Genomic DNA, 57,671 nt, shown 5'->3' with positions numbered 1-57,671 from the left:
GGGTTACCAATTAACGCAACATTTATCTGTTTACTCATGCACTGCTTTTTCAATTAGAATATGAATTGCTGTTTCTTTTCTAATGGCAAGATGCGATCCATTGATGTTGAGGTACATTGGGTCTTGAAAAGGAGCCAACTGAACAAGCTCTACAGAATTACCAGGCAAACAACCCATTTCCAACAATTTTAATGGAATGTGAACGGACGAAACATCCTTTATTATGGCACGTTCGCCACGTTTTAAATTTGCTAATGTATCTTGCAAGCTTATTTAGATTGATTTTAAAGAAGCAAAAGTAAGGTAAAATTTTAGGCTAAAAAAATTGTTTGATATAAACTATTTGGCGTATTCCTCTTTTAAAATCTCAATGTCTTTTAATAAGCGGTCAATATCTTCCTTGTTCGTGCCATCGTAAAACCCCCTAATTTGGCGTTTTTTGTCAATAAGCATGAAGTTTTCGGTGTGTATCATGTCAAAAGGACTAGCATACGGATTGTCTTTCACAGCCAAATAGCTTTTTCGGGCAAGATCGTAAATTTGTTTTTTATCGCCCGTAACCAAATTCCACTTTTTGTCATTCACTCCCTTTTTTAAAGCATATCTTTTAAGTTGGGCAACAGTGTCAATTTCTGGAGTAACAGAATGTGAGAGCAGCATAACGTCGTCGTCATTCAAAATTTCGTTTTGAATGTCAACCATGTGATCTGTCATAATGGGGCAGATGGTTTGGCAAGTTGTGAAAAAGAAATCGGCAACGTAAATTTTATCTTTGTAATCGTCTTGGGTTACAGTTTTCCCGTTTTGGTTCACAAGGCTAAAATCAGTAATTTTATGATACTTTTTTTGGTATTGAAGGGTACTGTCAACAAGGTCAGTACTCACCATAGCAGGTTGATAAATAGGTAGAGGCTGGTATACATTTAGCGTATTATAAATGATGGTAACAATGATTACCGATATAATTAGGAAAACAATTCCGAAGATTTTATAGTCTTTAAAAAAATTTAGCATTTCTGTGAACTTGAGCTTTTTGTACTAGTTGCAAAAATACAATTCATATCAGGAATAAATTGTAATTTTAGGTACATAAAAAGAAAATTACTAAGAGAGATGAAAAGAAAAGTGCTATTGCTTTTATGTCTTGTTATGGCGTTTGGTTTTTCCCAAGACTATAAAAGCTCGCTTAACTCAATTAGGGAGGCTGAGGCAAAATCTGCATTAAAAAAAATGCTTTATAAGGCCAATGAAAATACGGGAAGTTACGATTTGAAGTATCATAGGTTAGAATTTACCATTGACCCTTCAGTGGCCTTTATATCGGGTTCTGTTACATCCTATTTTGTGGCCAAAGAAAATTTAAGCGAAATCACTTTTGATTTAGCGAGTAACATGGCGGTTTCAGAAGTCATGCAACGTGGCAGTTCGCTTAGTTTTATACAGAACGCCAATGATGAGTTAGTGGTTACATTACCAGTTTTACAAAATGCAGCCGTTTTGGATTCGCTGACCATAAGTTATTCTGGAAACCCTGTGAGTTCCGGCTTTGGTTCTTTCGAGCAAAATCAACATGCGGGCGATCCCGTTATTTGGACCTTGTCTGAGCCCTATGGAGCAAAAGGTTGGTGGCCGTGCAAACAGGATTTAATTGATAAAGCAGATTCTATAGATGTATTTATTACAACACCAAAATTGAATCCTTCAAATGAAGAATATATTGCCGTTTCCAACGGTTTGGAACAAAGCCAAATTACCAATGGAGCCAATAAAACAACACATTTTAAGCACCGTTACCCCATTCCGGCTTATTTAGTTGCCATAGCAGTAACAAATTATGAGGTGTATTTGCATACAGTTCCAAACAACGGAAATCCTTTTGATATTGTAAACTATGTTTATCCAGAAAATTTGGCTTCAGCTCAATCCAGTACGGCCATAACGGTAGATATCATGGATTTGTTTGCCAATTTATTTGAAGAGTATCCTTTTGCCAATGAAAAATACGGGCATGCACAATTTGGCTGGGGCGGTGGCATGGAACATACCACAGTATCGTTTATGGGAAACTTTAGTCGGGGTTTAATTGCGCACGAATTGGCACATCAATGGTTTGGCAACAAAATTACCTGCGGAAGTTGGAAAGATATTTGGCTAAACGAAGGTTTTGCGACCTATTTAGCAGGTTTAACGATAGAAAACCTGGATGGAAATACGGCATTTAGTTCTTGGAAACAACAGCTTAACAGCTCCATTACATCTGCACCAAATGGGGCGGTATATCTTTCAGATGCTGACACAACCAGTGTGGGCCGAATTTTTAATAGTCGATTAAGCTACAACAAGGGTGCCATGGTGTTACATATGATAAGGAAAAAGCTAGGTGATGCAGTTTTTTTTCAAGGCATGAAAGATTATTTGGTGGATGTAAATCATGCATACGGTTACGCAAAAACGGAAGATTTTATTGCAATCATGGAAACTGTTTCCGGTGAAAATTTAAATGAATTTTTCAACGATTGGCTCTATAATCAAGGATATCCAACTTATACAATTCATTGGAGCCAGCCATCAACAAACCAAGTTCAAATTAATATTTCTCAAACCCAAAGTGATGCTTCTGTATCATATTTTGAAGCTCCAATACCCTTAAGGCTAAAAGGAACATTGGGTGAAACTTTGGATATAATACTAAATAATACAGCGAATGACGAAGATTTTTTCAATGCAGTTAATTTTACCGTAGCATCTGTTGAATTTGACCCTGATTCAGATCTTATTTCAAAAAATAATACGGTAATCTTGGGTGTAAATCAACCAGATTTAAAGTCACAGTTGTCGCTCTATCCAAACCCAACTTCTGAGGATATAACTATAGAAAAACCTGAAAGTTTAAATATTACAGAAATTAAAGTGTTTAACGCACTTGGGCAACTGCTATATCAATCCAATTGGTCTCCAAGTATCAAAACATCTTTATTTTCGTCGGGCGTTCTTTTTGTCAAATTATACACAAACCAGGGCACAATTAATAAAAGCGTGTTAAAAAACTAGGCAATAGATTATATATGTTTTCTAACTGAATCTAAAACCTTACTTTTGTGCGATTATAAAAAATTGTTACAAGATTTATGGAGTTTGTTATAAAAATATCCCAATTTTTGTTGAGCCTTTCACTGCTTATAATCTTGCACGAGCTCGGACATTTTCTTCCCGCAAAGGCGTTTAAAACTAGAGTGGAAAAATTTTATCTGTTTTTTGATATAAAGTTTTCTTTGTTTAAAAAGAAAATTGGTGAAACGGTATATGGAATAGGTTGGTTGCCATTGGGAGGTTACGTGAAGATTTCTGGGATGATTGACGAAAGCATGGACACCGAACAAATGGCCCAAGAACCGCAGCCATGGGAATTTCGTTCTAAGCCAGCATGGCAGCGATTAATTATCATGCTTGGTGGTGTAACGGTTAACTTTTTGCTAGCAATTTTGATATATATTGGCATGAGCTATTATTACGGAGAGCGTGTTTTGCCAGTTGAAAATATAAAGGACGGTTTAGCCATTGAAAGTACCGTAGCCAACAAAGCAGGATTGCAAACGGGAGATAAGATTTTAGCTGTTGATGGCGAAAAAATCGAAACCTTTTCCCAGATTTCTGAAAAAGTATTGTTTGGAAGTCAGGTTTTAATTGAACGAGACGGGGTCAAGTCTACCATAACCATGCCCGAGGATTTTCTCGCTCAATTAATGGATTCAAAGGAAAGAGGGTTCATCAATTTAAGGCAACCATTCATTATTATGGAAGTGCCGGATACTTCATATAACAAGGCTAGCGGATTTAAAAAAGGTGACATTCTTTTAGCTGTAAACAACCATGAAACCAAATACATTGACGAGGTTAAAGAAGCTTTAGATGGCTTAAAAGGCCAAGAGGTAACGGCAACTGTGAAAAGAGATAATCAAAATATTAATTTGCCACTTAAAATAAATGAGGAGGGTAAGTTGGGTCTTGTATATGCCGCAGCTTCCACCTCAGAAACTTTAGAGGCTTTGGGTTATTATGATTATGTAACCAAAGAATATGGTTTTTTCGAATCATTTCCTGTTGGCCTTAAAAAGACCAAAGAAAGACTTTCTTCATACTGGGACCAATTGGCTGCAATTTTTACGCCAAGTACAGGGGCTTATAGAGGAGTTGGTGGGTTTAAGGCCATTTATGATATTTTCCCAAGTTTCTGGAGCTGGCAAGTATTTTGGACCATAACGGCTTTCTTATCCATCATGCTAGGCGTATTAAACTTATTGCCCATTCCGGCATTAGATGGAGGCCACGTTATGTTTTTACTCTATGAAATGGTTTCTGGCAGAAAACCGGGCGATAAATTTATGGAATATGCGCAAATGGTTGGTTTTTTCATTTTAATAGCCTTGGTGCTTTTTGCAAATGGCAACGATATTTATAAAGCCATTTTCAATTAAATTTTTTTAAAAAACCTATTGCGTTAACTAAAAATATATATATATTTGCGCTCGCAAAAGCGAAAAGATATCTTCCTCAGTAGCTCAGTTGGTTAGAGCATCTGACTGTTAATCAGAGGGTCGTTGGTTCGAGCCCAACCTGAGGAGCTAGATTGGACAAGCCATCATTATTGATGGCTTTTTTTGTCTAATCCTTGGAAATCCGCAATTACTCTACAAAGAAGCTCTATTACTATATTCTGTTTTATGGTTCGACATTTGTTTTTTCCCAGAAGCAGTTGTTCAGGAAATAATAAACCAAGTATAGCTATTTTATCATCGTAATTTGAGTTCGTATATAAACTTGGAAGGTTACCAATAATTTGAAAGGCAGATTCAAGATGATATATATCATTGCTTGGGCGCGGATTTATGATTAGTTTGATTTGCTAATTATATCCTCCAATGAATGGGATAAAAATATTAGTCATGAAAAATCTGAAATATTTAATCATTATCACCCTTATTCCTTTGATGGGATTTGCTCAGTTTTTTTCAAAGGAAAAACTTACTAACAACGAAGATTTTGAAGTAAAAGCGCAAGAACTTGAGCCCTTTAATGACTCTATAAAAAGGACAAAGGTTCACTGGGACTTAGCGATAGGTACATTTATACCAACCAAGAATGCTAATCTTATTGGGGTAAAACCTACCTTTGGTGGTTCGGTTGGTCTTATCCACAAACAAATGACTTACGATCTTACATTTGATGTTCGTTTTACTAATACAAAAATGGAATATCAACTTGCAGATGGAACTATGACCAATCATTATTTGGGAGGTTATGTTGGGATTGATATTCTAAGGGATATTTGGACACATAATAAAAACCAAATCCTTTTACTTGGAGGCATTGGTCTGGATATGTTTGAAATTGTGCCCGGTGAATATCGTGATCCAACTTTTTTGGAAACCTTATTATTTGGTGATGATCGCGTAACAATAGAAGAATCTACAAATATTTTTTCATCGAACATAAATATTGGTCTGATGTACAGATTTTACTATAACAGGAAAAATTATTTTGGTATCAGATACAAGTATAATATTGTTAACTATAATTCAAGAAAAATCCTCACAGATGTTACGGGTAATTTTCATTCCATTACTTTAAGTTTTGGAGGAGGAATATTAGATTAATAAACGTTTATTATTAATTAAAGGGCCCTAGGTTCTAGCCCAGTGAAAGAATAAAAATTAGAAAGCCATCAATTTTGATGGCTTTTTTATACCTAATTTAAACTTAAATGGATTCTTCAGCCATACGTACAAGTTGCCAATACGGAGGCAAATAGCCTCTTTCTTTCTTAAATTGCTCTACCTTCTTAATCGTTTTAAATTTTAGGTTTTGGAATTGTTCAACAAAGTAGTTGTTTTTTAATGCGGTAACGGCATCCATTCCTTCAGGTATGATAGATTCTATACCAAATGTATTTTGAATGAAACAATAACCTTTAACAAGTCTTGCTATGGGCAATGCCCAAAGATTATAATCAAGTTTTTTGCCATTATTCGCTTCTCCTATTAGTGCATCCATAACGGCATTGTCAATATGGTCTTGAAAAAGCGTTTCTTTATTTCTCCACTCGCCCACGACGCTAAGTGCAGGATCATACTCTAAATCGGAAGGCATTTGTGTTAAAAAGTAATTAACACCAAAATCATGCAACCAATTAATGATTCCGTTTGAGGAGATTGTAGATTGAAATTCCCATAAATTAATACCATAATGTTTATAGGCGTATGAACCTACTTCAGAACAAAACATGGCAGAATCATCATGATAGTCCATTTTAAAATCATAAGAGATATGCCTTGTTTGGCATTCATCAAAAATAAATTTTGAGGCTTCGTAGGGAAGTGAGGGGTTAGATGTTATTTCTTGTAAATCAAATCTCGGCCTTAACACCATAAACCTTAACTTTTTGTCTTTTAAATATTCATTTAAATTAGATATGGCAACACCTCTTTCAATATGTGCTTCAACAAAATAAGGGGCATTTGTCTCTTTATCAATATGGATTAGGGCCACGTGTGAAAAATTGCCTGGATAATCGTTGCCTCTCGAAATAAAAGCAGAAACTTCAGCACCACCTCTGCTTACCAATAAATCGCCAGAATGCACTTTAATTCCAAAAACGTTTACAAATGGCGTTATAGAAGGTTCGTCTGTAACCAATGATTTAGAAATAAATTCGTTATCATTGGTTTGCAACAATATCTCTTCAGTGGCAGCTCTCATACCATAAAGTATTCGGTAAGATGTATTTCGTGCAATGGGAGAGCTCATATCCCAATGTTTTGAATCTTCCTTTAACTTTTTCCGAATCCGATTGTAGAATTTTAAATACCAATCAGATTTAATTTTTTGTGCAGCAATTAGCGGAGCTATTTTAAAAAATGATTTTTCAATCAAACCGTAAATTGTGTCATCAGGGTTGTGAACCGTGTTTTCAAGGTCACTAAAAAACACATCAGTCTCAATGGTTAGTTTTTCAACTAAAGAATCCAGTTTAAACGATTGCATTTCTTTGGCTCTTTGAAATGACTTTTCTAACGAAACCCATAATGCGTCTTGATTCCAATTGAAAGGAGTTTTTGAAGCATTATAAATTTCATTGTTGTCTTTAGTGAATGGAATAAGCAGTATGAGGTATAACGCTATTAGAGTGATAAAAAATAGACGTAATTTTTTCATGAATTTTTAATGGCTTTTCATTTATGAAAGTTAAACTTAATTATGGTAATAACTATTTTTTAATAGAAACTAATTATTCCATGAATTAAAAGTACTGTCCTTTTTTAATTAAAACGCAACAATTTGCATGCCGATTTTAAATAATAAATTTGACGGTATTTTTATAAAACCCATTATATTTATCGCTTGAAACGCAATTTTTAATTGAGGATTTTTTGGCTCCATAGTTCAAGGGATAGAACAAAAGTTTCCTAAACTTTAGATCCAGGTTCGAATCCTGGTGGAGTCACAACTTTAGGGATTTGAATAAAAAGGCTTGCCCATATGGGCAAGCCTTTTTTATTTGAAGTTTTAAGCCGATGAATCTTTTTGTACTTAAATCAGTCTGTTAAACTTACTTTTTTATTAGCTTTTTAAAAGCTAAACTGTTTTCTCCAAAAATTTTAACTGTATAAATTCCTGAACTAAGTGTGTTTATCTCAATTGTATAATCTTTAGAAGCGTTTTTGATATTGGATGAGACAATTTTTTGTCCTAAGTCATTATAAATTTCTACGCCATAAATATTATCGCCTTTAATATGGATGTAATCTAAAGCAGGATTTGGAGACATTATAACGTTGAATTTGTCGTTCCTTGATACGCTTAATGACGGTTCAAATTTAGTTGCAATCCACCTTTGGCATGGGTGGTTTGTATTGGGCCATAGTTTAACCTGATAATCAAAAGTATAAGCAAATGGTATTTCAAAAAGGTTATTCTGAATGGAGGGGTAGATTAAAATTTGACCATTGGGCGATTGTACCACTCTAAACTTTTGATTGATAGCACCAGTGTATTGATTGGTTAATAGCAGTAATTCTTCATTATTGTTTCCTGCTGCCTCAACATAAAGGCTTTCGTCTTCGTAACTCTGAATGGTATATTCACCAGTTCCTAAGGGTGTAAATAACCACTTTTGGGCGTCTTCTGTTTGATTTTCTGAATACTGATAAAGCGTTGCACCATTCACGGCATTATGGTTCTGAACATCCAGAAATTTATTGCTATTCACATTTTTAAGGGTATAATATCCTTCTTCTAAAAAATCCAGAGATATGAAAGGCCACCCGTCGGAGCCCCAATCTAATTTAGCTAGGCCTAATCTAGCTGGCCAACCTGAAGGAGGTTGATAATAGTGGAAAGTTATATAATCTGTTCCATTTTCATTGAATACCCCAATATGGCCTGGCCCAAAATAGCGATCATCAAATCCGCGGTTATCATCATGTTGTAAAACAACCGTGCCACCACTTTCGGCGCCATAAACTCTCATCTGTTTTCCTTCTTTATCTACAAATGGTCCCTTTGGATCTTGGGAGCGACCCATAACAACATAATAATCACTGTCAACACCCCTACAACAGCCCCCTTTGTTATAAAAAAGATAATAATACCCATTTCTGAAAACCATACACGCACCTTCACCTTCAGCGTAATCCCAGCTATTTGGCCCTGTCCACGAATTAGCTATAGTTTTACCTGGAATATTCCCAGCATATGTTTTAGGCTTTCCTGATATTGAATCAATCTCAGTAACAACCATGCCCCTTTCATTAAAAGACCCGTATGTCATCCATATTTTTCCATCATTACCACGAGAAAGGGCTGGGTCGATTACATTTAAGGCTATACCAGGTTGATAGGAATACAGCCCTAAAAAACCTACATCTACCCAATTATAATCTGGGTCTTCGGGGTTCAATGATTTATTGGTAACGCAGCCTATGGTAGAGGTCATGGTACCCCACTCTGAACAAGAATAGTATAAATAATATTGATTGTTCATGTAAATAATATCTGGAGCCCAAAAGTAACCATTAAAAACAGGCTGACCATTCGAGTCAGTTGCTCCATGTACATAATCATTAATCCATTCGGGGAAATCTGTTGGTGTGAAAGGTGGCGGGCCATCCTGCCATGTAACCATGTCATAGGAATATTTTGCAAACATTGCAGTTTCACTAAAAGCGTCTCCAGTTGAAAAGTACCAATATCGGTCACCACATTTTACAATACTGGATGGGTCGTGGGCTTCTGAAGGCCATGACTGAGCATATGTTTTCTTGTATAATGAAATAAAAAGAAGCATGATAAAAATAATCTTTGAGCTTCCCAAGTCCTTCATTTTGAAGTTAATTTTTTTCATCTTTTTCATTAATTTTTTTCATTTGAATTTTTATTGGTCAGACCACACGGCAAGTTCATTGCCCGAGGGGTCTAAAAAGTGAAATCTTTGCCCACCAGGAAAAGAAAAAATGTCTTTTGAGATTGTTCCTTTTGCTTTGAGTATACTTTGTTTCACGGTGTCAAGATTTTTATGGTATAGTACAATTAATGCACCATTTATAATTTTACTGTCTGTTTTTTCAAACCCACCTTCAAGGCCACTTTCCGAAAACGCTACGTAAGTTGGTCCATAATCAGTAAAAGTCCAACCGAAGCATGAGGTGTAAAAACGTTTTGTTTTCTCTAAGTCATGGGCTTTGAACTCAACATAATTAATGTGATTGTCTGGAATGTTCATTTCTTAATATTTCATTTAATCCAACCGTTCCGTTAATTTTTTAAACACTTTTTTTGGATTCTTATTTTCATAAAGAATGTCGTAAACAGCATCAATTATAGGTGTTTGCGCTTTCTTTTTGTTTTTTTGGTTAAGTACGTAGGCACTTTTGGTAGCGTAATAACCTTCGGCAACCATGCTCATTTCCATTTGGGCAGATTTTACGGTGTAGCCTTTGCCAATCATATTACCGAACATACGGTTTCTGGAAAACACGGAGTAGCCTGTAACCAACAAATCTCCCAAATATGCCGAATTATTAATGTTACGTTTCATTTTGTGTACTTTTTTTATGAAACGCTTCATTTCCCGAATGGAATTACTCATTAGCACACTTTGGAAATTATCACCATAACCCAATCCGTGTGCAATTCCAGCTGCTATGGCATATATGTTTTTTAACATTACGGCGTATTCAACACCAATAATATCGTCACTTGTTTTTGTGTTTATATAATCGCTGCTTAAGTTTTTGGCTATGGCCTTTGCCTTTTCCTCATCTGAACATGAAATGGTGAGGTACGATAATCGTTCAAGTGCCACCTCTTCAGCATGGCATGGCCCGGCTATAACGGCGATATTATCGAAAGGTACGTTGTAGGCTTCGTGAAAATGCTCACCAACCAACAAACCAGTTTCTGGCATAATACCTTTAACCGCCGATACAATGATTTTTTTGGAAATATTGACTGCTAGTTTTTCAAGCTCACTGTGTATGAAGGCAGAAGGAATTACAAAAATTAAAACATCTGCATATTCGGCAATTTCATTAATGTCGTTACTAAGCTTTAATTGTTCTAAATGAAACTCAACCGAACTCAAATAATTGGGGTTGTGCTGCTCTCGTAATAAATGTTCTTTGGTGTAAACACTTCGCATGTACCAGCCAATTTCATCTAAGTTTTCCGAAAGCATTTTTACTATGGCCGTTGCCCAACTACCTGCTCCAAAAACCGCATATTTTAAAGGTTTGTCCATTAATAATATCTTATTTAGCTCTTCAAAAATACGTAAAATATTAATCAATCTTAAGGTGCTAAAACATTAACGGTTTGTTTTTTGGCACGCGTTTTGAAACGCTTTTAATAGAAACCCAAAAAATGTTTGATTATGAAGACAATAAAAATACTTTTAAGCTTCGCATTATTTACAACACTATTTACATCTTGCTATAGAGAGGTTATTGTGGAAGAACGTGTAATAGTTGATGACTTTGTGGAGCCCGGAATTACACTTAATCAGTTACTCGGTTCTTACGAGCTTTGGTATGTTGATATTAATGCAACAAAAGGTTACGGTGTTACGCCATTTTTACAAAAGGCGTTTACTATTTCTTTCAGAAATGGTATTGTTTATGCCAATAACAACATTGTTGGATTAGGAAATAGTGGCAATGGCTATGGCATTGATGTGGGTGAATACGATGCATATGATATGATTTTGGATGTTTACCACGATATTGATGGTTTTGAAACTTTTGATGTTTACGAAATAGATGCAAATACTATTGAGCTTTACAATCCAAATAACGATACATCCTACTTTTTAGATGGTTATCAACGCAGTAATTTTGATTACGAATACGTATTTTATGATAATATCCATTATTTCTTGCAAGAATATGAGGCTTGGGAAAAAACCTTTACAAGCGACTACGGCGCCATTAACGAGTTCGATAATGAAAATTATCTTCAATTTTTAGCTGGCGGAAATGACTCGGAGTTTAGAAGTTCTCAAGACCCTGTTGGCTCTAACGTTAACAATTTATATTGGGATTACACTGGACTTTATGGTGTAGGTGATGTTGCAGGAGATTTTTACCTAAAAACTTTAACATTAGATTATGATTATTTGGGCAATGAATATTTTGAATTAAGCGTTATCAATGATGGAAAGATAGAATTATATCATCCAGTATCCGAAACAGTCTATGAATTTGAAGGTCGTGGATATATTCAATATTTAAAATCTGGGGATACAAAAGGAAAAACAACTGCGCCTCAAAACAAGATGCGTAAGTTTAGAAAAGATAAAGTAGACAACCCAAGGGAAAACACTAGGGTTAAATAAAAATTTTGGTTGGTTATTTAGTTTAGAAACCGTTTAAAACACTTTGTTTTAGGCGGTTTCTTTTTTTAAGATGTTTGCTGTTTCAGATTTAAGAATTCAAACCTTAATGTGAAGGATTTAATTTTGGGTTTGCTTATTACTATTTTGTAGTGGCTTTGTTGGCAGATAAACCTATTTGTAAAAATTCATTTCATCTAAATATTTCCAGACATGGTTTGGTAGCATGGGCTGAACGTTTTTACCTGCTTTAACAGCATTCCTTATAAAGGTTGAAGATAATTCCATAATGGGCGCATCAATAGTGTGAATGTTGCTGTGCCCATCAAATTGTGTTTCTATTTTGTTTTCTGAAATACGCGGATACATATAAATATGATGGTTTTCCAAAATGACCTCATAGTTTTTCCACTTGTGGAAATTCTTTAAATTATCCTCACCCATTATCAGTGCAAAATCGTGTTCAGGATATTTTTCCTGTAAATATGCCAAAGTGTTGACGGTGTAGTTAGGTTGTGGCAAATTGAACTCAATGTCGCAAGGCTTCAATTTTGTGTAATCTTTTGTTGCAAGATATACCATTTCTAACCTTTGGTAATCATCCAGCAAAGTGTTTTTCTTTTTAAAAGGATTGTGAGGCGTAACGACGAACCAAACTTGGTCTAAATCACTGTATTCGGCCATATGGTTGGCAATTACCAAATGCCCGATATGAATGGGGTTGAAAGAGCCAAAAAACAATCCTACTTTCAAAATCTTTGGTTTAAGAATTTATGAAGTCGCTTACTTTTTTGTAAGCTTCATCAAATGCCTTTTCTAAGTTGTCGTTCACAATAATTGTGTCAAAAAGAGGGGCTGTGGCCAATTCTGCCGAGGCTTTGGCAACGCGCATATTTATTTTGTCCTCGCTTTCAGTTTTACGTTTTTTCAAACGAATTTTCAATTCGTCAATGCTAGGCGGTTTTACAAAAATGGCCAAGGTTTCTTCAGGGAATTTTCGTTTTATGCGTAAGCCACCAGAAACATCAATGTCAAAAATAACATTCTTCCCATTGGCCCAAATACGCTCAACTTCGGTTTTTAAAGTGCCGTAAAAGTTATCTCTGTAAACCTCTTCCCATTCTAAAAACTCTTCTTTTTTTATCTTGTTCTTAAATTCTTTGGCTGATAGAAAGTAGTAATCTTTCCCATCAACTTCGGTTCCTCGTTTTTCTCTTGACGTTGCAGAAATGGAAAACTCTAAATTTAAATCTTCCAATCCCAAAAGATGTCTAACAATGGTTGTTTTACCAGATCCTGACGGTGCCGAAAATACGATGAGCTTGCCTTTGTTTTTATTCTTTGCCACTAATTTTGCGAATAATAATTAATTTGTGAACTCTAGTTTTAAAGGACGTTTAATAATTGTTCCTTAATTTTTTCCAATTCATCTTTCATTTGGACTACCAGTTGTTGCATGGCAGCATAGTTGCTTTTTGAACCAATGGTGTTAATTTCACGTCCCATTTCTTGACTTATAAAACCAAGCTTTTTCCCATTGGATTCTTCGGAATTCATAGATTCAGTGAAATAGTTAAGATGGTTTTTTAACCTTACTTTTTCTTCAGTAATATCAAATTTTTCTATGTAGTACACCAATTCTTGTTCAAATCGGTTTTCATCATATTTTTCCTTTAACTCTTCTATGCCTTTTAACAAACGTTCGCGAACAGCTTGAATGCGTTCTGGATCCATTTCTACAACTTTTTCAAGCAAGTCGTAGATGGTAATGATGCGTTCTTTAAAATCTTGCTCAAGTACTTTTCCCTCATTTAGGCGGTGTATGATTAAATCGTCTGTTGCTTTATCAATTTCAGATTCAATGGTTTTCCATTCTTGCTCGTCAATTTCTTCACGAACTGTATTTAAAGCGTCGGGAAAACGAACGGCCATTTTTAAAAGCTCCAAATCGTCAACATCTACCAAGTCTTTAAGTTGCGCCATGTATTGTTTGACCACAGGCGTGTTAATTTGCGTTGAGGTGTCTTCTGCAGTGGCTTCAACGTAAATAGAAAAATCTATTTTGCCGCGCACCAATTTATCTGCAAGTAGTTTTCTGACTGCTAATTCTTTTTCTCGATAAATTGAGGGCATTCGGACATTTAAATCTAAATTTTTACTATTTAAGGATTTAAGCTCAATGGTTATTTTTTTTGTGGGTAATTGCAAAACAGATTTACCGTAACCTGTCATTGAATAGATCATAAACGTGTCTTTTAAAGTTTACAAAGGTAACGAAAACTCACAGATAGGAAGCAGATTATGGAACGATAATAGCTATTAATGTTGATGGGACGAAAGAAGATTATATGCCCGTTAAAACTTAAATTAATTTTTTTTGAAATAGTTTTTAAGTTTGTTCCATATTTCCCTCCCATTTATTTAAGATTGTAATTTTTTAAAGCGTTAAAATCAAAACAATTAACCTCATCATTACCCTATTTTTGGCAATAAAAATTCACGCCCAAAACGGAAGTGCAACATCGAATAAAAACAAAACCGACAGGTTTTCATTCAGTTTAGCTGGGCTAAGTCTGGAAAGCATTGTGGTTGATGTTTCGGGTTTAAAAAAAGTGCCATGGCCGTAAAAGCCTAAGAAATGGTTAAAGAAAAGTATTGTTACATAAAAGCTTCAACAGAAAGGAAGATGAATCTGAGAAAGGCGGGGGGAAGGAAAAAATTCGGCTTGAAGAGTTTACTGATAACGCCATATGCTTTGGAACGGGTGCTGACTAAGGTTGCACAGGATTGACCTATATTTAGGTTGGTTTTTAACAAGAGGATTAGTTCGGAGATGAAATGGTGGTAGGGAAAATTAAGTTTTTATTGTTACCATAAAGGAATATAGCTTATATTTATCAATATGAATTTTAACTAATAAAAAAGAATAAAATTATGGAAGGATACTGTGTAAAGTGCAAAGACAAAAAAGAAATCAAAGATGCGGCTGAAGTTACCATGAAAAATGGTAGAAAAGCAATGAAAGGAAAATGCCCTACCTGTGGAACAGGGATGTTTAGGATTCTTGGAAAATCTTAGATAAATATTTAAAAGTAAAAAGGAAGCGCTTAGCTTCCTTTTTTTATATAAGAACATTCTATAAGAGCTTCAAAAAAGAATTTGATTTTTAAGATTGAAATCAGTTGCCGAATGTGACTCATATTCAAGAAATGCCAACACAAAATCAATATAAAATGGAGATGAAGCGGCTCAATATTGTTAGCTTTGATTGGTAGTTATCCAGAAAACATAAATTATGACCTTATTTGATAACGAATATAAAGTTGAAAATAATTTTGTTAAAAATAACCCAAGTTATTTAAAAGCTATGTTTGGAACCGTTGATGTGATGCCCTTGTGGATTGCGGATATGGATTTTAAAGTAGCGCTACCAATTACACAGGCATTGGAGCGGATTGTTGAGAGAAGTGTGTATGCCTATGAGGATATTACCCCAAAGGTCACCCAAGCCATAGCCGATTGGAATTTAAAACGCCATAATTTGGACTTGCAATCAAAGTCTTTTATTCAAGTAAACGGTGTACTTACCGCAATAGCTGTACTACTAAGAACCTTGACTAAAGAAGGTGATGGCGTCATGATACAAACGCCGGTTTACCATCAGTTTTACAAGGCCATAAAAATGGCAAATCGCACAGTCCTGGACAACTCATTAAAAATCAAAAACGGGCATTACGCCATGGATTTTGAAAATATGGAGCAACAATTAAAATTGGGGAACACCAAAATCATCTTGCTTTGTAATCCGCATAACCCTGTTGGACGTGTTTGGAAACGTGATGAGTTGCAAAGTCTCATTGATCTTGCAAACACTTATGGTGTGATGATTGTTAGTGACGAGGTGCATTCAGAAATCGTGTTTTCCAATTCAAAGTTCAATAGCGTTTTATCGTTTAATGGTATTCAAAACCATATAGCCATTTTAGGGTCACCGGCAAAAACATTTGGTATGCAAAGCATTGCCGATGGCTATATTTATACGACCAATAAAAAGCTATTTGATGAGATTTATGGTTTTGTAGCCTCTATGTATTTGCACCAAGGAAGTGCCTTATCGGCCTATGCTATTTTGGCGGCCTACACGCATGGCGAAGACTGGGTAAATCAATTAGTGGATTATTTGGAACAAACGATAAACTGGATACAAAATTTCCTGAATGATGAATTGCCAAGGGTAAAAATGATTAGGCCAGAGGGCACTTACCAAATTTGGTTGGATTTTACAGCACTTAACCTATCTGAAACTGATTTGAAAAAGTTAGTTTTTAACAAAGCCAAATTAGGCCTGGCATCAGGGGGGTCCTTTGGTGCCGATTATAAATTGTTTATGCGCATGAATATAGCATCGCCACTTTCAAAAATTAAAAAGGCTTTTAATCAATTAAAAACTTCAATCGATTTACTCAACTAAGATGAATCTGATAAAGGAGGAAAAAAGAAAAACTTTGGTTTGAGGAGTTTACGAATGACACCATGTGCCTAGGAACAGGTAAAGACTATAGCTTGGGATTGAACTACATTACATGGTTGGTTTTTGAAGATAGAGAGTATGTGTTTATCCCGATTAAAATAAAATTACCCTGAGGAAGGTAAAAAAACAATTAAAATAAGTTTCAAGAAATGCGATTTTTATGCCAACAAAGGTATATTAAACAGTGGTTTTGAAAACGTTCCTAGTCACATAGAGGATTTGTTAAACGATTTAAGCAAAAGCCTCAGAACGTTAAGAATATACCAGAAAATATGAATTTTTCATTAATTGTTTTTTTATTCAGTTAATTGACCTAAACTGATATATCTCATTGTATGACACTTAAGACATAAGTAAATTAATTAACTTATTTTTTTAAATCTAAGGGTCATGAAAAAAAATTACTTTAAATTATTGATTTTAGTGATTATGAGCTTCACATTTAGTGTAAGTCAATCACAAAATATTTTATACGATGGTGATTTTAGTTTTACCACCGAAATCATTCCCGATATAGGAGCTTCACCACCTATTAATACCTGGACGTTTTGGGTGAATTACTATGGAAATGGTTCAGAAGCTAACCCTACTGTTGTGGATGGTGTATGTAATTTTAACATAATTAATCCTGGAGATCAGACATGGAATGTTCAGTTAGAACAATATGGTTTCCAATTAACCCAAGGGCATTCCTATGAACTTTCATTTGACGTAAAAGCAGATGCAGATCGTTCCTTTGGTGTTTATTTGGGAGAATTTGGTGGAAACTGGACAACTCTGATTGGATACGACCGATATTTATATGATGCTACCACAGAATGGCAAACTATAAGTATAGATTTTGATGCTTTTGCTGTATTTCCATTCCACAAATTAAGCTTTGAAATGGGCACTGACAATACAACCACGTATTTTGACAATATTGTTTTAACAGATCTAGGTGTTAAAGAACATTCTATAAGTATTTTGGGTTCAGCCGTCAATGGATGGAATGAAGATGTAAATATGGAAACCACAGATGGCATCAACTATGTTCTTTATAACTACCCACTAAAGGAGGGAGAATTAAAATTTAGACAGGATAATAGTTGGGAAATCAATTGGGGAGGCGACACTTTTCCATCTGGTATAGGATGGCCAAATGGCCCTAATATCCCCATACATTTTGAAACCAATTATGACATAACTTTTAACAGATTAACGGGAGAGTATTCTTTTACATGTTTAGATAATTGTCCTGCCAGCATTGGAATATTAGGTTCAGCTCTCAATGGATGGTCAGATGATATCGATATGCAAACTACCGATGGCATAACTTATACTTTATACAATTTCAGAATTTACTCAGGAGAGGCGAAATTTAGACAGGATGATAGTTGGGATATCAATTGGGGAGGTGACACCTTTCCGTCTGGTATTGCAACACGTGACGGGCCAAATATACCCATTACAGGAGGAAAATATAATATCACATTTAATATTGAAACAGGTGAATATAATTTTGACTATTTAAATATTGAAATTATTGGATCATCATTAAATGGTTGGTCAAATGGCATTGATATGCAAACCGAAGACGGCAAAAATTATACCTTGAACGATTATTATTTTAGTTCAGGAGAGGTGAAATTCAGGCTAAACCAAGATTGGACCACTAATTGGGGAGGCGGCACATTTCCAACTGGTGTAGCGTTTTTAAGTGGCCCTAATATTCCTGTTCTTGAAGGAACTTATAATGTAACTTTTAATAGATTATCGAGGGAATATAATTTTATGGCAACTACGTGTTCTGATCCTGAAATTCAATGTCCTTGGGACATTTATGTAGAGAATTTTCCCGGTATGTGCGGTGCTTATGTGGATTACCCAGAAGTTGTTCCTGCCGCAAATTGTGGCGGTGAAATAAGTATTGAACAGACTTCCGGTCTACCAAGTGGTTCATTTTTCCCTGTAGGTACAACATCAAACACGTTTGTCTTGACCACTTCAACAGGTGATATTGCCACATGTAATTTTAATGTTATAGTTTACGATATAGAACCACCGGTTATCTCAGATTTAAACGAATTCTATGAACCTCTTTGGCCACCAAATCATAAAATGGAGCAAATACCAATAGAATATAATGTTACTGACAATTGTGGTTCAACAACAACCGAACTTTATATTACGAGCAATGAGCCCGAAAATGGCCTTGGAGACGGTGACAAATCTCCTGATTGGGAAATAATTGATGAGCATAATGTATTATTAAGAGCTGAACGATCTGGTAATGGAAATGGAAGGGAATATTACATTAATGTTAGAGTCTTTGATGATTCATGGAACTATACAGAGAGACAAATAAAAATTTCTGTACCCCACGATAATGGCAAAATAACCGAAGAATTTATTAAACCTGATCATATTAAAAATAATTTCATTTTGTATCCAAATGGAGTGGATGATATTATCTATCTAAAAGGTCTAATATCCCTTACTAACACATCTTACTCTGTTTACGATATGTTTGGTGTAAATAAAAGGAATGGAATCATTAAGAATAATCAAATTAATGTACAAAACCTTCCACAGGGTTTGTATATTTTAAAATTTGAATCTGATGATGGATATTTCTTTAAAAAGTTTTTAAAAAATTAATATTCTAATAGGGCCTATTAAATAATAGGCCTTTATTAATTTTTATATTTTTTAGTCTATATTTAAAAAGACCATAAACAAAAAAGCCAACTAATTGAATTACAACTAATTGACTTTATATGTAGTACTCAAGGTGGGAATCGAAACTGTTCAATTATTATGTCTAAATTGCCTTATTAAAACCAGAACAATCACAATAAAATCAACGCAATGCACTGACAATAAAGGTTGTGTTGTAATTGAATAAAATAGAATAATATTTAATCAAGACTTATTTTGGTTGTCAAAATGTTGTCAAAAATTTTATTTATAGATATATTTGAGTGTTCAAACATTCTACATCATGGCAACCATTAGTTTTGAATTATTTAGTAATGCTGAAAATGTACCTATTTATTTAAGACTTTCAATTAAACGAGGTTTGACACCTAGAGCCAAGACGGGATTTTTTATTAACCCTAAAGACTGGAGTAATACTACTAGACTTCCAAAACAAAACACCAGCACCAATAAAAACTTAACAACTGATTTACTTGATTTAAAAATCAACATTTTGAAAAAATACAATGTTGCAAGTAAAAATGGAGTTGAAATCGATATTAATTGGTTAAAGTATAATATTGATGTTCATTTTGGACGTGTGAAGGAGAATCATATACAAACGAATGTATTGTATTGGATAGAACATGTTATCAATAATGCTCATTTAATGGAAAATGCAAAGGGCGGGTATGGTTTAAGTAAAAACAGATTGAAATCATATAAGGGTCTTTTTCAAAGTTTCAAAGAATATCAAAACAAGAAAACTATACACATTTTAGATCTTAACAAAATGGGATTTGATGCCTTTAAAAAGTGGTTATTTGACGTTAAAAAGTACAGTCCTACAACTGCAATAAAGAAATTAACCGATTTACAGAAAGTTGTCAGGGTTGCATCTGAGTTTACAGAAATATCTAAAGACTTCCATACTATAAAATTTAAAAGGGTTTCTCCATATGATGATGACATGGATGTAATTTTTCTAAATGAAAATGATATTAAAAAGATAGAGGAAGCCGATTTGAAAGGTAGTGAAGCCTTAAACAATGCCCGTAAATGGCTAATACTTGGCTGTTATACTGGCCAAAGGGGAACAGATTTGACAAACAGAATAATAGAACCAAACTTTAAAAAATATGGTGAAGGATTAATAATCTCTATCAAACAAGGCAAAGGAAATAAGAATATTACAATACCCGTATTGCCAAAAGTAAAAGAGATTTACGAAAAGGGTTTGCCATATAAAATTTCAACGCAGAAACTTAACGAACACATTAAAACCATTTGCAAACTTGCAAAAATTGATGAAATGGTAATGGGGACAAAAATCGATAAGGAAACAAACAGAAATAAAAAAGAGCTTAGGCCAAAGCACGAATATATATCGACGCATTCCGGAAGACGAACTTTTGCTTGCATTCATTATAGAAAATTGCCTACTCCTGTTATTATGCGTGTTACAGGTCATAAAAAAGAGAGTACATTTTTAGAGTACATAAACCAAAGCAATGATGAACATCTGGATGTGTTTTTGGAGTATTATCAAACTCAAGAATTAAAAGAAAGGCGAGAACCTCAACTAAATATTGTTAAAAACGTATCAAACCAGTAAAATTATGTACTATTATTTGTATAATCAGGAAAACGAACGCTATGACCGAGAATTAAAAAGATTCTTGAATGAAAACAATGATAAAAACGAGGTTGATTTTTTAAATCTAGGGATTAAAGAAACTGAGGCAAAAATAAAGCTCTATGAAAATATAACAGACGAACAAATTATGGAAGAGCTAAGAAGCAATTTACAAAAGCGGTATAAAGTTTTTAAAACTGCAACACCTGAAAGAAGAGAACAAATAATAGAACAACTATTGGAAAGGGAATATCCTCAATTTGTTAAAGAAATTCCAAATATCCGTAAAAACTTAAAAAATCGTCTAGTAGACTTTAATGTCAGATTAAATAGATTCAATTTGGCTCAACAAAAAAGTGAAGAAGACTTACTAGATCTCAGTGATGCAAAGGGAACAGAGAAAATAATAATGTTGAAACTATTGGGCATATTTGATTTCCTAAAATCAAAAGAACCGTTTTCAGCATCTACGAATGCTCTGGCAGCCGCTATAAGTGGTTTTACTGGTATTAAAGTAACAACTGTCCAGTCTTACATTAATCCCATAAATAATATAAATGTAGATCAAAAAAATAACCCCTTGAGAAACGAAAAAGCTATTCAAAAAGTAAAAACAAAGCTTGCTTCAATCGGCTTTAATCCCTCAAATTAGTCCCTATTAAATCGAATTAGGGAAACCTAAAAAAAACCTAATCTTCCTTTGTTGCATAACATTTAAAACAATAGGTTATGCAATCAATTCAATTAATTATTTCATTAATTAGCCAATTCCAAAATTCAATCACTGAGGCAATCCTTAAGGGAATAAGTTCTCAATTAGAAGATCTCAAATTAAATTTCCAACCCAAGGAGCCAACCGAGTATTTAACACGTAATGAAGTGGCTGAATTACTTAAGATTGATCTTTCAAGTGTTCATAACTGGACTAAGAAAGGGATATTAACCTCTTATCAAATTGGGGGACGTGTGTATTACAAACGTCAGGAACTTGAGGATGCCATTGTAAAACTTAAAAATTAAGGGCAATGGCGATTAAAAAATTAAAGACCGACTTCGTTGGTAAAGGGCGGGTAAAAGGCTTCCATTTCACCCAATTAAGCAAGACAAACTCAGCGTACTTGTACTTAGTCAATACAGGTGAAAGTATATACTACGAAGTTTTCATAAGGGCCATAAATAAGAGATATGGATGTGTTAGTTACCCAACCAGCAAAGCATTTGGCATATGGGCATGGACAACACCATCCTTAACCAGTACAATGGAGATACAAAACGATATAACGGAAAAAATAAAGGGCTGAAATAATGAAAAACCACCATAACAACCCATATAAAAGACAACCGAAAGATAGCGATTTTATAGCCCATTTACAAGCCGTTTTTCACTATTTAAGTGAATTTTGGTTATGAGGGTCAGCCAGCCGATAGTCCTGTATGTGCCTAAATTATTTGTCGATGAACTTGATAAATATTTAAAGGCAAACCCAACGAAAATTAGCTTTCAGCGGGAATATTTCTATTATATAGTTCATCATTTGATCTTTATGGGGAATATTTACAAGAAAGAAGATTTTATAAATCTAAACCGTAAATATTTAAGAGAGTTAACCGTCAGTAATATAGATAGTTATATTAAAATATTGGAGAAAGGTGAATTTATAATTAGCAATGAATCCTATCAAAATGGTGTTAAGTCACAGGGGTATAAGTTAAACCCCATGTACGTAAATGGGTTAGTTGAATTCACCATCAAGCCAAATAGCAGGTTGGGTAAGCGAATAATAAAGAATCTTCGTAAAAGAAAAGCCCACTACAACAGGCTGGAGCCTCATTTAAAGAGTATGAAGGACGAATTAATGAAAATGGAGTTTGACTATGAAGGAGCAAAGAAATGGATCGAGGGGGTTCCAGAACCGTCCAAAAAGCTATCATATTTAACCTCCATAAACCATATCCAGGATAAAAGGCTCAGATATTTTAAAAGAAACAAGACCAATGGTCGGCTTGACACCAATCTGACCAATTTAAAGTCAGAGTTAAGGCAATTTATCAAGGGTGATTACGTTAGCATCGACCTCAAAAATTCGCAACCTTTTTTATTAGGGGTATTAATAGATAATATTATTAACTATAGGGATACCTTATGTTGTTATTTAGATGAAAGTAAAATTACCGAAACCTTTGGTATTAAAGCGATTCGAAAGATTCGTTTAATTCACCAAAATCAAGAAAAATCGGAAATGGTGAATTTTAGAACCTTCTATGAGGCTGTTTTAAAAGGAAATCTGTACGATGATTTTACCAAAAGTTATACGGAAGATATTTCAAGGGCTGAAGCAAAGAACATTATATTTAGGATCTTGTTCTCTCAAAATGGAATTTATCAAAATTACAAGAAAACAATACCCTTTGAAAAGGATAAAAAAATTTTTGCCAGTGTTTATCCCTTCATATTTCATGCGGTTAAGATTTTCAAGCTAAAAGACCATAAACTGCTACCTATTTATTTGCAACAAATTGAAAGCTATTTGTTCATCGATTGTATCGCCAAAGAGCTTGTCGTAAACGGTATTGTTCCATTTACAATTCACGATTCCGTCCTGGTTAAAGTTGAATACCGAGATGAAGCCATGGAAATTATTAAACGTGTTTTTAATGATCAAATAGGGGTCATCCCCACCTTTGATATTAAGGCTTTAAATAAAAGCGACCTATCCTTCAAATACGAGCGATAATACTTGACAGTGGGGTAAACCATCACAAAATCCTAAAACGTCCTAAAACGTCAATATGTCACGCTTAAATTAGACCCCACACCCCGAAACAGCAAGTGTTATTCCAATCGTATAAGCACGCACACTAATTTTTTGGAATTATGGAGCAATGGTGGAGCGAAGACTTTTTTAAACAGTGTTCTATTAACTTCTTTTTTGAGTAGAATTGTGAGAAATATCAATACAATATTAACATTCCAAACAAGCTTTAAACTATAAGCACATTATGTAAAATGTCCGTTTCTCAATGCTCTTTATAGATATTAAAATTTTTGTCAGACTTATAAAGAGTTATTTATATTATTCGTTAGAATCATATCCATATCTTTCCAAACTATTTTCATTTTGAAATATCTCTTAACATATAACCTTTAATCTTGGATATAAATTTTGATAAAGCCTTAAAAGGCAGTCAGATCCCTTAAATACGGAAGGTAGTTTTAATAATGTTTTGTATTAGGGTAAACTATTCAGGATTGCAAATATGATTCCTTATCATATATTCTGTTATGGGTTTCAAAGTTTTACCCGTTTTAGGATGTAAACCATAAGAAGAAAAATATTCTAGTTTTTTATCACTATTCTTACCATACCATATTTTTACATCTCCATTTATCTTAAAAAAAGAAGTAGAACAATTAACCTGAATTCTTTTAAAATCTTCTAAGCGATCTTGCTTACAAAGTTTTAATTTACCGTTGTTTAACTTTTCCGAATCAAAATCAACTATTTCATAGTGATCATCTTTCCATTCCATCCAGCAATTAGAATTAAAGTTAAAGATTAAAATTGAAATTACCGTTATTAAAACAATTCCAAGAATATAATAGAGTATTTTATAGTTTCTTATCTGTTTTTCCGATTTATAATCTTCATAGCTGTCATATTCTAAATAGTTACATAATGCAGTTACAATATCATGCTGTTGTATTGTGATATCCTTTTCCTTTTCCGAAGATATTTCCAATGCTCTATCATAATAATCCCTAAATCGTCTTTCTCCCAACTGTGTCTTGGTATGCTCAGAAATATAATCTGATAGTTTTTCAGAAATGACCACTTTAGAAGGTTTATTTCGCCCCTCTTTTATTAGGTCATTCTTAGCCTTTTTAAAAGCTTCAATGATGAGATTTTTGTGCATTATTGGTTGTGTTTGAGGTTAAAATTAAACAAATAATCTATGGATGCTAAATGGAAATCAAATTCCATAATATTTCCCTTTAATTTCCAAGCTATTTCCAGTGTTTCCAAACCATTATTTTTTCATTTGTCTTGATTGATTTCCCGACTCACAATTACATACGGAAATCAATCATTTAGGAGTCTCAAAGTAAAGTAGTATCATCTCTGGGAAGTGTTAATACACTTTACTTCTGGACTCCACTACTTCCCAACGAAGGGAGACGTCTCTTCTTTTTTAAATCTGTGATGCTTTCAAAGCCAATGCTCTGTAGCAATGGCCAGCACCACCATTGTCAAATTTTAAAAAATCATCTCAAATGAAAAAAATAGTTTTAATCATGTTTACGGTTTTCCTTAATCTAGCATTATACTCATGTGCTCCAGAAGATATTCCTGGAGATGGGTCAGTTGCAACTGAAGAAGAATGCTGTGGAAATGGAGGTAATATTCCACCCATACCGCCACCAGATTCAAATACTGGAGACTAAGTGTTAAATTAAAATAACTTACTACTTTAGGGGAATGAAATATAATTTTTCATTCCTCTTATTTTTAGGACTCGTATTTCTTAGCCATGCAACTGAATCAAATTTAATTCAGAACAAACAAATTGATAGTATTCAGTACTACTTTAATTTAGCGAATAATCCGAAAGACGAAACAAGCCTTCCTAAGGCATTTGATTTTTTCAACAAAAGAAAACAAGAAAGCATAAGAAATAATGATTCTATTGCCACCATAAAATATCTAAGGCAGCAAGCGATTATCCAATATGAATTAGGGGATTATTATGGAAGTGAATCAACAGCTGTAGAAGCACTGCAACATTTGAAGGGTTATCCGGATAATGATTTTGCAATCTTTAGCAAAATAGGTCTCTACAACCAATTAGGGAGGACTTATATGGAACTAATGGATTATGATGCTGCATTGTATCAATTCAACAAAGGCTTAAAATTAGCTGAAGCTGGTGAGTACATTAATATTATAAAAAATAATATAGCCTTAGTGCACATTGAACGGGGAGACTATGAACTTGCAGAAAAAGAATTTCTTGAAGTTTATCAAAAAAGCAAGAGAACTAGTGATAAAAAACAAGAAGCTCGAGCTTTAGATAATCTGGGCTTTGTAGAGTCAAAATTGAACCGTCCAAATGCTTTGGAGCATTTAAAGAAAGCGCTACAACTAAGATTAGAAATAAATGACAGACATGGAATATATTCTAGCTACAAATATCTCTCACAATATTACAAAGAAAAAAATCAAATGTCATTGGCAAATGATAATGCAGAACTAGCGTATGAGACAGCAAAATCATTGGGAAGCTCCTCATACTTAGAGGATGCATTAAAGAACAAAATGACTATTGAAGGCAATGAGTCCGTACAAGAATTCCTGAAGGTGAATGATAGTTTAAAGAGGGTCAACCAATTAAGGGAAAACAAATATGCTCTGATAAAATTTAACTATGCTGAACAAGAACGCCTTGCCAATGATTATAAGTTTAAACAAGAAAAGGAAAAGTCTCAAAAAATAGCCTATCAATTTATTGGGGCGTTCTTAGTGTTGATTTTTATTTTTATATACTTTTATTTGAGATTCCAACATAAAAAGGAAAAACTTCAACAAGTATATAACACAGAAAAAAGAATTTCTAAAAAAATTCATGATGAGGTAGCAAATGACGTTTACCAAGTCATGTCGAAGTATCAAAATATTCAACCAGTCGAAGACGAGTTGTTAGATGATTTAGAGCTTATTTATAATAAAACTAGAGACATTTCAAAAGAGAATAAATCCATTAATTTTATGAAGGATTTCTCAATCGTTTTGACAGACTTATTACAAAACTATAATGATGAAAATATTCGAGTTATTGCCAAGAATTTAAAATCGGTATCCTGGTCATCGATATCAGAACTAAAAAAGACAGCACTTTATAGGGTTCTACAGGAATTAATGACCAATGCCAAAAAGCATAGTCAGGCTTCATTCGTCATTATTTCGTTTGAAAAAATGAATCAACGAATAGCAATTAACTACAGTGATAATGGTATTGGATGTATTTTAAAAAAACAAAATGGTCTTAGAAATACGGAAAACCGTATTCAGGCAGTAAATGGAACAATTACTTTTGATTCAGAACCAGGGAAAGGTTTTAAGGCTAAAATTACATTATAGTTATGTATAAAAAAGTAATCATTGCAGATGATCTCGGAAGCATAAATCTTGGCGTATTAACAATAGCAAATTCTTTAGGCTTAAAAAATGTAGAAAGGGTAGAATATTGTGATGACGCTTACCTTAAAATAAAAAAAGGTCTTTTAGATAAAGAACCATTTGATTTATTAATAACGGATTTATCTTTTAAGTCAGATCATAGAGAACAGAAGTACCCATCTGGAGAAGATCTAATAAGGATATTGAGCAATGAATGCCCTGATTTGAATATTATAGTATATTCTATAGAAGATAGATTACAAAGGGTTAGAAGACTGGTTGAATCCTACAATATAATAGGATATGTATGCAAAGGAAGAAAGGGATTGGATGAACTTGCCCAAGCAATAAGGGAGACATACAATAGCAATTTATATCTTTCTGAACAGGTTAAACAAGCATTAAATCAAAAAACGGCTTTAGAGATTGATGATTTTGATGTTTTATTACTCAAGGATTTATCAAAAGGAAAATCCCAAGAAGATATTAGTCTTAAGTTAAAAAGAAAAAAAATATCTCCGAGCAGTCTAAGTTCCATAGAAAAACGACTTAACAAATTAAAAATTCAATTTCAAGCTAATAATACTATTCATCTAGTTTCCATAGCTAAGGATCTTGGTCTTATATAAAAATTCACTTCTCTATGGAATCCCGTAATGAATTTAGATTTGTATAAATTAATATTGTATTGCTATTAATTAATCTCTTGTGAGAGAATGAAATTGCACGTCTATAAAAAGACGTGCTTTTTTATTTTGATAAACTCATTTTAACTACGGAAATCCGTAAGGACATTTTATTGAAATAGTATAGCTTTGAGTTAGTGATTTTAAAGAAAAACAAAAATTAGAATATTTTGAAAAAGTCTGAGAGGTAATTTACCAGAATTTTTGACATTTAAACATGTTTATTAGTAAGAAAACTCATGATTTAATATTTTAAAAAAATTAAAAGTTTATTCTGAACCATAATCAACCACATCTAACCAATGCTCACTAAAATTTTCAACTTTTTTAGAAAACCCAAATTAGTGAGCAACCATATTTTTTACTACAGATCTAATAACAAACAGTTGTATAGTTTGATATTAGATTTGCAAGGAGTAATATATTTAAAGATCAATAATGTAAGGGTTCCGATTCAAAAATTTTACATTGTTGCTCCCTTGAACGGAACAAATCATGTTAAACTGGAATTAAGGAGTATATTCTTTAAGGCGAAGGTTCTTATAGAAATTACACCCGAGAAAGTAATTCAATATAAAACTCCAGTTATAAATTCTACAAAACCATATAATCTCCAAAACGAAAAAGAAATTTACTATAGGCGAAAACTTAGGTTTCTTTTAAAAAACAAGAATATTGAAAGTAACACTTTTACTGTAAACATTTCACCGATTAAAAGCTCAAAAGTTCTTAGCATAAAACAAGTTTATAATAATATCAGAGCTGGTAAAAAATTAACTGATTTAAGTAATTCAAGAAATACACTAAATAAAATAATTGAGCAATATGGATGATATGATATACAAAACACCAAAACCGTCGAAGGTTATGAAGTTATTTTGGAAAGCTGCTGGAGGTGATGAATATATTTTAAGCCAATCAACTTATAGTGATCAAATAAAATATTTTTGCTTAGGGGGTATAGTAATTGCCACGGCAATAATGGCTGGACTGTCGGGAGGATATGCTTTTTATACGATTTTTAAACCCAAACAATCAGATGTTACTGAACTTTGGACTTTGACAGAAGGTGGTTCTACTATTAATAACATTTCTGGATTTACAGAGACTACAGATCTCGGAACCATGATAATAGCACTTATTTTCGGACTCATATGGGGTTTAATAATTTATAATATTGATAGGTTTATTATTACTAGTACTGGTAAAGGAGATGGTACTGAGGCCATTACATGGGGTGAATTCAAAAGTGCACTTCCAAGAATAATAATGGGTTGTATTATTGCTATTTCAATATCAAAACCACTAGAAATTAGAATTTTAAAAGGAGAAATAGATGCCAAGCTACGAGTAAAGCAGGAAGAACTAAAGCAAGATGCTATAAAAGGAATAGAGGATAAGTTTGCAGCTAGAATCGCCGAGAAAAATTCTAAAATTGCTGAATATCAGAAACAAATTGACAAAGCGGAAGACGCAGTTACTATGGCAGAAATGAATCTTAATGCTGAAATGACGCAGGAGAATAATAGAGGATATGGAGTTCAAGCTAAAAGACTTGATTTAATTATGCAAGACCGGCAAAAAGAACGTGATAAAATGCGTTCAAACCTTGAGCCTCTTATTGCAGATTTGAATAAAGAGATAGGTAGCTATATATCTGAAAAAAACAAAGAGATTGATAATTTAAGCTTTAGTTTGTCTGGGCTTGATGGTCTGGCTGAACGGATTACCATAGCGGAAGATGAATACCCTACAGTTTCTTGGTTTTTAACTTTATTGTTCTTAGCAATTGAGCTGACGCCTATTTTCTTTAAGCTTATGTTAATAAAATCACCATATGACTATATGACCGAAAACTATAAGGCATTAGAACTAGCTGATAACGGTGTTTATATAGAAGAAGATTATTATGAGGATAAAGAAGGAGTTCAAAGGGAGTTAGTAAGGTTTTTAAAGGCCGAAAAATTAATTCAAGAGCAAAAGGAGTTTCATGATGCGCAAATGCGAATCACTAAATATGCCATAGAAAAATTTGAAGAATCCGAAAAAAGAAAAATTGATGAAAACCCAGAGGATTTTATTAAATATTCTTAGGATATGAAATTAAGGTTATTAGAAAATAATAGATTTCTATGGTGGTTTGCCGGCGAGGATAGAAATATTCTTCATAATTGTAATAAATACGTAAGAATAAAATTCAGTTGCATAGGGCTTATAGTCATTCATGTAATGCTTATAACTTTCATTAGTATTTCCTATGGGGTATATAAGCTATTAGAATCTTACTATTTAGGCCTACTAATTGGAATTTATGCCTCAGTTTTAGTATTGTTTCTTTATTTGTTCATACAATACACATTGACTAAAAATGTTTTGCCTCATAAAAAGGGAAAAAAAATAGAAGTCTCAATTTCATATGTTATTAGATTTAGTTTTTTGTTTGCCTTAGGTCTATTAGTATCTCAACCTATTGAGTATTATTTTTTTTCAGACGAGGTAGACAATTTAATGAATGTAAAAATTGTTGAATCCATTTATAAAAAAAATGAAAGTTTGAATCTTGATTATTCAGCTAAGGTGAAAGAACTAAAAGAGTTAAAGATTTCAGATAATGACTTAAAATATGAAATTGAAAGATTCCAGTTGGAAAAAAATAAATCACTTAATCAATTTATAGAATATCAGTACTCTAGAAATTTTTTCATTGAGAAAATGATATTAATGGATAAGAATTTAATATATATATGGCCATTTTCTGTATTATTTATCGTGTTTTTCTCATTGCCATTTTATTTGAAGTTTAGAATTGACTTTGACAATAACTATTACAGAAATAAAATTACTGTCCAAAGAAATCTTCTAGAGCAGAACTACAATTATTTCTTAAAAAGTTATAATAATATTTTAAACAGGAAATTCCCTGAGTTTAACTTAGAATTTAAAACACCATATAAAGACCCTCCTTACAATACAGAAAGAATTGAACATCCTCAGCTTGGTAGTGAGAAAGAATTTTCAAAATGGCTTTTAAATGAAGGTAGTTGAAATTAATATTGACTTTGAAGACTTTCACTATGTCTCTGGTATACTTGAACTTAAAGTTTCAGGTAAAAAAATAAATGATGGACTTAGTGAAGTATTTGATGTTGACAATGTACTTTCTGCAAAATTTGAAGTTAAAGAAAAATATAACTCGCCTAATATCCCAGATGGTATTAAAAAGGATAGAGTTTTTGGAATAGACTTGCCAGAAAAGACTAAAGTTTATTTACCTGACGATGTCACAAAGGGTTATAGTATAATATTCGATAAAATAATATGCAGTGATAAGTATGTGTCTGACAATGGCTATTTAAAGGTCAATAGAATAAACTCTGTAAAAGAGGGGACAAAAATATATTCAACTTTAGTTCTAGAAGCTTATGGCTTAAAAAAGAAAATCAGAACTGAGGTAGAAAAAGTTACATTCTATGAGTTGTTTGATAAGGTTTCTGGGCCAGGTAAAATTATTATTGAACCTGAAAAGGAGCTTTATGCATTAGGAGAAAAAGTCAAGATTACAGCTGTTCCTAATAAAAATGCTTCTTTTATCAATTGGGGTGAAGATTTTAAGAGTTTCAAATCTAATGAGGTTGAAATTGAGATTGAAAAAGATTATAAGTTTCAAGCCAATTTTGTAAAAGCAAGAAAAGAAATCTCAGGTGCCAAGGTACTCGGACATGCCTTAAAAGATGTCTCTTCAAAAGATTTTTGGGGTAATCTTTTAACACCAGAATCAAATTATAATTATAAAAAAAACAAACAATATTCAAATGACTTTTGGGATGGAATCGGTGCCGTTTTTGCACTTATATTTACTGTATTGGGTTTTCTGTTCCATCTATCAATTTTAGGAATTATAATATTCGCCTTATTTAGCGCCCTTGGATGGAACTTGTTATATTTAATAGGAGCAATTCTTATCATTTGGGGAATATCTTATTTGATGAAAAGAATTAGTTTAATTAGGTATTTTGGTTATTTTTTTAATATACTTTTTTTTCTGTTTATAGGATTTAGTCTATTCAACTTTTTCACTAATTTTAAATCTGACTTCAATGAGTCTAGAGCTATTGAACCAATACCCGAAACAAAAGCGCAAGAAAAGGATAACTCAACTTTAGATTTTGTTCATCATATTAAATGGAAAGATTTTAAAAATAGACCTTTTGAAACCTATCTTAGAGTTAACAGTGATTTTGTTAACTATGAACGAAATATTAAGAAAACATTGCCCAATATAAGATCAGAAAATGATTATAATTTAATTTTGAAACGGTTGTATCAAGTATCTGAAGAATCCTTATACCATGTTATCAACTCATTAGACTCTATAAGAACAAAAAATAATCTAAGCTATGAAGATTTTCCACAAGTTGCGGTTAGTATGGTTCAAAGTATTCCTTATTTTGCAATTTTAGATGATAGTTGTAATCCTTATGATTATAGGGATCCATCGATAAGGGAATTATTACTTAACAATCCGTGTCAAGGCTATGTTAGGTTTGGTATTAAATCCCCATCAGAGTTTTTGAAGGATATTAAAGGTGATTGTGATTCAAGAACTCTATTCCTCTTCTGTTTATTGAAACATTTCAATTATGAAGTTGCCATTTTTGGTAGTGAATTGTATATGCATTCGGTACTAGGGATATCACTTGATAAAATATATAATGAAGATTTAGTTTTCAAAGTGCAAGATCAAAAGAAATACTATTTATGGGAAACGACATCCAAAGGATTTAGAATGGGCCGAATTCCAATAGAAATGAGTGAAGTCCAATACTGGAATTTAAATTTAAATTAATAAATATGAATCAAGATAGTTTTTACATTTTAGGTATGCTAATTTTAGCTTATTACCTAGCAACCCTTATTTTGGTGAATAGGATTGTTCTATTCAAAGGCTTAAAGAGAGTCGAATTAGATGAAGATGATATTAAATCTAAATTACCCTATCTTATATCGGTTAATTTTAGTTTTTTAATTGCAAACTTTATTCTATTTGATACACTTACAAATATGGTGACTTACAATTTAAATGATAACGCCAGTTTCATGAGTATGCTCAGTTGGTCGTCAATTATATTAATTGTTAATGTTTGTTCAATTACGGTTTCCTATTTAATAACCCTATTTGTCATGAAAGTAGGACTAAAATTGATTAATTCGGTGGTTTTTTCGATTATATGGTTATGTGTTAACTCAGTAATTATCATGTTATTTAATTATTTGTATATCCAAATTTCTAAAACAGATGCGTTTACCATTTTCTAGTCTTCTACTTATTGTCTTTCTTTTCACCTTTTCTTGTAAAGATGGAAAAAAGATGCAGCAATTTAATGCAGATGAATTATTAGAGAAAGAGCAGGATTCTGTTGAAAGTTTGTTAAGTCTTTCGAGAATTTTGATTGAAAAAGGAGATTATTCCAAAGCAAAAAGAAATCTTACAATAATCATTAACAATTTTGGAACCTATCAAGAGGTTGTAGAAGCAAATAATCTATTAAAAAATCTCAATTTGCAAATTTTGGTAAGACAAATTAATAACACAAAAAGTATAGACTCGATAAAGATTTGGATAAAGAATGTTAGTGATCCAGATGTAAGAATTCTTGCTGATGATAAAATTGAAGACATTTTAGCGTCTTCAAAAGATATAAATGAATTAGAAGATTACCTCAATTCTGAAGGCTATAAATCTCATGCAGATTTGGCAAGAAATCGGATAAATGAGTTAAAGGAGCTGAATAAAGACAAATCCTATGCAAACGCTCTCACTATCAATGATTCTAAAACTTGGAAACGGTTCATAGAAGATTATCCAAACCATCCTGAGAGAGATAAAATTATGGAAACTATTATAATGTTAGAGGTAGATGAAATATTTTCAGGTGAGCATGGACAAATACCTCCTTCTCAGCTAATAGGAAATGAGAATAATAGTCAGTCTTCAATTGAAATTGAAAACGATACTAGATATACGTTGACCATAAGATATAGCGGAGTTGAAGTTAGAAAAATTGACATTACTCCCGGTTCCACAAAAACAGTAAAACTCAAAAGTGGAGAATACAAAGTTACTGCTTCTGTGAATGCTGCAGGAGTAAGAAATTTTGCGGGCAGTGAAAGCCTTTATGGTGAATATTCAAGTGCTTATTACATCGGATCAAACTAGAAGGATATTGAATAGAATTGGATTAATATTATTATTTGTATATGTTTTATTAAACCCATATCCGCATATGGGCCAAAATATAAATGGTAAAGTAACTGCAATTACAGATGGCGATACATTCAAACTTCTAACTAAAGATTCTACCCAATTAAAAATTCGTGTCGCCAATATAGATTGCCCTGAAAGAAAGCAACCATTTTCTAAAAGAGCAAAACAATTTACTTCCAATGCCATTTTTAATAAGTATGTAAACTTACATATATTGAAAAAAGACAGATACGGAAGGTCGATTGCTCTCATTAGGTACAATGATTCTTTAGATTTAAGCGAGCAACTTATTAAGAATGGTTTAGCTTGGCATTACAGACAATATTCAAAAGATTCTGTGCTTCAAAGCTTGGAAGATAAAGCTAGACAAAGTAAGATTGGATTATGGCAAGAACCTACTGTCATTCCACCTTGGGAGTGGAGGAAAAACAAGAGAAAATGAGCTAAACAGTGAATATTTTAAAAAGCATATTTCCAGTTATAATTTTTATAGTAGGATGTACAGTCAACTCTCAAACTGTTTATACTACTAAAAGTGGTGAGAAATACCATAAAAGTACGTGCCATTATTTAAAATATTCCAAAAGAGAAATTACACTAGAAAAAGCAAAGGAATTAAATTATACGGCCTGTTCCGTTTGCAAACCAAGTACCAACAAAACAAAAGTAACGGCAACAGCAAAAGCATCACAAACTAATTTATTGCCAACCCGATCTATTCAAAAGAAAACCTCAGCAACCCAATGTACTGGGAAAACCCAAGCAGGAAAACGATGCAGACGAATGACCAAAAACTCCTCTGGCAGGTGTTATCAGCATTAGTTTCATTGAATTACGGGTTTCCTCAACAAATATATTGACTAAAATAATAGATTTGTTTTATACATAGTTAATTTGGAAACAACCTTAAAACTTTTTTAACTGAAATCATTAAAAATAATTCTAATCGTACTAGTTACTTCGAACTATGCATTCTCAAGACCTAAAAAATGAATCTGAAACTGTAAAAACCAAAATGGATGCATTTGTATATAAAACAGGTGTTATTACTATGTTTACTGATTTTACTCTCGGAGATATAGAATCACTTATGGTGTTAAAATAGATACTAGAATTCGTAAGGCGAATATTGGTGCTTTAGAATCTAATTTATATCAAATTGTCAAACTAGGAAAGTACTCAAATTCTGCAGCATTAATAGGGTATTCAGATTTAACGGAACTGATTAAGGCAATTGAGATTTAATACTATTTCGGGCAAAGACTATTCTCATCATGATAATTATCATACAATAATTTATTGTAGGGAATTACTTTTGCTTACGGTGAAAAAATCCATATATTTAAAAAAGGACAAAAACCATTATTATTGATGTTATCCCAACCAATAAACAGTACTAAAAAATTTAACATTATGACTTATTTATTCAACCTAAAAAACTTCGCCCTATCAGTATTAATGACAACTTCAGTTTTTGCTTTTTCACAAATTTCACAAGATGGATTAGTTGCCTATTACCCATTTAACGGAAACGCCAATGATGAAAGTGGAAATGGCAATAACGGAACGGTTAACGGTCCAGTATTAACAGAGGACAGATTTGGAAATCCTAATAGCGCTTATTCTTTCGATGGTGTGGATGATTATATTATGGTGATGAATTCAACTTCATTACAGAATATTTCAGAAATAACCATTTCTTCTTGGGTTAATATTAAGCAAATGTATTTTGAGCCTAGATTTGGTGGATATTTTTACCCTATTGTAACAAAATCAGACACTCAATTTAATTGGGGTAATTTCGAGTTTATGTTCGGGTTTGGGGGGTTAACTGCTTTTCTTTTAAATGAAGAGTCTACAGTTGCTATTGAAGAGGAACTAAACATATGGCAACACGTTGCTGTCACAATCAATAACGGTATTACTAAATTTTACATGAATGGAGTGAAAATATTTGATTCCAATTCAGGTGTATTCCCAGCATCAAATCCACAAAATAGTTCAATGCCATTACAAATAGGAAGGAATGTTCAAGGTTATGGAGAATATGCCAATGGTAAAATTGATGATATTGGTATATGGAATCGGGCTTTAACAGATGAGGAAATTAATGATTTATTTAACGAGGGTATTTGCTATCAGACCATAACTGTAACGGACACACTGATTATTGATGTTACTACCTTAAGCTATAACCCAATAACTTATTTAAATAGGTTCACTGTTTATCCCAACCCTACACATGATATGATTACAATAGATAATGGGGATTACAACAAAGTAAATGGATATGCTGTCGAAATTAAGAACAGTTTAGCACAATCCATGTTTTATTCTGAGGTCAACCAACAGCAATTCACCGTTGATATATCTACATGGAGCACAGGTATGTATTTCATTCACATATACAACGATTCAGGACATATGATTGATATAAGAAAGATAATCTTGGAATAGGAAAAAAATTCAACTCAAATATCATCATTAATATCAAGCACCGAAAATATTAAGAATGAACTTGATTGGGTCAAGACAATAATTGAAGAAATTGAAAAGTCTTTAAAACTGTTAATCCAAATTTACGTGTAATGGATGGCATAAACCTTCCTTATGCCAATGAAAGTCTGACTTGCAAAGACGACGACCAAGAATATCAGAATTTTTGTGGATATGAAACTGACATTCTAATTCTTGATAAAATAGACGAGTTAAGGTGGAAACCAAGGATAATCGTTAAAGTAAAGATAAATGTTGTTGCTACTCATAATGCAATAAAATACAGTAAAAAAGCTCAAACGCATAAAAACGTTCACACTTATCTTAACAAACATATATAAGTCATGATTGGCGCAATAATAGGTGATATTGTCGGTTCTGTTTACGAATTTGACAACATCAAAACAAAAGAATTTGAATTATTTAGTGAAAAAAGCACGTTTACAGATGATACTGTAATGAGTATTGCTATTGCAGAGTTTTTGATGCAGGACAGACAAATTTCTCAACCAAGGCTTTGTTGGCATTTAAACGAATGGTATAAAGAATATCCCCACCTTCACAAGACATACGGGAACAATTTTACTAAATGGTTATACCAATTCAGAAATGGGAATTATGCTAATTTCAAGAAAAGCAACAGTTTTGGCAATGGTGCGGCTATGCGAGTATCATCACTTGCAGAATTGACCGCAGATGTAAGATATACTGCAAAATATGTAACTGAAGTTTCACATAACCACCCTGAAGGAATTAAGGGTGCTCAAGCAGTAGCAGTAGCATGTAGGTTAGCGAAAAGGAATTTCAGCAAAGAAGAGATTAAAAAGATTATCGAAAAGGAGTTTAAGTACAAGTTAAAAAGGTCAGTATATCTTTTAAGAAAAACCTATGAATACAACGAAACCTGTCAAGCCACAGTTCCCGAAGCCATCATTTGTTTCCTTGAAAGCACAGACTTTGAGGATGCTATAAGAAATGCTATATCAATTGGTGGAGATAGTGATACACTAGCTTGTATTACTGGCTCAATAGCCGAGAACTTCTACAAAGAAATACCCGATTGGATAATGAAAGAAGCAGTAGGTAGGCTTACAAATGAAATCAAAGATGTGCTAAAAGAATACTACACTAGAAATCTATATGAGAAAAAATCAGTAGCCAAAAAAGTGTTGTTACTTCTAGGTAACTAGGATTGTTAATAGCTAGAAGAAAGGTTAATAGAAATACTAGCCTTTTCGTGGAATTATGTTTTATACAGAAAATATATCTATTGTTTGGGACAAGTAAATATTCTTATAAAACTAAAGATGTTACCATTAAATGTTATGCCACAGAAAAGTTATTTTTTGAGGTTGTTCCTAATACAGAACACAACACCATAAAAGAAGTCAGAAGCTTTAGAAAGACAGTTAATCTAATGGATTAATTTAACTTTGTGGTGGTTTAACAAAACAATTTCAATTCCTTTAAAATCCCTCAAAACTCGTAAGAATATTACGTATATTTAACGGAATAAACATAATGTAGATAAACGTATTACGTTTATCCAGCTCTTAGCTACAACCTAAAAACCAAAATCGAGAATGACTGATAAAGGAAATAGAAGTCAGGGAACACCATTTATCATCTCAAATGACCGAACTCAAAAATTAGAGCGAATTCCACTGACTAAAAAATTGTTTCAAGAAGATTGGTTACAAAAACTGATTTACGAAAATCCTCAAATTCTTCCAGTTGATAATTTAGAAATTGGTTTTACACCTTTGATACCTCTTGGTAGAGAAATATCTACAAAAGTAGGATATATCGACAACTTATTTATTTCTTCAGATGGTTATATTACAATCGTAGAAACAAAGCTATGGCGAAACCCAGAAGCAAAGCGAGAAGTTGTAGGGCAAATAATTGATTACGCCAAAGAGCTAACAAACTGGAGTTTTCAGCGATTAGATGACGAAATAAAAAATAGAAATCCTCAAAAGATGGGCATAATTCAATCAATCAATAATTACGAAGTGATAGATGAAGAAATGGAATCAAAACTCATTGACAATGTGGAAAGAAACCTGAAGCGTGGTCGATTTCTTTTACTTGTCGTAGGAGATGGGATTAGAGAAAGTGTGGAAGATATGGTTGAGTACTTGTCAAATTCTGCACAACTTTTTTTTACACTCGGACTTGTCGAATTGCAAGTATATAAAAACCATAATCAAAATGGTGTGATTGTAATACCCAATTTAATCACAAGAACAAAAGAAATTACAAGAGCAATTATTAGAATTGAGAATAGTACAAATAGCACAATTGAAATACAAAGCGATTTTGAAACTAACACGAATTCCAAAAAAGGCAAACGCTCGACACTTTCCGAAAATGAATTTTTTGAAATTCTTTTAGATAATACAGACAGCGACACAGTCCGGATTGCCAAAAAGATTTTAGATAAATTTGAGAACGAAGATTACCTTATAGAATGGAAACAAGCTACCTACGTTGCCAAAATTGCTGACCCGAATGGTAGTGGTTCACGAATAACAATATTCCAAGTAAGTAAAAATGGTGATTGTTATATTGGGTATTCAGCTCAACAACTTGAAAGTTTAGGAATGGACAAAAATATCGCATACGACTTTTGCAAAAGCACCATACCATTATTCGATAATCTTGGCATAAATAAAAAGTTTCCAGAAAGCTGGGATAGGTGGATTGGACTTAAAGAGTTTGAACTAAAACTTGATGAGTTTATTCAAAAATGTAATGAATTTGTAGAAAGAATAAAACAAGAAAGTAAGGCTGTAGCTAACAATGTATAACCGCAATTACGGCGGATTCGACTACGTCCGAATCCACTCAGAATTGCTAATGACAGTGCTTAACCGAAACACAAAGTAAACTAAACCGATAACTGACGGTTATACGAACCCTTAGCCCAAAGTTGCAATAACAACAACAATGCATTAAAGAATTATTATTGAAAAGAACTAAAATTATAGCAGTATGAATACAATTTTGAAAATAGCGTTAGGGTTTGTACTTGGAGCAGTCTGTACAGTCGGAGTATTGCATATTATCGGGATAATAAACAATAAAGCAGAATATCAATTAAGAGAAGAAATCCGAATGCAAACATTGAAAGATTTGCAACAACTTTCAGACGAAAACGTTAACGCATTAAAACAACTTTCAAACGAATACGATAACGCATTAAAAGATAACCAACGAATTTCAGATAAACTCAATAATACCCGAAAAAACATCCAATCATTCGAACTCACCACAAAAAATGGTATAGTGAAATTACATACATATATGTCAAAAGATTCCGTTCAGATTTTAATGGGACGCCCACAATCTACAGATATAAATGATTATGGATTTGGAGAGGTTATCGAAACCTGGAAATATAAAGGGACTAATAGATATGTTGATGAATTTACCATTAAGTTTGCCAATGGCAAATTGAAATCCGTTCGTCAATTTAAAGACCATTAACTTTATTTGTACAGACTTCTTAAAATCACATGTACAACATTACTCTTATCAGTACAATACATTCGGAAAATGAAAAATTTATAGTAACAAATAGAAACCTGCCGCTAACAACGGCTATAATTGATTGTGGCTATGGTGCAAAAACCGTAAGTAGAACATATATTTAGCTTGATTTCTATGCGGAATAGTTCTGCGGATGATTCCACGCCGAAATCATAGCCAAACCGTTGTAGCCAAATAAAAATCTCATATGGAAAAAATCACTCTTTACGAATTTGAAAGCCCTAATATTAAAATTTCGATGAAAGTGTATTTTAACGATAAGAACGAACTGATTTTTGATGGTTATGATATTGGAAAAAGGGTAAATGAATTGATGTATGATTCAGATTATGAATATCAATACAATATAAAGTATAACGAAGCAAAAAAAATAGCGAACCTTTTTAATATTGATATTAATGAAAAAAAAGATTTACTGAAAGAAATTAAAAATCGTTTTAACGAAAATGATGCTTACTCGAAGTTTGGTGCGTTTATGGTAGAAAATAATATTGAATTTGAATCATTTACGTGGGGATAAAAGTCTATTTTAAAATACAATGACTCAAGAAATTTATCAAAAAGCAATAAAGTTTGCTGGAGAAAAGCACAAAAATCAAACAGTTCCTGGAACGGAATCTAATTACTTATTGCATATCTCAAATGTGGCTATGGAGATATTATTGGCTTATAATACAAATAATAGTTTTGATATAGATTTTGCGATTCAGTTAGCATTACTACACGATACTATTGAAGACACAGAAACAAACTTCGAGGAGATAGAAAGTAAATTTGGTCATAGAGTTGCTTTAGGAGTTCAAGCTTTAACGAAAGACGAAAACTTATCTTTAAAAAAAGAAAGAATGATTGATTGTTTGAAACGTATCAATGCATTAGAAAAAGAGGTTGGAATGGTAAAATTAGCTGATAGAATCACCAATCTTCAAGAGCCACCAAAACATTGGAAAAAAGATAAAATCCAAAATTATCTTTATGAAGCAATGATGATTAGCGAAATGCTAAATGACAAGAATGAATACTTGAACAATAGACTGCAAATGAAAATAGACGAATATAAAATATACACTGAATAAAACTGGCTACAACCCTTTGTAAAACTTCATTAAAAATCAGTTTACACAAACCGTTCTGTGTCAAATGAAAAATGGATTGCGCAATATGAAGGATGCGCTACGATAAGGTAAAAGAATATGAAGAAAAAAATAATTTACATTGATATGGACAATGTCCTTGTTGATTTCCAAACAGGAATTGATAAACTTGACCAAAACACCCTTAACGAATATGAGGGACGATTGGACGAAGTACCTAATATATTCTCGCTAATGGAACCAATAACTAATTCCATTGAATCTATTAAAATACTGTCTAAAAAATATGATTTATACCTCTTGTCAACGGCGCCTTGGCTTAACCCAAGTGCTTGGCTTCATAAAATTGAATGGGTGCATAAATACTATGGAAAAGATAAAGATTCATTATTCTATAAGAGGTTGATTATATCCCATCATAAAAATTTAAACTCAGGCGATTATTTAATTGATGATAGGCCAAATAATGGAGCAAAGGATTTTGGTGGTAAATGGATTCAATTTGGAAGCCAGGAATTTCCCGATTGGTATAAAGTAACAGAGTTTTTATTGGCAAAAGTTTAAATTGAAACATTGGTTGAGGTAAAAAATTATTGTAAAATATTGATTATTATAGGACATGGTAAAATCAGATTCACCAATTAAAGCATCAAGTATTGTGGATTGGAGCAATATAATTTTAGATTTTTTAATCCAAAAAAGAACTCAAATCCCTGATTTAAAATTCGGTTTAAGACAACAAAACAGAAATAACCGTTTAGATAAAGGGTATTGGTTTCAAGGTACCGATAGATATCTTTCAGTTGGTTTTTCAAAAATAGGAGCCGGAAATCTTTCTACTAAAAGTATCGGTTTTGTTGTTGAAATTAATAGTAAAAATCAGGAAAACTGTAAAATTCATATCATTTTTAAAAAAGTAAACGATGAGAAGCTCTTAGCTTGTTATGATAAAATAATAAAAACACTTGGAGGGTTTGAAAAGCTTGATGACAAAGACTATGTAAAAAAGTACGAAACAAATGCTGTGCTTGAAAATTTGGAACAATTTTTAGCAGTTGAAAAGCCTAAAATAGATAAGATTATTGATGACATGGGGCTAAGAAATGAAATGATCTTCTCAGATGAAAAATTCGATAAAATGTTAAATAACATTTTGGAGATAAAAAAGAACCAAAAGAGTATAGCACCATTTAGTATTATCCTTGCAAATATAACTTGGAACAGTAAAAATTGGAAGGAAATAAGCGAGGACACGAGTGGTCATACTTGGGTTAGTGGTGGTAATATTCCCCACGAAAGTTGGAATTTTGATTTTGACAACCCTCGAAATAAAGATAATAAGGTCTATGGTTTTGTGAAATTTACGAACTCTCCAGCTGTTAGAGGGGGTAATAATCTGATTATTTTTTATTCCCAAGGCAAGATTGTGGGCTTCTATGGTAAAACAGAGGTATTAAAAGATTGGGTCGATATAAATGAGAGGGAATCTTATAATTTAATTGCAGATAAAGGCCTTAGCGTTGTATTGCCTAATAAGATTGAAGACCTAAAAGAAAAGGGATATTTAGAAAATCTTAATCGTGTTGGTCAGGTAGGCTTTAGCTATTTGAAAAAAAACGAAACTGCTATTAATATTTTGAATGAGGCAATCCAATTAAATCCTGAATTAAGTGAAAAATTAAATGATATAAAAGAATGGATCTTAAACCAAAATTCTGATAATGAAACTTCAACTGATTTCGATTTTTCCTCTTTTGAAGAATATTTAAAGAAATTCAATCATGAAGATTTAAGAACTTACTTTTCATTTCTATTTGAAGTGTTGGATGAATTTAAATTAGAAGAAGGAGATGATAGACTGTTATTTAGTACCACTAATAACAATTTAAGCTTCACAATTGGTCAGCGTTATTCTTGGAGTCTTTTCAAGTCTAATAAAAAAGGAAAATTTGGTGTTCTTTCAATAGATAAAATAAGACCAAATAGTGAGGCGTTTAAAGGAAATGCACCTCATCCATACTATACACATTTTAATGAAGTAAATTTTTCAGAATCTGATAAAGATTCCATTTTTAAAGGATTTGACCAAGAACTTAAAAGAACAAATAAAACAGGCTTTAGAAAACATAGTAATAATGAGTTTGAGAAGGCTGTTTATGATAAAAATTTTAGATCACAATTTGTGAATTCAACATCTATGAAACAAGAGAATAAAGTATTGAACAAAATATTGTTTGGACCTCCAGGGACCGGAAAAACATTTAATACTGTTAACGAGTCTTTAAAAATTGTAGATCCTGATTTTTATACTGAAAATAAAAATAATCGTGATGCATTGAATAAAAGATTTAAGGAGCTCCTAATCAAAAATTGGGATAATACCAATGGTCAAATTGCATTCTGCACTTTTCATCAATCTTTTAGCTATGAAGATTTTGTAGAGGGGATTAAGCCTAAGATAAATGAAAAGAAAGAGGTGTTTTATAAGATCGAAGATGGCGTGTTTAAAAGAATATGTCAATTGGCAGATACAAGTACCAGTGATGTTAAAATGAAAAAAGATTTTTTTGTTAATAATGGGCAACTTATAGAATCTGAATCAAAAAAAGTAAAAGATTATGTGCTAATCATAGACGAGATTAATAGAGGAAATGTATCTTCAATTTTTGGTGAGTTAATTACGCTTATAGAAAAAGATAAACGTGCAGGAGGGAAGGAAGAATTGGAAGTCATTTTACCATACTCCAAAGTTCCATTTAAAGTGCCCCAAAACGTACATATTATTGGAACTATGAATACTGCAGACAGGAGTATTGAGGCTCTTGATACCGCTTTAAGACGTCGTTTTTCCTTTAATGAAAAGCCACCTAAACCAGAATTAATTCTAACTGAAGGCCGTTCAGGAAAAGTATACGGGATTGTGGATGGAGTAAACTTAAAGGATTTATTGGAAACCATCAATATTCGTATTGAAAAACTAATAGATAAAGATCATAAAATAGGGCATTCCTATTTCTTGAAGGTTAATGATTTGCCTTCTTTGAAAAAGTGCTTTCAAAATGAAGTAATACCATTATTAGAAGAATATTTCTTCGGCGATTATGGTAAAATTGGATTAGTGCTTGGTGATAGCTTTGTCACTAAGGACGTTTCTGATGATTTTGAATTTGCAAAATTTGAAGGATATGATACGGATGTATCTTCAGATTTAAAGGAAAGGCCAGTCTATAAAATTACAACTTCCGAAAGATGGGATTTTAAAAGTATTTAAATGAGCCGATTAATAAGGGTTTTTGAATATGAAAAATTAACCATTCACTCAAAGTGTTCGGAAGGCAAGGAACTTGGCGAAAAAGTAATCAATAAACTCTGGGAGTATAACGACAAAAACAATAATATTTATTTCGATGGAATCAGAAACGGTGTTAAGTTCAAACACTATGTAGGCGTCATCCAAATTGGAAATATAACTATTGAAATTTTGCCTAAGGCTGATAAGCTAAAGGCTTCAGAGGACGACAAAAAATATTGGCATGATATCTTGTTAAAGATGCTTGCTAAATGTAAAAAGGTTAAAGTAGACTCTGTCAGTGAAGCCTCATTAAGAAAGCGATACTATTCTCTTCTCGATTTATATTTTGAAATGTTCATTAAAGAAGTAGATTACTTATTGGAACATGGGCTAATAAAAAAATACAGAAAGAATAGTGGAAATTTGAATGCACTTAAAGGGCGACTTAATTTCGGTAAGAACATCCAAAACAATCTAATACATAAGGAGCGATTTTATACTATACACCAGGTTTACGATTATGATCACTTATTAAATCAAATTTTGTATAAGGCACTTTTGGTATTGAAGACTATAACTAACAATACTTCACTAACAGATTCTATAGTTAGGACATTGGGAAATTTTCCAGAGGTTAAAGAAAACAGCATCAATAAAACCCATTTTGAATCATTGGTAGCTAATCGGAAATCAACAATCTACGATGAGGCTATTAAAATTTCCAAAATGATTCTTCTTAATTATTCACCAGATATTAAAGGTGGTGATGAAAATATGTTGGCACTGTTATTTGACATGAATAAACTTTGGGAAGAATACGTCTATCGAATATTGGCTAAGCATCAAGATGATAATTTAAAGGTTAAATTCCAAAATAGTGACAAATTCTGGGAGCGTAAACTTATAAAACCAGATATTGTTTTAAACTATTCTAAACCAGATGGTTCCCAAGAAACTTTCATAATTGACACCAAATGGAAAGTTATCGACCCGAATAAACCAGGTGATGATGATTTAAAGCAAATGTTTGCATATAACATGTATTGGAACTCCTCAAAAAGCATTTTGCTATATCCATCTTCCAATCCAGAAAAAACTGAATTTGGGTCTTTCCATAAAGGAAGAAAAGGAGAAAATAAATGCAAGCTCGGATTTATAAAGGTGTTATCAGGTAAAAATTTGAACCCTTTTTTAGCAGAAGATATTTTGAATCTGTTGGAAATAAATAATTGAAAAAATTATAGATCCTGAACTATCCTAAATAACAATGATTTATCGTTTGAGTAAAACTTGAAAAGGCTCAAGCAAGGAGCTGACGTAATTACACCCTTCAATAAAAACAATAAAGGTAGTTATAGTAAGAGCTAACTGACTTTAATTCAGTTTAGTCAAAGCACTAGTATCAATTTAGATGAAGGAAAAAAGTTAATCCAAGAACAGAGGCAATAACATCAATTAAATAAAGTATTCAGCTCAGGATAAACCACCTCTTCCGAAATCTCCTCAACATTACCAGCATATTCCTTGCCCCTTAGTTTAGCAACAGTATGCGATGCTAATTCTTCTTCAGGAAAAGGCCTTATAAGCTCTTTAACGGCGGTTTCATCCAAGTCATCGTTAATAGGTGCCAACCACTTATCTTCTTCCTCCTCGGTCAATATCAGTGGCATTCTCGGGCCCTTTAGTTTTGGGTTGTTATGTATTCTGGCCATCATGGGGTTGCCTTCAGTGGTAACAATGGTAAATGTGTTCATTATTCCGCCATTATCGTGCCTCCATTCCGACCATAGCCCAGCCAAGACAATGGGCTTACCATCCTTCCTATAAATAAAATAGGGATAGGTATTCTTACCGTAATGATGGTGCTCATAAAAACCATCTAGGTAGATTAAACATCTATTATGTTCAGCAGCATACCTAAAGGATGGTTTTTCAAAAATCGTTTCACCTCTAGCATTCAGGGTGTTGTTCCAAATCTTCCTAACACCTGCATCATCCTTCACCCAATGTGGTACCAACCCCCATGTTGCTACCGTTGGAAAATCTGGAGACTCATCAGTATAAATAAGCAGTTCTGGATGGCTAAACCCAGAGGCATGGTAGATTGGCAAATCGGTATACGGTATCAACCTCTCCATTATTTCCTCTACTGCACTCGCATCTCCTCTTTGCCTGGCTCTTTTTAACTGTGTTTCTAAATTTGCTTTTATATCGTAGCACATCAGCGATTTATTTTATCTTTATAAAGTTATGAATTTTAAAGATTTACAATGGCATATCCCCTCAATTCATGGGTCGTACAATTTAAAGATACAGGATATTGACAAGGGATACCGTATTTCCAAGGGAAAATGGAACGGCTTTGGCTTCGTACTGGCTGAAGGCGAACTAAATCCAAATGAGTATGTCGAGTGCTTTCAGTTCTGTGGGATTATCAAAAACTAAATTCTTGAAAATCTAACCATTTCTTCCATCAATAGCTTAGGCTCTAAATTACCTGTATTTTCAACCAATTTTCTGTGCTTTGCGAATATCAGCATCTCATATCGCCTGTGTTTCTCCTTTTTTTGCAGAAAGTACAATGCGTCAATATAGGACTCCAAATGTACAATGTTCATCATCCGCCTAAACTGGTCATTTGATAGATGGGGCTGTCCTTGCTCTTTTACAATAGTCGAAAAAAAGGAGGTATATTTCATATCACAAATTTCACTATATATTGTAGTTTTTGTTGCTTGTATATGTAGTAATTGGAAAATATTTTCCAAAAACAGATGAGACATATCTCAAATAGCTAAAAGCAGTTTCAATTACGTTAAGAACTCTCTTAAAGTGTAAGAATATTATGTATATTTAACGGAATAAATATAATGTAGATAAACGTAATACGTTTATCCAACTGTTGCCAGTAATTTAAATAACACCCATGAAAAATCAATTTAAACATTTCATTCATTTTTTAATAAATGGCTCATAAAAATTAGTCAATAACATAATTCTTTCATTGACACTTGGGTTTATAATCAGTATTATAGTATTCAATAGTACTTTTCACGACTCTGAATGGGTAAAAAGAAGTGCATTTGGGGGAGGTTGGTCTTACAGTAAAGTTTACTTCTACAATTATAAACCAGCAATTTCTACGTTTATAATTTCATCTGGTCTGTTCTTACTTTATTACAACCGTTCTCGAAAGCTAAATAAATAATGAAGTTGAATATTAAAATATCTGAATTAAAACGGCTTAATAATAACGGAAAAATAAAAATATCACAAATTGAATGGTGGCTTTTAAAATATTCAGATTTATTTAAAAAGACTTATGATTTTGTTTACAGCCAACATCTTTTTACAGATGATGATGGTACTGTAATCCGACTACCTCCATTTGGAAAACCAACCGACCATGAAATCTTTTTGGATTTGTATGAAGCTCTTGATAAGATTTCAGATTTTCATAGATATGAAAAGTATTTTGAGCAGGAATTAATAGAATATGAAAAAATTAAAAATTCTCCACCTAATTTAAAAAATTGGTTGGCTAATAATGAGTATTTGGGAGCAGATAAACACGTTTGCTTTATTTATAACTATTTAGACTATGATGAGAACGACCAAGAGGTGCATCTAAAAGTTTATATTCCAAGTTTGGAAGAACTAGAAATTTATATTGACCGAAAAGATTTTAAGAATACGATTGATTTTCTTGAAAAGTTTAATGAATTGTTTTGGACCAACAGCTTACTTTAAACAAAAACAAAATAAGTATGAATTTATATGTTGTGAAAGATGGTATTAAAGACGTTGCATTTATTAGAGACAATGAAGGCAGACAAATTTTAGGCACGAACTATTACTCAATTTCATATGATTTTAAATCTAACGAAGGATATATCGAAAAAAAAAGTAATAATTTTTGGAGATTATATACTCAAGTAGGTCAAAAATATGGACAATCTCGGCACCATAAATTTTCGTCTTTTGAGGACTGCATTCTAAAATTAAAAGAGTTAAATGGAAATAGGGACATTATTATTTGTGACTCGACTGAAATTCAGAAATACTCAGAAAAATAAAAACTACTGCCAACATCGGCTATAATCCATTGCTTGCAACATGCTAGACCAAAATTTGTTACCTTTAACTTGGCTCGATTCCTACTCCGAAAATCCTACGGATTTTCATCGCAACGGAATCATAGCCAAACCGTTATATCCAACTAAGGAAAAATGAACTACCCATTCGGAGAAAAAGTCAAAAAGGTTGAGCAAATAGATAAATCTTGGAAAAAGTATTTTGTCTTAGGAGTATATGCAAGTGCTGTACATGCAAAATGGATTGGTTCAGATAATAAAGTAAAAGTCAAGGCTCTTGCAGTTGCGAGTGAACCTGAAATATTTTGGAGAGGAAATCAGAAAGAGGCAAAACAAATTATAACTAAAATTCAAATACCATCCGAAATAGGAAGATTACAACCAGCAGCCCCAAGTTTTAATGGACCTTCGGGAATAGAATTAGACGAAAGTTACTTGAAACCTTTGGGGTTAACAAGAGATGATGTTTGGTTATGTGATTTATTACCTTATTCAAGGTTGAATGACGGTCAGTTAAAAGCAATAAAAAGAGAATACGAACCTATAGAGAAAAAATTCAACTTGCCAAAAGTAACGCTTGAAAAAGTGCCATCAAGATTTTGCAATGAAAGAAGGTTGGAAGAAATTAAAGAGGAATTGGAAAATTCAGGTGCCGATACAATCATCCTGCTCGGAGATATTCCGATAAAAGAATTTGCGAATAAATTCGATAATAAATACCGAAGATTATCAGATTTTAAAGAATACGGCGAATTACATGAAATAGAAATTGATGACAAAAACTATCAACTTCTTCCATTAGTTCATCCAAGACAAGCGGGTAAATTGGGAAGGTCAAATCATAAATGGTTTCAACTTCACCAAGATTGGATAAAAAGAAAAGAAAAAGAAAGCGGCATATAACAAAGTGCAAAACGGCAAGTGGGGCTATGTGCCCCACCTGCGTTTGCACAGACCGTTAGGGTGCATTAGACCAAAAATCGTGATTGAATGAAAATAGAAATTGCAGAATCACTTATTTACAGTTATTTAAAACACGTTGAGGGATGTAGAATTGTACAAACCAATTGGACTACGAGCGGAAATTGGACAGTAACTGAATATGAAAAAGAAAGAGCAAGAGAATTATTCAACAAGGTTTCTTCATCAGAACACTTTAGCGGAATTTTTAAAAACAATTCATTTGACCAATTAATTAAACAAGCCGAAATTGATGTTTTAGGAATTAACACAGCAGAAGAAACGATTTATGGAATAGATGTAGCATTTCATTCAGCAGGTTTGAACTACGGTAATAAAACAGAAACCGCCTTAAGAATCGTAAAAAAGATTTTCAGAACAATTTTTATAATGCAATCGTACTTTGATGAAAACGAGAAATTTAATTCATATTTCATTACACCAAAAGTCAATCCTGCAACTCAAGTAATTATCGAAGATTTAATGATAAAAGCAAATGAAGTAATAAACGATGACAATATTTCGATTGACTTTATATCAAATGAACAGTTTTATTCGGTGATTGTAGATTCACTTTTGGATAATATAAACGAGGAACACGATACGACTGAATTGTTTTCTCGTGCAATTAAATTAATGAATCTTGACATTCGAAAAAGAAATTTAACGTTAACAGCACCAAAACCTGTAATCAATCGAATTACAAGTTCAAAAAAGGAGGTAAACGGAATGAAGATTGGACAATTTGTTCAGCATAGTTTTAGAAAAGCATTTGAACTGAACCTTTTGTCTGACAGAGAAATAAATGAACTTCAAAAACCTGAATACTCTAAGCGAGTTTTCAACTCTAATTTTGAGGTTTTAAGAAATAAAAATAGACCAATCGAAGATGAATATGGAAGGAAAAGATATTATGCGAGAGAAATATTTTGTGGCAATTATCATTTGACTTCACAATGGATTGAGCCACAATGGGAATTATTACTTGGTTGGCTGAAAAAAATTGGATATCAATACAAAAATAACGCACCCTAACTGCGTATATAAAAGATAGCGGTTTTGGTGGTTAATCATAATAAAATGAATAAATTAAAGGTCTTTGTTAATCTGAAAAATAAATGTGTAGAAGCCGCTACTTTTTATAAACAAGACCGTTGGCATTAATTAAAAACAAAGAAAACTGAATGGGAAAGAAACTGACAGTATACATGATTGACGGAACCGCCTATGGACCACGACTAAGTGAAATAGGAAATTGGGTAGGAAAAGCAATTTATAGTCCTCGAGCAACTGTTAATAAAATAATGAACAGAAGTGAATTCGATAATCCTGGAATTTACTGTTTGAAAGGAGACCCGACAGATGATGCGTTCGATGAGAAAATATATATCGGAGAAGCTGAAAATATAAAAACTCGACTAAAACAACATTTAAGTGACCCAAATAAGGATTTTAAGGAACTTATTTTCTTCGTAAGTAAAGATGAATTATTAACAAAAACTCAAATTAGATATCTGGAATCAAGACTTGTTCAATTGGCTATTGAAGCTAAAACTGCTCAAATTGATAATGGAAATTCACCAAGTTTACCAACTCTACACGAGGCAGATATTTCAGATATGGAATATTTTCTTGAGCAAATTAAGTTAATTCTTCCTGTTATGGGCTTCAAATTCCTCATTTCATCAACAGTAAAACAATCGACTGAAAATGAAATAGAAAAATCTAATTTCACTCACGAAACCTATTTTATAAAAACCAGGACATTTAAAGCTTCAATGAAAGAAACTGACCAAGGCTATATAGTTTTGAAAGGAAGTGAAGCAAAAAAGAATTTATCGAATTCTTGCACGGAAACTTATAGAAATATGAGAAGAAAATTAGTTGAAACTGAAATTATGGTAGAAAATAAAGACAAGCTAATTTTCGCTGAAGATACAGTTTTTAATAGTCCAAGTGCAGCATCGAATATGATTTTAGGAAGAAATTCAAATGGATTTACTGAATGGGTGAATGAAAAAGGACTCACTTTTAAAGAGGTACAAGAAAAAATAAATAATTAAAAGTGTCTGAGGCCGTGGGGCGCTTCCCTTAAAATCCCTTTGCTGCGTTCTTTAAAGGGAAGAGAGCAGGTTCAACTCCTGCCAGACAATTAGAAATAGGAAATCAAGCCCTGCTGAAAAAGAATTCAAGAAAAGATTTGGACAAGCAAATCATTTTTTAATAACCGCATTGGTTGGAATTAATGGAATTCAAACAGACATTATAGTTTCGAATATTTTATCTACCTTTCATAAGTCATAACTAACCTTAATAATAAGCGAAAAACATTATACCAATAATTCTTTTTAAATATGAATAAGACCATTTATTATCTATTTATAATTTTTTTAGTTTCATGCAAGAATAATTCTGAATTAGCTAAAGAATATTACATCCTTGGAGAATTTGATTTAGCAAGGATTGAATTGCAAAACTTGAAAAATCCAGACAAAAATGATATAGCTCTTTATAAAAAAATTGACAGTTTAACTTTAGAGAAAGCGAAAAAAAAATATTTGGTTGAGTACGATGAGTATGTGGCAAATTACTTATTGCAAAAAATAACATCAGATAGTCCTGTTTATAATGATAAATTACAATTTTTAGAACAAAAAGACAGTATTTTAGAAGAAAAGCATTTAGAAGATGCTTTGCTTTTTTTTGAAAAAAATAAGTTTAATAAATCCTTAGAGTATTTAAATCGAATTGACACCTCAAGCCATTTAAATTTAAAACGTCAACAACTAGCTAAAAGAATTGATGAAGAAAAAATAAAAAATAGGGATAAGGAGTTATTGATTTCTAAAGCAGTTATATCAAGTATTTTTGGAAGACCACCTTCAATAATGACATCTAGTTATAATCCAGAGGGTTATTACAATGTAGTTTACTATTTTGATGGTTCAAATTATAAAAACAAGGTTAGATTTGATGGTTATGATGTTAACTGGGGAGCTGAACCTGGAAGATGGAGAAGTGATAAATTAGCCTATTCTGAAAAAAATGATATTATTTATGTTTATGAAATATTTAACGATGGTTCCAAAAGAGTGGATGAGTTTAAAATGAATGATTTAAAATAAAACTTTACCACAATTAACTATGTAGTTTAGCTTTAATAAAACTCTATTTTAGAATTTTAAACGCCATATTAATTCTTAACATCTTTCAGAATAACATTATTCATCCAAGAATTAAAATCTGCGTAATAAAAAGAATCATAGCTTGACCTATCCCAAGCTCTACGGAATGATTTATTAGAAAATTTACTTCTTATTCCTTGCTCCCAATTCATCCAAACCCTTTCCTCTAAATTCCCAGACAACCACAAATCATATTCTTCACTGCATAAATCTAGGTATGCCCTGAGATACCGCATTGTTTTAGAATAGTCTTTTTTATCAAGCTTTTTAATATTAAAATCATCGCTCATTATATCCTCTGGCAAGTTCAACATTATCTCTTGATACCTTTTTGTGTATTCAGAGAAAAACTGAAGTCTCAAATGCTTGTTTAATTCTTTTAACTGTCGCCTATTGTAATAGACACCTGCACCGATACCAATAAATGCAATAAAAAGACCAATAGTTTGTATCCAATCTGCTATACTCATATTTAGCTAATTTTATATCCCATCAATAAAAGTCTCAATAAAGTCCTTTATCTTGGATAAGATTCGTTTTGATGATTTTCCTCTTTCCTTTAAACTTGGTCTTTCGTTCATGGTTGCAATAACCTCATCCCTAAGTGGCTCTTTTTCCGTGAACAGATAATTGCTCACCACATCAACAAGCTTTTTAAAATCCAGGTTTTCTTCTTTGGAAAGGTTTTTAATGGCTTTCTTTTTCTCAATAGTCCAGAAGGCATCAAAGGCATCATTTACCTGCTCAGAATCCCTAATTAATGGCAAGTTCTCCTCAATAAACTTTTCAATGAGCTCCTTCTTGCTTCTTAATTGAACTTCTGTGTCCAACATTTCAGAAATCTTTTTCTTTTGATGCTCCCGTTCTTCTGGTTTATGGGTTTCTGATAGTTTAGCCAGTAAGGTAAGAATATAAGCCACATTGATTTCATCCCTACGTATTAACTCCAATTCAAAATCAATGTCATTAAGTATCGATACTTTCTCTTTTTGGGTCTCTGATTTAATGGTATCGTAAAGGTCTAGGTATTTGCTTTTATAGTTTTCAAAGGTCTGTTCATCCATGCCCAAATCATCATGACTAAACTCGGTAAAAGTGCTCAACACGTTTTTCACACGCATCAATTCCCTAAATGCCTTAACAAATTCCAATTCTTCGGTTTCAGAGACCAAATCGTTAACACTATTAAATGTTGGTGCAATTTTCAAAACCCTATCCACAGCTTCATTAAAGCTCTTGATATAATCTTCGTAAGGCTGAATGATGATTTCCTCAATGGCATCCTTATTTGAAAAAAGCGTTATGGCTTCATCTGTGGCTTCTTTAAGGTTTCTAAAGGCAACCACATTGCCCTGAGATTTTAGCTCATCCAATATCCTGTTGGTGCGTGAATAGGCTTGTATTAAACCATGATATTTCAGGTTTTTATCAACATAAATGGTATTTAGCAATTTGCTGTCAAAACCAGTTAAAAACATATTGACTACCAAAAGCACATCCACCTGTTTATGCTTTACCCGTTTGCCAATGTCTTTATAATACCCATAAAACTCATTGGTAGAGTAATTGGTTTGGAACATCTTGTTGTAATCCGTAATAAACTCATCCAGTTTTTCCCTGGTGTGCTTCGTATCGTATTGCGATTGTGGTTCTGCTGCAAAATCCTCAAAGTCCTCATCAGGAATAAACCCGTTGGCATCCTCATCCAATTGGTTGGCTTGGTAGGAATAAATGGTGGCGATACTTAAATCATGTATGCCTGATTCTTTTTTAGCCTTAAAGAGGTCGTAATACTTTATAAGGGTCTTGACGTTCTGAACACAAAAAATAGCTGTAAACTTCTTGCTGTGCGTTTTTCGGTTGTGGTTGTTAATAATGTAATCCACATTATTCTCCAAACGCTCAGGGGCTTCCAATACCTCAGCCGTGTTAATATCCTCCACTTTAATATCAACCACGTCATCCTTCAGTTTTACGGTGTTCATGTATTCAATAGAAAACTTCAAAACATTTCTATCCTTTATGGCATCGGTTATAACGTATTTATGCAAACATTCTTCAAAGAGGTCTTTGGTGGTACGTTTACCCAAGGCATTTTTAACTGAATTATCCGCAAAAATGGGCGTACCTGTAAAGCCAAACATTTGTGAATTGTGGAAAAAGGATTTTATTCGGTTATGGGTATCGCCAAACTGACTTCTATGGCATTCATCAAATATAAAGACCATTTTTTCCTTTTGAAGCGCCTCCATTTTACCCATGTGTTTAGGCTTTAAAATGGCGGTATTCAATTTCTGGATGGTGGTAACAATCAGCTTTGTATCGTCTGCCAATTGCTTGACCAATGCATTGGTGTTATTGGTGGCATCAATACTGCCTTCACTAAAGCTATTGAACTCCTTTATGGTTTGGTAATCCAAATCCTTTCTATCCACCACAAAAACCACTTTATGCACCCCTTCTAAATTGGTGAGTATTTGGGCGGTTTTAAAGGATGTTAAGGTCTTACCTGAGCCTGTGGTATGCCATATATAACCAAACTTATTGCTGTTCTTAACACGCTCCACAATAGCCTCGGTGGCATAGTATTGATAAGGGCGCAATACCATAAGCGTATTGGCGGTGTTGAGGACAATGTATTTGGTAATGATTTTTGAAAGATGGCATGGCTCTAAAAACACATTGGCAAACTCACTTAATTGGGTAATGATTTTGTTGTTTTCATCTGCCCAAAAGAAGGTTTGTTTAAACGAACGGGCTTTAACCGGATTATTAACGTAGTATTTGGTGTTTACCCCATTACTGATTACAAACAATTGAATAAACTGAAATAACCCCTTCCCTGCGGTGAATGAATGCCTTTCATAGCGGTTTATTTGGTTAAAGGCTTCCTTCATTTCCAAACCACGCTTTTTAAGCTCTATTTGCACCAAGGGCAAACCATTAATGAGTATGGTAACATCATAACGGTTCTTATAGGAGCCTTCCATGGTGATTTGGTGCGTTACCTGATATTGGTTTTTGCACCAATGCAACTGATTGATTAACTCTACATAACCCGTTTGCCCATCATCTTTGTTGTAGGTTATTTTATCCCGTAACGTTTTTGCCTTTTCGTAGATGTTCCCTTTGGATAAATCGTTTAGGATTTGCTTAAACTCGTTATCCGAATAGGTGGCTTTGTTATGCTTCTCCAGTTGCGATTTTAAGTTAAGGATGAGGTCTGCCTCATCTTTGATGACGACTTTACCATAACCTAATTCTTGTAATTGGCTTACTAAGTTTTCTTCTAATATGTATTCTGGTTGAGTAGTCAATTTTATATGTAATCTTTTCTATGAAAAACACCTATTTCACCAATAAATTCTTTAACAGCCAATTCAATTTCAGATTTATGTGTATCCGAAATATTATCTCCTAAAATAACACAACTGAATGCTTCTCTTGGTAGTGTTGTTCTTCTTTCAATTGAAGAAGCGGGACTAGGAAAAAACTTTTTAGTCCTATACTCTTCTTCAAAACTCCATTTTTTGAGCTTTTTATAAATTCTATTATTCATTGCTTCTTCAAACTGCATAATTGGCTCTGGAAATATATCTGGCAATTCATCAACATAGTCAACATAACCTCCTCCACCCAAATATCTAAACATTGTTCTAGCATTGTAACCTAAACAAAAACCTTCACCGTTACTTGCATATTTGTTCCACATTTTATCATTATTCCAGTTTTCGGTCAAACTTAATATTCCTTCATGGTCATAATATTCTTCTATTGAGTCCTCCATAAATTTTTTAACATATTTCTTGTCATTCACTAAAGAAGTTTTAGCCCAGTCTCTCGCAAATTTGCGATGTTCTTGACGGGAATGACCTTTATTTTGTTTTTTGGAACTCCATAAAAAATATTCATAAATCTGTTTTTTTGTCAATAAATCAAATCTTGTTGGGCTATGACAATCCAATTCATCTTCAAAAGCCCTAGGAGAGGCCATATATACCTCTCTTTCAGTAATAAATCTTTTATGATATTCATTTGACCAATCCCTATACTTGTAAACTATTTCAGGAAGCGGAATATCATCTAAACTACCATAATTAACTTTTAGTCTTTTATCCATTTAAAATTAAATCCCTTAATTCTTTGGTAATTCTTGTTCTTTCTTCCGACCCTTTAAATTTGCTAAAATCTCTATACAGGCCGTCTATTCCATATTTCATATAATTAGAAACTGTATTCCCACTTAATTTAAATTGCTTGTCCAAAAAGTATTGGTGTTCAGAAACTTTTTTAGCTATATATTCCAGTTGATTCAATTCAATATCCTTTAAATCAATAATCCATTGAATATCCCCCATATTAATTTTAAAGTAATGGTTTAATAAAGCCAAAACATTTTTCTTGGTGTATGGATAAATATTGTCCTCTTTTTTTGGAAGCCTAAAGGCATGAATTGCTCCTATTTTGTCAAATAACTCATCTTCAGTTTCCATATAAATAAAACTATCATTACCATCCTTTTCATTCAGAAAATGCCAACCAATTCCTGATGGAACCATCAAATAAAATCCTTTTTTGTAATATACATTTCCATTGGGGGCTTTCAATTCAATAAAGCCTATATCCAATAATTTCTGAATACTTAACATCATAACTATTTTTAAACAAACATCTGTTGCAACAAGCCCTTTTTAAACTGCTGTGTGTTTTCTATTTGGGTGTTTAACAAGGCTATTTTTGTATCGATGGCACTTAAAAAGTTGGCAATTTTGGTTTGTTCTTCTATACATGGAAAGGAAATAAAAATCTCTTCTAAGTATTTAAAATAAAGATTAGAGACATTACCTCCTTCTACAACTTTTGCAAACTCTTTTTTTAATGTTGAATTTATGCAGTAGACAGTGAACAAGCTTTCTTCCTTAGTATTATAGACGGATATCATTTCACCAATGGCAACATTTGATAAATTTAATACGCTACAATGAGCAAAATCCAAAGGGTCTTCCCCGACACGTGGAATAAGTATTTCACCTCCTTTACTGAATTTTAGTTCGGAACGTTTAATATTTGTATATGACTTAATTTCATTGATTTGCCCATTATAAGTACTATATAATTCACCATATCTAACACATGGT

General features: G+C 32.8%; 55 protein-coding genes and 2 tRNA genes (2 of these 57 running past the window's edge). 39 read left to right on the top strand and 18 right to left on the bottom strand.

The window, feature by feature from the left end:
- The 3 genes from feoB to ACB104_RS05345 all read right to left on the bottom strand — a co-directional run.
- On the bottom strand, positions 1 to 38 hold the start of the coding sequence (feoB, locus tag ACB104_RS05355; RefSeq protein ID WP_370477253.1) for a ferrous iron transport protein B. 2,062 nt of this gene lie to the left of the window's left edge; 38 of the gene's 2,100 nt are visible here — the first part of the coding sequence; the start codon lies at positions 36 to 38; its stop codon lies off the left edge, out of view.
- Positions 31 to 267, bottom strand: coding sequence for a FeoA family protein (locus ACB104_RS05350; RefSeq protein WP_370477252.1), 237 nt, complete (start codon positions 265 to 267; stop codon positions 31 to 33). Before ACB104_RS05350 ends, feoB begins: the two co-directional genes overlap by 8 nt.
- Before the next feature lie 72 nt (positions 268 to 339).
- Positions 340 to 1,014: an SCO family protein gene (locus ACB104_RS05345; RefSeq protein WP_370477251.1), complete on the bottom strand. Its 675-nt coding sequence runs from the start codon at positions 1,012 to 1,014 to the stop codon at positions 340 to 342.
- Positions 1,015 to 1,113: 99 nt separating this feature from the next.
- Between ACB104_RS05345 and ACB104_RS05340 the strand changes: the two genes are divergently transcribed.
- The 4 genes from ACB104_RS05340 (at position 1,114) to ACB104_RS05325 (ending at position 5,654) form a co-directional block, all read left to right on the top strand.
- Complete coding sequence (locus tag ACB104_RS05340; RefSeq protein WP_370477250.1) at positions 1,114 to 3,051, top strand: M1 family metallopeptidase; 1,938 nt, start codon at positions 1,114 to 1,116, stop codon at positions 3,049 to 3,051.
- A 77-nt stretch (positions 3,052 to 3,128) separates the two neighbouring features.
- Positions 3,129 to 4,475 (top strand): RIP metalloprotease RseP, encoded by a 1,347-nt coding sequence (gene rseP / locus ACB104_RS05335; protein ID WP_370477249.1) that lies wholly within the window; start codon positions 3,129 to 3,131, stop codon positions 4,473 to 4,475.
- Positions 4,476 to 4,548: 73 nt separating this feature from the next.
- A tRNA-Asn gene (locus ACB104_RS05330) sits at positions 4,549 to 4,622 on the top strand.
- A 321-nt stretch (positions 4,623 to 4,943) separates the two neighbouring features.
- On the top strand, positions 4,944 to 5,654 hold the full coding sequence (locus ACB104_RS05325; RefSeq protein WP_370477248.1) for a hypothetical protein: 711 nt from the start codon (positions 4,944 to 4,946) through the stop codon (positions 5,652 to 5,654).
- A 103-nt stretch (positions 5,655 to 5,757) separates the two neighbouring features.
- On the opposite strand, the gene ACB104_RS05320 is transcribed toward ACB104_RS05325, so the two are convergent.
- Complete coding sequence (locus tag ACB104_RS05320) at positions 5,758 to 7,212, bottom strand: YiiX/YebB-like N1pC/P60 family cysteine hydrolase (RefSeq protein WP_370477247.1); 1,455 nt, start codon at positions 7,210 to 7,212, stop codon at positions 5,758 to 5,760.
- Between the two features lie 217 nt (positions 7,213 to 7,429).
- Between ACB104_RS05320 and ACB104_RS05315 the strand changes: the two genes are divergently transcribed.
- Positions 7,430 to 7,501: transfer RNA gene (locus tag ACB104_RS05315), tRNA-Arg, on the top strand.
- 105 nt (positions 7,502 to 7,606) lie between these two features.
- Here ACB104_RS05315 and ACB104_RS05310 read toward each other — a convergent pair.
- From ACB104_RS05310 to ACB104_RS05300, 3 genes are read right to left on the bottom strand one after another with little or no spacing between them, the layout of a single operon-like run.
- Positions 7,607 to 9,400, bottom strand: coding sequence for a family 43 glycosylhydrolase (locus tag ACB104_RS05310; RefSeq protein ID WP_370477246.1), 1,794 nt, complete (start codon positions 9,398 to 9,400; stop codon positions 7,607 to 7,609).
- 30 nt (positions 9,401 to 9,430) lie between these two features.
- Positions 9,431 to 9,778 (bottom strand): VOC family protein, encoded by a 348-nt coding sequence (locus ACB104_RS05305; RefSeq protein ID WP_370477245.1) that lies wholly within the window; start codon positions 9,776 to 9,778, stop codon positions 9,431 to 9,433.
- Between the two features lie 15 nt (positions 9,779 to 9,793).
- Positions 9,794 to 10,795 (bottom strand): NAD(P)H-dependent glycerol-3-phosphate dehydrogenase, encoded by a 1,002-nt coding sequence (locus tag ACB104_RS05300; RefSeq protein WP_370477244.1) that lies wholly within the window; start codon positions 10,793 to 10,795, stop codon positions 9,794 to 9,796.
- A 132-nt stretch (positions 10,796 to 10,927) separates the two neighbouring features.
- Between ACB104_RS05300 and ACB104_RS05295 the strand changes: the two genes are divergently transcribed.
- A complete protein-coding gene (locus ACB104_RS05295) occupies positions 10,928 to 11,887 on the top strand; it encodes a nicotinic acid mononucleotide adenyltransferase (protein ID WP_370477243.1) in 960 nt (319 codons plus the stop codon).
- Positions 11,888 to 12,058: 171 nt separating this feature from the next.
- On the opposite strand, the gene nadD is transcribed toward ACB104_RS05295, so the two are convergent.
- The 3 genes from nadD to ACB104_RS05280 are packed head-to-tail and all read right to left on the bottom strand — an operon-like array spanning position 12,059 to position 14,128.
- Positions 12,059 to 12,637, bottom strand: a complete 579-nt coding sequence (nadD, locus tag ACB104_RS05290) for a nicotinate (nicotinamide) nucleotide adenylyltransferase (RefSeq protein WP_370477242.1) — start codon at positions 12,635 to 12,637, stop codon at positions 12,059 to 12,061.
- Positions 12,638 to 12,647: 10 nt separating this feature from the next.
- Positions 12,648 to 13,232, bottom strand: a complete 585-nt coding sequence (gene gmk / locus ACB104_RS05285; RefSeq protein WP_370477241.1) for a guanylate kinase — start codon at positions 13,230 to 13,232, stop codon at positions 12,648 to 12,650.
- Positions 13,233 to 13,270: 38 nt separating this feature from the next.
- Positions 13,271 to 14,128 (bottom strand): YicC/YloC family endoribonuclease, encoded by an 858-nt coding sequence (locus ACB104_RS05280; RefSeq protein ID WP_370477240.1) that lies wholly within the window; start codon positions 14,126 to 14,128, stop codon positions 13,271 to 13,273.
- Positions 14,129 to 14,367: 239 nt separating this feature from the next.
- Here ACB104_RS05280 and ACB104_RS05275 point away from each other — a divergent pair, with 239 nt between their 5' ends.
- The 8 genes from ACB104_RS05275 (at position 14,368) to ACB104_RS05240 (ending at position 23,465) form a co-directional block, all read left to right on the top strand.
- The gene (locus ACB104_RS05275; RefSeq protein WP_370477239.1) at positions 14,368 to 14,511 is read left to right on the top strand and encodes a hypothetical protein; all 144 of its coding nucleotides are present in this window, start codon (positions 14,368 to 14,370) and stop codon (positions 14,509 to 14,511) included.
- A 307-nt stretch (positions 14,512 to 14,818) separates the two neighbouring features.
- Positions 14,819 to 14,962, top strand: coding sequence for a DUF5679 domain-containing protein (locus ACB104_RS05270; RefSeq protein WP_157804943.1), 144 nt, complete (start codon positions 14,819 to 14,821; stop codon positions 14,960 to 14,962).
- Positions 14,963 to 15,179: 217 nt separating this feature from the next.
- Complete coding sequence (locus ACB104_RS05265) at positions 15,180 to 16,355, top strand: MalY/PatB family protein (RefSeq protein ID WP_370477238.1); 1,176 nt, start codon at positions 15,180 to 15,182, stop codon at positions 16,353 to 16,355.
- A 450-nt stretch (positions 16,356 to 16,805) separates the two neighbouring features.
- Positions 16,806 to 19,055 (top strand): carbohydrate binding domain-containing protein, encoded by a 2,250-nt coding sequence (locus tag ACB104_RS05260; RefSeq protein ID WP_370477237.1) that lies wholly within the window; start codon positions 16,806 to 16,808, stop codon positions 19,053 to 19,055.
- 343 nt (positions 19,056 to 19,398) lie between these two features.
- Positions 19,399 to 20,709, top strand: a complete 1,311-nt coding sequence (locus ACB104_RS05255) for a phage integrase SAM-like domain-containing protein (protein ID WP_370477236.1) — start codon at positions 19,399 to 19,401, stop codon at positions 20,707 to 20,709.
- Between the two features lie 4 nt (positions 20,710 to 20,713).
- On the top strand, positions 20,714 to 21,382 hold the full coding sequence (locus tag ACB104_RS05250) for a hypothetical protein (protein ID WP_370477235.1): 669 nt from the start codon (positions 20,714 to 20,716) through the stop codon (positions 21,380 to 21,382).
- Between the two features lie 77 nt (positions 21,383 to 21,459).
- Positions 21,460 to 21,750, top strand: a complete 291-nt coding sequence (locus ACB104_RS05245; RefSeq protein ID WP_370477234.1) for a helix-turn-helix domain-containing protein — start codon at positions 21,460 to 21,462, stop codon at positions 21,748 to 21,750.
- 524 nt (positions 21,751 to 22,274) lie between these two features.
- Entirely contained in the window at positions 22,275 to 23,465 is a 1,191-nt protein-coding gene (locus ACB104_RS05240) for a hypothetical protein (RefSeq protein WP_370477233.1), read from the top strand.
- Positions 23,466 to 23,970: 505 nt separating this feature from the next.
- On the opposite strand, the gene ACB104_RS05235 is transcribed toward ACB104_RS05240, so the two are convergent.
- Positions 23,971 to 24,645 (bottom strand): hypothetical protein, encoded by a 675-nt coding sequence (locus tag ACB104_RS05235; RefSeq protein WP_370477232.1) that lies wholly within the window; start codon positions 24,643 to 24,645, stop codon positions 23,971 to 23,973.
- Positions 24,646 to 25,024: 379 nt separating this feature from the next.
- On the opposite strand from ACB104_RS05235, the gene ACB104_RS05230 reads away from it, so the two are divergent.
- The 19 genes from ACB104_RS05230 to ACB104_RS05140 all read left to right on the top strand — a co-directional run bounded on the left by ACB104_RS05230 (position 25,025) and on the right by ACB104_RS05140 (position 45,527).
- Positions 25,025 to 25,174, top strand: coding sequence for a hypothetical protein (locus ACB104_RS05230; protein ID WP_370477231.1), 150 nt, complete (start codon positions 25,025 to 25,027; stop codon positions 25,172 to 25,174).
- Between the two features lie 34 nt (positions 25,175 to 25,208).
- Positions 25,209 to 26,867, top strand: coding sequence for an ATP-binding protein (locus tag ACB104_RS05225; RefSeq protein ID WP_370477230.1), 1,659 nt, complete (start codon positions 25,209 to 25,211; stop codon positions 26,865 to 26,867).
- A gap of 2 nt (positions 26,868 to 26,869) precedes the next feature.
- Positions 26,870 to 27,535 carry a response regulator gene (locus ACB104_RS05220; protein WP_370477229.1) on the top strand — a complete coding sequence of 222 codons (666 nt, stop codon included), beginning with the start codon at positions 26,870 to 26,872 and terminating at the stop codon, positions 27,533 to 27,535.
- A gap of 452 nt (positions 27,536 to 27,987) precedes the next feature.
- Positions 27,988 to 28,425, top strand: a complete 438-nt coding sequence (locus ACB104_RS05215) for a hypothetical protein (RefSeq protein WP_370477228.1) — start codon at positions 27,988 to 27,990, stop codon at positions 28,423 to 28,425.
- Between the two features lie 34 nt (positions 28,426 to 28,459).
- Positions 28,460 to 29,686, top strand: coding sequence for a DUF4407 domain-containing protein (locus ACB104_RS05210; RefSeq protein WP_370477227.1), 1,227 nt, complete (start codon positions 28,460 to 28,462; stop codon positions 29,684 to 29,686).
- 3 nt (positions 29,687 to 29,689) lie between these two features.
- Positions 29,690 to 30,637, top strand: a complete 948-nt coding sequence (locus ACB104_RS05205; RefSeq protein ID WP_370477226.1) for a DUF4407 domain-containing protein — start codon at positions 29,690 to 29,692, stop codon at positions 30,635 to 30,637.
- Entirely contained in the window at positions 30,624 to 32,438 is a 1,815-nt protein-coding gene (locus tag ACB104_RS05200) for a hypothetical protein (RefSeq protein ID WP_370477225.1), read from the top strand. The genes ACB104_RS05205 and ACB104_RS05200 overlap by 14 nt, the downstream gene beginning before the upstream one ends.
- A gap of 450 nt (positions 32,439 to 32,888) precedes the next feature.
- Positions 32,889 to 33,809 (top strand): DUF6759 domain-containing protein, encoded by a 921-nt coding sequence (locus ACB104_RS05195; protein WP_370477224.1) that lies wholly within the window; start codon positions 32,889 to 32,891, stop codon positions 33,807 to 33,809.
- A gap of 67 nt (positions 33,810 to 33,876) precedes the next feature.
- Entirely contained in the window at positions 33,877 to 34,299 is a 423-nt protein-coding gene (locus ACB104_RS05190; RefSeq protein ID WP_370477223.1) for a thermonuclease family protein, read from the top strand.
- A gap of 8 nt (positions 34,300 to 34,307) precedes the next feature.
- Positions 34,308 to 34,679 carry a hypothetical protein gene (locus ACB104_RS05185; protein WP_370477222.1) on the top strand — a complete coding sequence of 124 codons (372 nt, stop codon included), beginning with the start codon at positions 34,308 to 34,310 and terminating at the stop codon, positions 34,677 to 34,679.
- A 591-nt stretch (positions 34,680 to 35,270) separates the two neighbouring features.
- Entirely contained in the window at positions 35,271 to 36,314 is a 1,044-nt protein-coding gene (locus ACB104_RS05180) for a LamG-like jellyroll fold domain-containing protein (protein WP_370477221.1), read from the top strand.
- A 383-nt stretch (positions 36,315 to 36,697) separates the two neighbouring features.
- Positions 36,698 to 37,543 carry an ADP-ribosylglycohydrolase family protein gene (locus ACB104_RS05175; RefSeq protein WP_370477220.1) on the top strand — a complete coding sequence of 282 codons (846 nt, stop codon included), beginning with the start codon at positions 36,698 to 36,700 and terminating at the stop codon, positions 37,541 to 37,543.
- A 393-nt stretch (positions 37,544 to 37,936) separates the two neighbouring features.
- Entirely contained in the window at positions 37,937 to 39,166 is a 1,230-nt protein-coding gene (locus tag ACB104_RS05170; protein ID WP_370477219.1) for a hypothetical protein, read from the top strand.
- A 184-nt stretch (positions 39,167 to 39,350) separates the two neighbouring features.
- Entirely contained in the window at positions 39,351 to 39,845 is a 495-nt protein-coding gene (locus ACB104_RS05165) for a hypothetical protein (protein ID WP_370477218.1), read from the top strand.
- 250 nt (positions 39,846 to 40,095) lie between these two features.
- Positions 40,096 to 40,428, top strand: coding sequence for a hypothetical protein (locus tag ACB104_RS05160; protein ID WP_370477217.1), 333 nt, complete (start codon positions 40,096 to 40,098; stop codon positions 40,426 to 40,428).
- Between the two features lie 19 nt (positions 40,429 to 40,447).
- The gene (locus ACB104_RS05155) at positions 40,448 to 40,984 is read left to right on the top strand and encodes an HD domain-containing protein (RefSeq protein ID WP_370477216.1); all 537 of its coding nucleotides are present in this window, start codon (positions 40,448 to 40,450) and stop codon (positions 40,982 to 40,984) included.
- A gap of 117 nt (positions 40,985 to 41,101) precedes the next feature.
- Positions 41,102 to 41,566, top strand: a complete 465-nt coding sequence (locus ACB104_RS05150; RefSeq protein WP_370477215.1) for a 5' nucleotidase, NT5C type — start codon at positions 41,102 to 41,104, stop codon at positions 41,564 to 41,566.
- Positions 41,567 to 41,621: 55 nt separating this feature from the next.
- The gene (locus ACB104_RS05145) at positions 41,622 to 44,273 is read left to right on the top strand and encodes an McrB family protein (RefSeq protein ID WP_370477214.1); all 2,652 of its coding nucleotides are present in this window, start codon (positions 41,622 to 41,624) and stop codon (positions 44,271 to 44,273) included.
- The gene (locus tag ACB104_RS05140) at positions 44,274 to 45,527 is read left to right on the top strand and encodes an McrC family protein (RefSeq protein ID WP_370477213.1); all 1,254 of its coding nucleotides are present in this window, start codon (positions 44,274 to 44,276) and stop codon (positions 45,525 to 45,527) included.
- A gap of 218 nt (positions 45,528 to 45,745) precedes the next feature.
- Here ACB104_RS05140 and ACB104_RS05135 read toward each other — a convergent pair whose 3' ends face one another.
- Together ACB104_RS05135 and ACB104_RS05130 are read right to left on the bottom strand one after the other, a co-directional pair.
- Entirely contained in the window at positions 45,746 to 46,516 is a 771-nt protein-coding gene (locus ACB104_RS05135) for an SOS response-associated peptidase (RefSeq protein ID WP_370477212.1), read from the bottom strand.
- Positions 46,517 to 46,735: 219 nt separating this feature from the next.
- The gene (locus ACB104_RS05130) at positions 46,736 to 46,993 is read right to left on the bottom strand and encodes a hypothetical protein (RefSeq protein ID WP_370477211.1); all 258 of its coding nucleotides are present in this window, start codon (positions 46,991 to 46,993) and stop codon (positions 46,736 to 46,738) included.
- A 508-nt stretch (positions 46,994 to 47,501) separates the two neighbouring features.
- Here ACB104_RS05130 and ACB104_RS05125 point away from each other — a divergent pair.
- The 6 genes from ACB104_RS05125 to ACB104_RS05100 all read left to right on the top strand — a co-directional run bounded on the left by ACB104_RS05125 (position 47,502) and on the right by ACB104_RS05100 (position 52,473).
- A complete protein-coding gene (locus ACB104_RS05125) occupies positions 47,502 to 48,044 on the top strand; it encodes a hypothetical protein (protein WP_370477210.1) in 543 nt (180 codons plus the stop codon).
- A gap of 17 nt (positions 48,045 to 48,061) precedes the next feature.
- Positions 48,062 to 48,370, top strand: a complete 309-nt coding sequence (locus ACB104_RS05120; protein WP_370477209.1) for a hypothetical protein — start codon at positions 48,062 to 48,064, stop codon at positions 48,368 to 48,370.
- 153 nt (positions 48,371 to 48,523) lie between these two features.
- Positions 48,524 to 49,291 carry a hypothetical protein gene (locus ACB104_RS05115; protein ID WP_370477208.1) on the top strand — a complete coding sequence of 256 codons (768 nt, stop codon included), beginning with the start codon at positions 48,524 to 48,526 and terminating at the stop codon, positions 49,289 to 49,291.
- Between the two features lie 87 nt (positions 49,292 to 49,378).
- Positions 49,379 to 50,383 carry a hypothetical protein gene (locus tag ACB104_RS05110; protein ID WP_370477207.1) on the top strand — a complete coding sequence of 335 codons (1,005 nt, stop codon included), beginning with the start codon at positions 49,379 to 49,381 and terminating at the stop codon, positions 50,381 to 50,383.
- Positions 50,384 to 50,532: 149 nt separating this feature from the next.
- The gene (locus ACB104_RS05105; RefSeq protein ID WP_370477206.1) at positions 50,533 to 51,411 is read left to right on the top strand and encodes a GIY-YIG nuclease family protein; all 879 of its coding nucleotides are present in this window, start codon (positions 50,533 to 50,535) and stop codon (positions 51,409 to 51,411) included.
- A gap of 291 nt (positions 51,412 to 51,702) precedes the next feature.
- On the top strand, positions 51,703 to 52,473 hold the full coding sequence (locus ACB104_RS05100) for a hypothetical protein (RefSeq protein ID WP_370477205.1): 771 nt from the start codon (positions 51,703 to 51,705) through the stop codon (positions 52,471 to 52,473).
- 68 nt (positions 52,474 to 52,541) lie between these two features.
- Here ACB104_RS05100 and ACB104_RS05095 read toward each other — a convergent pair whose 3' ends face one another.
- The 5 genes in view from ACB104_RS05095 to ACB104_RS05075 are tightly spaced (at most 12 nt apart) and all read right to left on the bottom strand, a layout consistent with a single transcriptional unit that may run on beyond the window.
- Positions 52,542 to 53,003, bottom strand: a complete 462-nt coding sequence (locus tag ACB104_RS05095; protein ID WP_370477204.1) for a hypothetical protein — start codon at positions 53,001 to 53,003, stop codon at positions 52,542 to 52,544.
- Between the two features lie 12 nt (positions 53,004 to 53,015).
- Complete coding sequence (locus tag ACB104_RS05090; protein WP_370477203.1) at positions 53,016 to 55,850, bottom strand: type I restriction endonuclease subunit R; 2,835 nt, start codon at positions 55,848 to 55,850, stop codon at positions 53,016 to 53,018.
- Between the two features lie 2 nt (positions 55,851 to 55,852).
- Positions 55,853 to 56,653, bottom strand: coding sequence for a DUF2971 domain-containing protein (locus ACB104_RS05085; RefSeq protein ID WP_370477202.1), 801 nt, complete (start codon positions 56,651 to 56,653; stop codon positions 55,853 to 55,855).
- Positions 56,646 to 57,182, bottom strand: a complete 537-nt coding sequence (locus ACB104_RS05080) for a hypothetical protein (protein ID WP_370477201.1) — start codon at positions 57,180 to 57,182, stop codon at positions 56,646 to 56,648. The genes ACB104_RS05085 and ACB104_RS05080 overlap by 8 nt, the downstream gene beginning before the upstream one ends.
- 11 nt (positions 57,183 to 57,193) lie before the next feature.
- On the bottom strand, positions 57,194 to 57,671 hold the 3' end of the coding sequence (locus ACB104_RS05075) for a restriction endonuclease subunit S (protein ID WP_370477200.1). The gene runs 758 nt beyond the window's last position; 478 of the gene's 1,236 nt are visible here — the last part of the coding sequence; the start codon falls outside the window, past its right edge; it ends in the stop codon at positions 57,194 to 57,196.

Origin of the sequence: Tamlana flava (assembly GCF_041287255.1) — a bacterium.
GTDB classification, from domain to species: Bacteria; Bacteroidota; Bacteroidia; order Flavobacteriales; family Flavobacteriaceae; genus Tamlana; species Tamlana flava.
Note: the sequence above shows the minus strand (reverse complement) of the source record. Positions and strands in the feature narration are given on the sequence as shown.

What these genes read in the sequence shown, in the direction of transcription:
- ACB104_RS05345 (WP_370477251.1), bottom strand. Translation starts at nt 1,014, where the DNA reads ATGCTAAATTTTTTTAAAGACTATAAAATCTTCGGAATTGTTTTCCTA.
- ACB104_RS05340 (WP_370477250.1), top strand. Translation starts at nt 1,114, where the DNA reads ATGAAAAGAAAAGTGCTATTGCTTTTATGTCTTGTTATGGCGTTTGGT.
- rseP (WP_370477249.1), top strand. Translation starts at nt 3,129, where the DNA reads ATGGAGTTTGTTATAAAAATATCCCAATTTTTGTTGAGCCTTTCACTG.
- ACB104_RS05325 (WP_370477248.1), top strand. Translation starts at nt 4,944, where the DNA reads ATGAAAAATCTGAAATATTTAATCATTATCACCCTTATTCCTTTGATG.
- ACB104_RS05320 (WP_370477247.1), bottom strand. Translation starts at nt 7,212, where the DNA reads ATGAAAAAATTACGTCTATTTTTTATCACTCTAATAGCGTTATACCTC.
- ACB104_RS05310 (WP_370477246.1), bottom strand. Translation starts at nt 9,400, where the DNA reads ATGAAAAAAATTAACTTCAAAATGAAGGACTTGGGAAGCTCAAAGATT.
- ACB104_RS05305 (WP_370477245.1), bottom strand. Translation starts at nt 9,778, where the DNA reads ATGAACATTCCAGACAATCACATTAATTATGTTGAGTTCAAAGCCCAT.
- ACB104_RS05300 (WP_370477244.1), bottom strand. Translation starts at nt 10,795, where the DNA reads ATGGACAAACCTTTAAAATATGCGGTTTTTGGAGCAGGTAGTTGGGCA.
- ACB104_RS05295 (WP_370477243.1), top strand. Translation starts at nt 10,928, where the DNA reads ATGAAGACAATAAAAATACTTTTAAGCTTCGCATTATTTACAACACTA.
- ACB104_RS05280 (WP_370477240.1), bottom strand. Translation starts at nt 14,128, where the DNA reads ATGATCTATTCAATGACAGGTTACGGTAAATCTGTTTTGCAATTACCC.
- ACB104_RS05270 (WP_157804943.1), top strand. Translation starts at nt 14,819, where the DNA reads ATGGAAGGATACTGTGTAAAGTGCAAAGACAAAAAAGAAATCAAAGAT.
- ACB104_RS05265 (WP_370477238.1), top strand. Translation starts at nt 15,180, where the DNA reads ATGACCTTATTTGATAACGAATATAAAGTTGAAAATAATTTTGTTAAA.
- ACB104_RS05260 (WP_370477237.1), top strand. Translation starts at nt 16,806, where the DNA reads ATGAAAAAAAATTACTTTAAATTATTGATTTTAGTGATTATGAGCTTC.
- ACB104_RS05255 (WP_370477236.1), top strand. Translation starts at nt 19,399, where the DNA reads ATGGCAACCATTAGTTTTGAATTATTTAGTAATGCTGAAAATGTACCT.
- ACB104_RS05250 (WP_370477235.1), top strand. Translation starts at nt 20,714, where the DNA reads ATGTACTATTATTTGTATAATCAGGAAAACGAACGCTATGACCGAGAA.
- ACB104_RS05245 (WP_370477234.1), top strand. Translation starts at nt 21,460, where the DNA reads ATGCAATCAATTCAATTAATTATTTCATTAATTAGCCAATTCCAAAAT.
- ACB104_RS05240 (WP_370477233.1), top strand. Translation starts at nt 22,275, where the DNA reads ATGGGGAATATTTACAAGAAAGAAGATTTTATAAATCTAAACCGTAAA.
- ACB104_RS05235 (WP_370477232.1), bottom strand. Translation starts at nt 24,645, where the DNA reads ATGCACAAAAATCTCATCATTGAAGCTTTTAAAAAGGCTAAGAATGAC.
- ACB104_RS05230 (WP_370477231.1), top strand. Translation starts at nt 25,025, where the DNA reads ATGTTTACGGTTTTCCTTAATCTAGCATTATACTCATGTGCTCCAGAA.
- ACB104_RS05225 (WP_370477230.1), top strand. Translation starts at nt 25,209, where the DNA reads ATGAAATATAATTTTTCATTCCTCTTATTTTTAGGACTCGTATTTCTT.
- ACB104_RS05220 (WP_370477229.1), top strand. Translation starts at nt 26,870, where the DNA reads ATGTATAAAAAAGTAATCATTGCAGATGATCTCGGAAGCATAAATCTT.
- ACB104_RS05210 (WP_370477227.1), top strand. Translation starts at nt 28,460, where the DNA reads ATGAAGTTATTTTGGAAAGCTGCTGGAGGTGATGAATATATTTTAAGC.
- ACB104_RS05205 (WP_370477226.1), top strand. Translation starts at nt 29,690, where the DNA reads ATGAAATTAAGGTTATTAGAAAATAATAGATTTCTATGGTGGTTTGCC.
- ACB104_RS05200 (WP_370477225.1), top strand. Translation starts at nt 30,624, where the DNA reads ATGAAGGTAGTTGAAATTAATATTGACTTTGAAGACTTTCACTATGTC.
- ACB104_RS05195 (WP_370477224.1), top strand. Translation starts at nt 32,889, where the DNA reads ATGCGTTTACCATTTTCTAGTCTTCTACTTATTGTCTTTCTTTTCACC.
- ACB104_RS05190 (WP_370477223.1), top strand. Translation starts at nt 33,877, where the DNA reads ATGGGCCAAAATATAAATGGTAAAGTAACTGCAATTACAGATGGCGAT.
- ACB104_RS05180 (WP_370477221.1), top strand. Translation starts at nt 35,271, where the DNA reads ATGACTTATTTATTCAACCTAAAAAACTTCGCCCTATCAGTATTAATG.
- ACB104_RS05175 (WP_370477220.1), top strand. Translation starts at nt 36,698, where the DNA reads ATGATTGGCGCAATAATAGGTGATATTGTCGGTTCTGTTTACGAATTT.
- ACB104_RS05170 (WP_370477219.1), top strand. Translation starts at nt 37,937, where the DNA reads ATGACTGATAAAGGAAATAGAAGTCAGGGAACACCATTTATCATCTCA.
- ACB104_RS05165 (WP_370477218.1), top strand. Translation starts at nt 39,351, where the DNA reads ATGAATACAATTTTGAAAATAGCGTTAGGGTTTGTACTTGGAGCAGTC.
- ACB104_RS05160 (WP_370477217.1), top strand. Translation starts at nt 40,096, where the DNA reads ATGGAAAAAATCACTCTTTACGAATTTGAAAGCCCTAATATTAAAATT.
- ACB104_RS05155 (WP_370477216.1), top strand. Translation starts at nt 40,448, where the DNA reads ATGACTCAAGAAATTTATCAAAAAGCAATAAAGTTTGCTGGAGAAAAG.
- ACB104_RS05150 (WP_370477215.1), top strand. Translation starts at nt 41,102, where the DNA reads ATGAAGAAAAAAATAATTTACATTGATATGGACAATGTCCTTGTTGAT.
- ACB104_RS05145 (WP_370477214.1), top strand. Translation starts at nt 41,622, where the DNA reads ATGGTAAAATCAGATTCACCAATTAAAGCATCAAGTATTGTGGATTGG.
- ACB104_RS05140 (WP_370477213.1), top strand. Translation starts at nt 44,274, where the DNA reads ATGAGCCGATTAATAAGGGTTTTTGAATATGAAAAATTAACCATTCAC.
- ACB104_RS05135 (WP_370477212.1), bottom strand. Translation starts at nt 46,516, where the DNA reads ATGTGCTACGATATAAAAGCAAATTTAGAAACACAGTTAAAAAGAGCC.
- ACB104_RS05130 (WP_370477211.1), bottom strand. Translation starts at nt 46,993, where the DNA reads ATGAAATATACCTCCTTTTTTTCGACTATTGTAAAAGAGCAAGGACAG.
- ACB104_RS05125 (WP_370477210.1), top strand. Translation starts at nt 47,502, where the DNA reads ATGAAGTTGAATATTAAAATATCTGAATTAAAACGGCTTAATAATAAC.
- ACB104_RS05120 (WP_370477209.1), top strand. Translation starts at nt 48,062, where the DNA reads ATGAATTTATATGTTGTGAAAGATGGTATTAAAGACGTTGCATTTATT.
- ACB104_RS05115 (WP_370477208.1), top strand. Translation starts at nt 48,524, where the DNA reads ATGAACTACCCATTCGGAGAAAAAGTCAAAAAGGTTGAGCAAATAGAT.
- ACB104_RS05110 (WP_370477207.1), top strand. Translation starts at nt 49,379, where the DNA reads ATGAAAATAGAAATTGCAGAATCACTTATTTACAGTTATTTAAAACAC.
- ACB104_RS05105 (WP_370477206.1), top strand. Translation starts at nt 50,533, where the DNA reads ATGGGAAAGAAACTGACAGTATACATGATTGACGGAACCGCCTATGGA.
- ACB104_RS05100 (WP_370477205.1), top strand. Translation starts at nt 51,703, where the DNA reads ATGAATAAGACCATTTATTATCTATTTATAATTTTTTTAGTTTCATGC.
- ACB104_RS05095 (WP_370477204.1), bottom strand. Translation starts at nt 53,003, where the DNA reads ATGAGTATAGCAGATTGGATACAAACTATTGGTCTTTTTATTGCATTT.
- ACB104_RS05085 (WP_370477202.1), bottom strand. Translation starts at nt 56,653, where the DNA reads ATGGATAAAAGACTAAAAGTTAATTATGGTAGTTTAGATGATATTCCG.
- ACB104_RS05080 (WP_370477201.1), bottom strand. Translation starts at nt 57,182, where the DNA reads ATGTTAAGTATTCAGAAATTATTGGATATAGGCTTTATTGAATTGAAA.